Origin of the sequence: Roseibium sp. MMSF_3544 (assembly GCF_030732845.1) — a bacterium.
Taxonomy (GTDB): domain Bacteria; phylum Pseudomonadota; class Alphaproteobacteria; order Rhizobiales; family Stappiaceae; genus Roseibium.
In genome coordinates this window covers 1-57,671 of record NZ_JASHKA010000020.1, presented here as the reverse complement: position 1 = coordinate 57,671, position 57,671 = coordinate 1, and the positions used below count along the sequence as shown (strand labels likewise).

The 57,671-nt window shown below is 58.2% G+C and carries 52 protein-coding genes (1 of these 52 running past the window's edge); 17 read left to right on the top strand and 35 right to left on the bottom strand.

From position 1 onward, the window contains the following. From RBB47_RS23565 to RBB47_RS23540, 6 genes are all read right to left on the bottom strand, one after another. Nucleotides 1-614: the 5' portion of an aldehyde dehydrogenase family protein gene (locus RBB47_RS23565; protein WP_305988353.1), read on the bottom strand. It extends 841 nt beyond the left edge of the window; 614 of the gene's 1,455 nt are visible here — the first part of the coding sequence; the start codon lies at nt 612-614; the stop codon falls past the left edge of the window. Between the two features lie 10 nt (nt 615-624). Continuing rightward, the gene (locus RBB47_RS23560; RefSeq protein WP_305988352.1) at nt 625-2,214 is read right to left on the bottom strand and encodes an ABC transporter ATP-binding protein; all 1,590 of its coding nucleotides are present in this window, start codon (nt 2,212-2,214) and stop codon (nt 625-627) included. Beyond that, nucleotides 2,211-3,041, bottom strand: a complete 831-nt coding sequence (locus tag RBB47_RS23555) for an ABC transporter permease (RefSeq protein WP_305988351.1) — start codon at nt 3,039-3,041, stop codon at nt 2,211-2,213. Before RBB47_RS23555 ends, RBB47_RS23560 begins: the two co-directional genes overlap by 4 nt. Continuing rightward, nucleotides 3,038-3,985, bottom strand: coding sequence for an ABC transporter permease (locus tag RBB47_RS23550; protein ID WP_305988350.1), 948 nt, complete (start codon nt 3,983-3,985; stop codon nt 3,038-3,040). Before RBB47_RS23550 ends, RBB47_RS23555 begins: the two co-directional genes overlap by 4 nt. Before the next feature lie 95 nt (nt 3,986-4,080). After that, nucleotides 4,081-5,565 carry an ABC transporter substrate-binding protein gene (locus tag RBB47_RS23545; RefSeq protein WP_305988349.1) on the bottom strand — a complete coding sequence of 495 codons (1,485 nt, stop codon included), beginning with the start codon at nt 5,563-5,565 and terminating at the stop codon, nt 4,081-4,083. A gap of 29 nt (nt 5,566-5,594) precedes the next feature. Then, nucleotides 5,595-6,878, bottom strand: coding sequence for an acetylornithine deacetylase/succinyl-diaminopimelate desuccinylase family protein (locus tag RBB47_RS23540; protein ID WP_305988348.1), 1,284 nt, complete (start codon nt 6,876-6,878; stop codon nt 5,595-5,597). Nucleotides 6,879-6,963: 85 nt separating this feature from the next. Here RBB47_RS23540 and RBB47_RS23535 point away from each other — a divergent pair, with 85 nt between their 5' ends. The 4 genes from RBB47_RS23535 to RBB47_RS23520 all read left to right on the top strand — a co-directional run bounded on the left by RBB47_RS23535 (nt 6,964) and on the right by RBB47_RS23520 (nt 12,641). Then, nucleotides 6,964-7,521: a PAS and helix-turn-helix domain-containing protein gene (locus RBB47_RS23535; RefSeq protein WP_305988347.1), complete on the top strand. Its 558-nt coding sequence runs from the start codon at nt 6,964-6,966 to the stop codon at nt 7,519-7,521. A 341-nt stretch (nt 7,522-7,862) separates the two neighbouring features. Continuing rightward, nucleotides 7,863-9,797 carry a PrkA family serine protein kinase gene (locus RBB47_RS23530; RefSeq protein WP_305988346.1) on the top strand — a complete coding sequence of 645 codons (1,935 nt, stop codon included), beginning with the start codon at nt 7,863-7,865 and terminating at the stop codon, nt 9,795-9,797. Between the two features lie 20 nt (nt 9,798-9,817). After that, the gene (locus tag RBB47_RS23525) at nt 9,818-11,140 is read left to right on the top strand and encodes a YeaH/YhbH family protein (protein WP_305988345.1); all 1,323 of its coding nucleotides are present in this window, start codon (nt 9,818-9,820) and stop codon (nt 11,138-11,140) included. Further along, nucleotides 11,133-12,641, top strand: a complete 1,509-nt coding sequence (locus RBB47_RS23520) for a SpoVR family protein (protein WP_305988344.1) — start codon at nt 11,133-11,135, stop codon at nt 12,639-12,641. The genes RBB47_RS23525 and RBB47_RS23520 overlap by 8 nt, the downstream gene beginning before the upstream one ends. A gap of 25 nt (nt 12,642-12,666) precedes the next feature. Here RBB47_RS23520 and RBB47_RS23515 read toward each other — a convergent pair whose 3' ends face one another. The 6 genes from RBB47_RS23515 to RBB47_RS23490 form a co-directional block, all read right to left on the bottom strand. Further along, the gene (locus RBB47_RS23515; RefSeq protein ID WP_305988343.1) at nt 12,667-13,647 is read right to left on the bottom strand and encodes a D-2-hydroxyacid dehydrogenase family protein; all 981 of its coding nucleotides are present in this window, start codon (nt 13,645-13,647) and stop codon (nt 12,667-12,669) included. Beyond that, a complete protein-coding gene (locus RBB47_RS23510; RefSeq protein ID WP_305988342.1) occupies nt 13,644-13,877 on the bottom strand; it encodes a hypothetical protein in 234 nt (77 codons plus the stop codon). The genes RBB47_RS23515 and RBB47_RS23510 overlap by 4 nt, the downstream gene beginning before the upstream one ends. 14 nt (nt 13,878-13,891) lie before the next feature. Continuing rightward, the gene (locus RBB47_RS23505) at nt 13,892-14,983 is read right to left on the bottom strand and encodes a 4-oxalomesaconate tautomerase (protein ID WP_305988341.1); all 1,092 of its coding nucleotides are present in this window, start codon (nt 14,981-14,983) and stop codon (nt 13,892-13,894) included. Continuing rightward, nucleotides 14,980-16,041: an isocitrate/isopropylmalate dehydrogenase family protein gene (locus RBB47_RS23500; protein WP_305988340.1), complete on the bottom strand. Its 1,062-nt coding sequence runs from the start codon at nt 16,039-16,041 to the stop codon at nt 14,980-14,982. Before RBB47_RS23500 ends, RBB47_RS23505 begins: the two co-directional genes overlap by 4 nt. A 10-nt stretch (nt 16,042-16,051) precedes the next feature. Next, a complete protein-coding gene (locus RBB47_RS23495; protein WP_305988339.1) occupies nt 16,052-18,079 on the bottom strand; it encodes a tripartite tricarboxylate transporter permease in 2,028 nt (675 codons plus the stop codon). 68 nt (nt 18,080-18,147) lie between these two features. Further along, nucleotides 18,148-19,254, bottom strand: a complete 1,107-nt coding sequence (locus RBB47_RS23490; protein ID WP_305988338.1) for a tricarboxylate transporter — start codon at nt 19,252-19,254, stop codon at nt 18,148-18,150. Nucleotides 19,255-19,381: 127 nt separating this feature from the next. Here RBB47_RS23490 and RBB47_RS23485 point away from each other — a divergent pair, with 127 nt between their 5' ends. Both RBB47_RS23485 and RBB47_RS23480 read left to right on the top strand, forming a co-directional pair. Beyond that, nucleotides 19,382-20,053 (top strand): response regulator transcription factor, encoded by a 672-nt coding sequence (locus RBB47_RS23485; RefSeq protein WP_305988337.1) that lies wholly within the window; start codon nt 19,382-19,384, stop codon nt 20,051-20,053. Beyond that, complete coding sequence (locus tag RBB47_RS23480; protein WP_305988336.1) at nt 20,050-21,411, top strand: sensor histidine kinase; 1,362 nt, start codon at nt 20,050-20,052, stop codon at nt 21,409-21,411. The genes RBB47_RS23485 and RBB47_RS23480 overlap by 4 nt, the downstream gene beginning before the upstream one ends. Here the strand turns inward: RBB47_RS23480 and RBB47_RS23475 are convergent. Both RBB47_RS23475 and RBB47_RS23470 read right to left on the bottom strand, forming a co-directional pair. After that, on the bottom strand, nt 21,408-22,169 hold the full coding sequence (locus tag RBB47_RS23475; RefSeq protein WP_305988335.1) for a sulfite exporter TauE/SafE family protein: 762 nt from the start codon (nt 22,167-22,169) through the stop codon (nt 21,408-21,410). The genes RBB47_RS23480 and RBB47_RS23475 overlap by 4 nt on opposite strands. A gap of 12 nt (nt 22,170-22,181) precedes the next feature. Further along, a complete protein-coding gene (locus RBB47_RS23470) occupies nt 22,182-23,111 on the bottom strand; it encodes a LysR family transcriptional regulator (protein ID WP_305988334.1) in 930 nt (309 codons plus the stop codon). A 178-nt stretch (nt 23,112-23,289) separates the two neighbouring features. On the opposite strand from RBB47_RS23470, the gene RBB47_RS23465 reads away from it, so the two are divergent. From RBB47_RS23465 to RBB47_RS23450, 4 genes are all read left to right on the top strand, one after another. After that, nucleotides 23,290-24,384, top strand: coding sequence for a tripartite tricarboxylate transporter substrate binding protein (locus RBB47_RS23465; protein ID WP_305988333.1), 1,095 nt, complete (start codon nt 23,290-23,292; stop codon nt 24,382-24,384). Between the two features lie 124 nt (nt 24,385-24,508). Further along, the gene (locus RBB47_RS23460; RefSeq protein ID WP_305988332.1) at nt 24,509-26,476 is read left to right on the top strand and encodes a tripartite tricarboxylate transporter permease; all 1,968 of its coding nucleotides are present in this window, start codon (nt 24,509-24,511) and stop codon (nt 26,474-26,476) included. Between the two features lie 12 nt (nt 26,477-26,488). Further along, a complete protein-coding gene (locus RBB47_RS23455; protein WP_305988331.1) occupies nt 26,489-27,859 on the top strand; it encodes an MmgE/PrpD family protein in 1,371 nt (456 codons plus the stop codon). A gap of 40 nt (nt 27,860-27,899) precedes the next feature. Beyond that, complete coding sequence (locus RBB47_RS23450; RefSeq protein ID WP_305988330.1) at nt 27,900-29,309, top strand: MmgE/PrpD family protein; 1,410 nt, start codon at nt 27,900-27,902, stop codon at nt 29,307-29,309. Nucleotides 29,310-29,326: 17 nt separating this feature from the next. Here RBB47_RS23450 and RBB47_RS23445 read toward each other — a convergent pair whose 3' ends face one another. Both RBB47_RS23445 and RBB47_RS23440 read right to left on the bottom strand, forming a co-directional pair. Continuing rightward, a complete protein-coding gene (locus RBB47_RS23445; protein WP_305988329.1) occupies nt 29,327-30,325 on the bottom strand; it encodes an alcohol dehydrogenase catalytic domain-containing protein in 999 nt (332 codons plus the stop codon). A gap of 24 nt (nt 30,326-30,349) precedes the next feature. Further along, on the bottom strand, nt 30,350-30,796 hold the full coding sequence (locus tag RBB47_RS23440; protein WP_305988328.1) for an MAPEG family protein: 447 nt from the start codon (nt 30,794-30,796) through the stop codon (nt 30,350-30,352). Nucleotides 30,797-30,939: 143 nt separating this feature from the next. Between RBB47_RS23440 and RBB47_RS23435 the strand changes: the two genes are divergently transcribed. Next, nucleotides 30,940-31,839, top strand: coding sequence for a LysR family transcriptional regulator (locus RBB47_RS23435; protein ID WP_305988327.1), 900 nt, complete (start codon nt 30,940-30,942; stop codon nt 31,837-31,839). On the opposite strand, the gene RBB47_RS23430 is transcribed toward RBB47_RS23435, so the two are convergent. From RBB47_RS23430 to RBB47_RS23420, 3 genes are all read right to left on the bottom strand, one after another. Beyond that, entirely contained in the window at nt 31,836-32,387 is a 552-nt protein-coding gene (locus RBB47_RS23430; RefSeq protein WP_305988326.1) for a tetratricopeptide repeat protein, read from the bottom strand. The two genes, RBB47_RS23435 and RBB47_RS23430, sit on opposite strands and share 4 nt — an antisense overlap. A gap of 81 nt (nt 32,388-32,468) precedes the next feature. After that, nucleotides 32,469-33,422: a homocysteine S-methyltransferase family protein gene (locus RBB47_RS23425; protein ID WP_305988325.1), complete on the bottom strand. Its 954-nt coding sequence runs from the start codon at nt 33,420-33,422 to the stop codon at nt 32,469-32,471. Between the two features lie 97 nt (nt 33,423-33,519). Then, complete coding sequence (locus tag RBB47_RS23420; protein ID WP_305988324.1) at nt 33,520-34,059, bottom strand: LuxR C-terminal-related transcriptional regulator; 540 nt, start codon at nt 34,057-34,059, stop codon at nt 33,520-33,522. Between the two features lie 222 nt (nt 34,060-34,281). On the opposite strand from RBB47_RS23420, the gene RBB47_RS23415 reads away from it, so the two are divergent. Continuing rightward, complete coding sequence (locus RBB47_RS23415; RefSeq protein WP_305988323.1) at nt 34,282-35,817, top strand: multicopper oxidase domain-containing protein; 1,536 nt, start codon at nt 34,282-34,284, stop codon at nt 35,815-35,817. Nucleotides 35,818-35,960: 143 nt separating this feature from the next. Here RBB47_RS23415 and RBB47_RS23410 read toward each other — a convergent pair whose 3' ends face one another. Both RBB47_RS23410 and RBB47_RS23405 read right to left on the bottom strand, forming a co-directional pair. Continuing rightward, nucleotides 35,961-36,482: an SRPBCC family protein gene (locus tag RBB47_RS23410; RefSeq protein ID WP_305988322.1), complete on the bottom strand. Its 522-nt coding sequence runs from the start codon at nt 36,480-36,482 to the stop codon at nt 35,961-35,963. 54 nt (nt 36,483-36,536) lie between these two features. After that, nucleotides 36,537-36,734 (bottom strand): tautomerase family protein, encoded by a 198-nt coding sequence (locus RBB47_RS23405; RefSeq protein ID WP_305988320.1) that lies wholly within the window; start codon nt 36,732-36,734, stop codon nt 36,537-36,539. A 103-nt stretch (nt 36,735-36,837) separates the two neighbouring features. On the opposite strand from RBB47_RS23405, the gene RBB47_RS23400 reads away from it, so the two are divergent. Then, nucleotides 36,838-37,410, top strand: coding sequence for a TetR/AcrR family transcriptional regulator (locus RBB47_RS23400; protein WP_305988319.1), 573 nt, complete (start codon nt 36,838-36,840; stop codon nt 37,408-37,410). 51 nt (nt 37,411-37,461) lie between these two features. Here the strand turns inward: RBB47_RS23400 and tcuB are convergent, their stop codons facing one another. Together tcuB and tcuA are read right to left on the bottom strand one after the other, a co-directional pair. Beyond that, nucleotides 37,462-38,529, bottom strand: a complete 1,068-nt coding sequence (gene tcuB / locus RBB47_RS23395; RefSeq protein ID WP_305988318.1) for a tricarballylate utilization 4Fe-4S protein TcuB — start codon at nt 38,527-38,529, stop codon at nt 37,462-37,464. Then, complete coding sequence (gene tcuA / locus RBB47_RS23390) at nt 38,519-39,904, bottom strand: FAD-dependent tricarballylate dehydrogenase TcuA (protein WP_305988317.1); 1,386 nt, start codon at nt 39,902-39,904, stop codon at nt 38,519-38,521. Before tcuA ends, tcuB begins: the two co-directional genes overlap by 11 nt. Nucleotides 39,905-39,983: 79 nt before the next feature. Between tcuA and RBB47_RS23385 the strand changes: the two genes are divergently transcribed. Continuing rightward, a complete protein-coding gene (locus RBB47_RS23385; RefSeq protein ID WP_305988414.1) occupies nt 39,984-40,904 on the top strand; it encodes a LysR family transcriptional regulator in 921 nt (306 codons plus the stop codon). A gap of 125 nt (nt 40,905-41,029) precedes the next feature. Further along, nucleotides 41,030-41,458 (top strand): acyl-CoA thioesterase, encoded by a 429-nt coding sequence (locus RBB47_RS23380; RefSeq protein WP_371932841.1) that lies wholly within the window; start codon nt 41,030-41,032, stop codon nt 41,456-41,458. Between the two features lie 32 nt (nt 41,459-41,490). Here the strand turns inward: RBB47_RS23380 and RBB47_RS23375 are convergent, their stop codons facing one another. The 8 genes from RBB47_RS23375 to RBB47_RS23340 form a co-directional block, all read right to left on the bottom strand. Continuing rightward, complete coding sequence (locus tag RBB47_RS23375) at nt 41,491-42,321, bottom strand: hypothetical protein (RefSeq protein ID WP_305988316.1); 831 nt, start codon at nt 42,319-42,321, stop codon at nt 41,491-41,493. Between the two features lie 448 nt (nt 42,322-42,769). Then, the gene (locus RBB47_RS23370; protein ID WP_305988315.1) at nt 42,770-43,060 is read right to left on the bottom strand and encodes a DUF1330 domain-containing protein; all 291 of its coding nucleotides are present in this window, start codon (nt 43,058-43,060) and stop codon (nt 42,770-42,772) included. A 116-nt stretch (nt 43,061-43,176) separates the two neighbouring features. Next, nucleotides 43,177-44,067, bottom strand: a complete 891-nt coding sequence (locus tag RBB47_RS23365; RefSeq protein WP_305988314.1) for a haloalkane dehalogenase — start codon at nt 44,065-44,067, stop codon at nt 43,177-43,179. 251 nt (nt 44,068-44,318) lie between these two features. Next, nucleotides 44,319-45,284 carry a hypothetical protein gene (locus RBB47_RS23360; protein ID WP_305988313.1) on the bottom strand — a complete coding sequence of 322 codons (966 nt, stop codon included), beginning with the start codon at nt 45,282-45,284 and terminating at the stop codon, nt 44,319-44,321. Between the two features lie 308 nt (nt 45,285-45,592). Further along, entirely contained in the window at nt 45,593-46,117 is a 525-nt protein-coding gene (locus RBB47_RS23355) for a peroxiredoxin-like family protein (RefSeq protein ID WP_305988312.1), read from the bottom strand. A 72-nt stretch (nt 46,118-46,189) separates the two neighbouring features. Beyond that, a complete protein-coding gene (locus tag RBB47_RS23350; RefSeq protein ID WP_305988311.1) occupies nt 46,190-46,897 on the bottom strand; it encodes a TetR/AcrR family transcriptional regulator in 708 nt (235 codons plus the stop codon). A gap of 212 nt (nt 46,898-47,109) precedes the next feature. Continuing rightward, a complete protein-coding gene (locus tag RBB47_RS23345; protein WP_305988310.1) occupies nt 47,110-48,000 on the bottom strand; it encodes a hypothetical protein in 891 nt (296 codons plus the stop codon). A gap of 200 nt (nt 48,001-48,200) precedes the next feature. After that, nucleotides 48,201-49,274 (bottom strand): C4-dicarboxylate TRAP transporter substrate-binding protein, encoded by a 1,074-nt coding sequence (locus RBB47_RS23340; RefSeq protein ID WP_305988309.1) that lies wholly within the window; start codon nt 49,272-49,274, stop codon nt 48,201-48,203. A 179-nt stretch (nt 49,275-49,453) separates the two neighbouring features. On the opposite strand from RBB47_RS23340, the gene RBB47_RS23335 reads away from it, so the two are divergent. Together RBB47_RS23335 and RBB47_RS23330 are read left to right on the top strand one after the other, a co-directional pair. Continuing rightward, a complete protein-coding gene (locus tag RBB47_RS23335) occupies nt 49,454-49,963 on the top strand; it encodes a TRAP transporter small permease (protein ID WP_305988308.1) in 510 nt (169 codons plus the stop codon). Between the two features lie 13 nt (nt 49,964-49,976). Next, entirely contained in the window at nt 49,977-51,293 is a 1,317-nt protein-coding gene (locus tag RBB47_RS23330) for a TRAP transporter large permease (RefSeq protein WP_305988307.1), read from the top strand. 19 nt (nt 51,294-51,312) lie between these two features. Here RBB47_RS23330 and RBB47_RS23325 read toward each other — a convergent pair whose 3' ends face one another. The 4 genes from RBB47_RS23325 to RBB47_RS23310 all read right to left on the bottom strand — a co-directional run. Beyond that, nucleotides 51,313-52,218: a LysR family transcriptional regulator gene (locus tag RBB47_RS23325; protein ID WP_305988306.1), complete on the bottom strand. Its 906-nt coding sequence runs from the start codon at nt 52,216-52,218 to the stop codon at nt 51,313-51,315. A gap of 127 nt (nt 52,219-52,345) precedes the next feature. Continuing rightward, nucleotides 52,346-53,383 carry a hypothetical protein gene (locus RBB47_RS23320; protein WP_305988305.1) on the bottom strand — a complete coding sequence of 346 codons (1,038 nt, stop codon included), beginning with the start codon at nt 53,381-53,383 and terminating at the stop codon, nt 52,346-52,348. 410 nt (nt 53,384-53,793) lie between these two features. Then, nucleotides 53,794-54,141, bottom strand: coding sequence for a hypothetical protein (locus tag RBB47_RS23315; protein WP_305988304.1), 348 nt, complete (start codon nt 54,139-54,141; stop codon nt 53,794-53,796). A 215-nt stretch (nt 54,142-54,356) separates the two neighbouring features. Continuing rightward, nucleotides 54,357-57,671: DUF5801 repeats-in-toxin domain-containing protein (locus tag RBB47_RS23310; protein WP_305988303.1), on the bottom strand; the 3,315-nt coding region annotated here is incomplete at its 5' end.

Genomic DNA, 57,671 nt, shown 5'->3' with positions numbered 1-57,671 from the left:
CCATCGGGCAGACCGGCCTTTACGGCAAGATCGGCAAAAGCGAGAGCCGTCAGGCAGGCGTCCTCAGCGGGTTTCAGAACGCAGGCGTTTCCGGTTGCAAGGGCTGCGCCCACCGAGCGGCCGATGATCTGCATCGGATAGTTCCACGGCACAATATGGCCGGTGACGCCGTGCGGCTCCCGCAACGTGTAAACCGTATAGCCGTCGAGATAGGGAATTGTCTCGCCATGTAGTTTGTCGGCGGCGCCGCCATAAAATTCCAGGTAACGCGCAAGCGCAACCGCGTCCGCGCGCGCCTGCTTCAGTGGTTTGCCAACATCCAGCGCCTCGATACGCGCAAGGTGCTCCACTTTTTCCAGAACCAGTTCGCGCAGACGGAAAAGAAACCGCCCGCGTTCGGCTGCCGTTGTCCGGCCCCACGTGCCCTGCCAGGCATCGCGGGCGGCCAAGACCGCCGCATCGACATCATCAGCAGTACCCCGCGCGATTGAACCGATGCGCTCTCCAGTCGATGGATTTTGCAACGGCAGCTCCTGACCTCCGGCCGGAGCAACCCATTTGCCGCCGATCAGGCACTTGGCCGGATCGAACCACAGGTCCAGTTCGTCAGTCATGGCATCTCCTTCAGGCAACATCGGCCGGCAGAACCGGTGCGGCGTCGACAAGTTGCTTTGTATAAGCGTCTTTCGGATTGTCGAAGACGGCCTCCGTCGGACCCTCCTCAACGATTTTTCCGGATTTCATGACCAGCACGCGTTCGGTTATGGAGCGCACGACGCTGAGGTCATGGGAAATGAAAAGATAAGTGAGCCCGAACCTGCCGCCGAGATCGGCCAACAGATCCAGCACCTGGGCGCGCACCGACACGTCGAGCGCGGAGACGGCCTCGTCCAGAACAATCAGATCCGGCTTGATGATCAAGGCGCGCGCGATTGCGATCCGCTGGCGCTGTCCGCCGCTGAATTCGTGGATGTATTTGCCGGCGTCATCCGCAGTCAGCCCGACACTTTCCAACGCTTCCGCGATCGCTTCCCTGCGTTCTGATCCCTGCGGCGGGCTGTCCAGCAGGTGGTAGGGCTCGGTAATCAGCCTGTCGACGCGCCAGCGCGGATTGAAACTGCCATAGGGATCCTGGAAAACCACTTGCATGCGCCGGCGCACTTCGCGATTGGCATGATGATGCACGACGACCGGCTCGCCATCGAACAGGATGTCACCGCCCTGGGTTTCCTCAAGGCCGAGAATCGCGCGTGTCAGAGTGGACTTTCCGCAGCCGGATTCTCCAACAAGACCGAGGCTTTCGCCTTTTCGGATTTCGAAACTGACATCGTCGACGGCGCGGAACCTGGTTGTCTGTCCCCACCAGCCATGGCTGTGGCTGGCATATTCGCGCACAACATTTCGCACCTGAAGAAGTGGCGCAGACGTTGTCCTTGCCGACTTTACCGGGACGTGACCCGATGCCTCCAGAAGGGCCCGCGAATAAGGATGCTGCATGTTGCGGAAGAGGTGCGCAGCCGGGCCGCTTTCAACCACTTCGCCCCGACGCATGATCACGAGATCGTCCGCCAGATCGGCGACGACAGCCAGATCATGGCTGATCAGCATCAATCCCATGCCGTCTTCGGCCACCAGGCGCTTCAGGAGATCAAGAATCTGCGCCTGGGTTGTCACGTCCAGTGCCGTGGTCGGTTCATCCGCGATCAGAAGTTTCGGTCTCAGCGCGATTGCCATGGCAATGACCACGCGCTGCCGTTGGCCACCGGACAGTTCGTGCGGATATCGCGACAGGGGGAACCGGTCCTGCGGCAACTCGGCCCGCCGTAATGCTTCGGCGGCTCTCGCCAACGCCTCCGCCTTCGGCACATTTTCATGGATGAGTATGGTCTCGGCAACCTGGGCGCCGATTGTCTGAAGGGGATTCAGGGCGGTCATGGGTTCCTGAAACACCATGCCGACCTCTTTCCCGCGCAGGCTGCACAGTTCTTCCTCGCTGCACGCCAGAATGTCCTTGTCCGACAAGGATATGTCACCGCTGCACGCGGACCCGTTCGGCAACAGCTGGAGCACGCTGAAAGCCGTCATCGACTTGCCCGATCCGCTCTCGCCGATGACGCCCAGGATGCGGCCCGCACCGACCTTCAACGAGACATCCTTGAGGATCGTGGATCCATGGATCGAAAGTGACAGCCTGTTGATGTGCAGGAGGCTCACGAGCGTGACCTCCGCAGTTTCGGATCGAGCACATCGCGCAATCCGTCGCCCATCAGGTTCAGGCCAAGCACTGTCAGCAGGATCGCCAGTCCCGGAAAGAGTGCCAGGTGCGGCGCGAGCGAAATCATCGTCTGACTGTCGGCCAGCATGCGCCCCCAACTCGCCGTCGGAGGTTGCGCGCCAAGCCCGACGTAGCTGAGACCCGCCTCGGCCAGAATACCCAGTGAGAACTGGATCGTTCCCTGAACGATCAGCAGGTTGGTCACGTTCGGTAGAATGTGTTCTACGGAAATCCGCGCCGGCCCCTTGCCGGCGACCCTTGCCGCCATGATGTATTCGCGGCTCCAGAGCGTCAGCGCCGCACCCCGTGTGAGGCGGGCAAAGACGGGAATATTGAAAATGCCGATTGCGATGATCGCATTCAGCGCAGACGCGCCAAAGACAGCGGTGATCATCACGGCGATCAGAAGGCTCGGAAAAGCAAAGACCAGATCATTCATGCGCATGATGACCTCGTCCAGAAGGCTGCCCTTTCGCGCGGCCGCGGCAAGGCCAAGCGGCACGCCGGCCAGCATTCCTATCCCAACGGCGACCAGAGCGACAGCGATCGAGGTGCGTGCCCCGACCATGATCATGCTCAGGATGTCCCGGCCGAACTGGTCCGTTCCGAACGGATGCTGAAGGCTGGGCGATTTCATGCGCTCGGCAATGTTCAGGACCGTCGTGTCGTAGGGCACCCAGACCAGGCTGACGATCGCGGCGCCGGTAAAGATCAACGTCAGGACCAGGCCCGGCAGCATGGACCGGTTGTGCAGGAATATCTTCATCGCCGCCTCCGCAAGCGCGGATCGACAAGCGCGTAGGCAAGGTCGACGGCGAAGTTCACTACGATGACGGCGAAGACCAGAAGCATTACAACGCTTTCAACGACAATCAGATCGCGGGAACTGATTGCCTGAAAGACCAGGCGCCCGAGGCCGGGAAGGAAAAAGACATTCTCGATGATGATCGCACCGGCCAGCAAGAACGAGAACTGAAGCCCCATGATCGTGAGCACCGGGATGAGCGCATTGCGCAAGGCATGGCGCCACATTGCCTGGCCTCTGGTCAGACCTTTTGCACGGGCAGAGCGAATGAAATCCTCGCCGAGTGTGTCAAGAAGACTGGAGCGCATGACGCGCGTCAGAATGCTCGCCTGGGGCAGAGCCAGGGCAATGGCCGGCAGTGTCAGCGCCTTCATCCCGGCAAAAAAACCGTCTTCCCACCCCGGAAAGCCACCTGCGGAAAACCAGCGCAGATTGATGGCGAAAACCAGCACCATCAACATCGCAAACCAGAAGTTCGGGATGGCAACACCAAGCTGGGTCACGCCCATAACCCCGGCATCCGCATATGAACCGCGCCTGGAAGCAGCCCAGATCCCGGCAGGAAACGCGATCAGCGTACTGAGTGTCAGAGCGTAAAGCGCTAGCGGTAACGAGACCCACAAGCGCTCTCCGATCAGCTCCGATACCGGCGTTCTATAGGTATAGGACGTGCCGAAGTCTCCGACGAGAAGCCCTCCTGCCCAGGAAAGATACCGCTGCAGGATCGTGCCGTTCAGCCCCAATTGCTCCCGCAAGGCGTTCAGCGTGTCTTCCTGAGCGTTGACCCCCAGCATGTAGGCCGCCGGGTCGCCCGGCACGACTTCGAGCGCCAGGAAGATCACCACCGACGCAGCGACAAGGCTTAGCCCAAGAGACAGAAGGCGTTTCAGGAAGTATTGCAGCATCAGCCGGTCACGCGCCTATCGGCATACTGTCTCCGGAACATTGAAGTGGGGTGGGAAGGGCGCCCACCGGTGGCAGACGCCCATCTTGTTTGATCTCAGTCTTCCCAAACGACGGCGGTCAGATCTGTCGCCTGGGTTGGCTGGTTTTTCCAGAGCCCCTTGATCCTGGCATCGGCGACCGTGGGAAAGGCGAGCTGGAAGAGGTACGCATTCACGTAGTCCTTTGCGATCATCTCCTCGGCCTGCTTCAGAAGTTCCGATCTTTTTTCAGGGTCGTTTTCGCTGGTGATGGCCGCAAACAGTTCTTGAAACGCCGGATTGTCGTACTGGAAGTAATAATCCGGACGCGCGTAAATCCCGATGTCCATCGGCTCGGTGTGGCTGACAATGGTCAAGCCATAGTCCTTGCCGCGGAAAACCTGCTCTAGCCACTGTGCCCATTCCAGATTGGTGATCTCTGTCTCGATGCCGACAGCGCGGAGCTGCGACGCGATGATTTCGCCGCCGCGGCGGGCGTAGGACGGAGGCGGCAGTTTCAGGGTGGTTTCAAATCCGTCCGGGAACCCTGCTTCAGCCAACAGTGCCTTGGAGCGCTCGGGATCGTATTGGCTCAGGCCGGTGAGATCGACATAGTCCGGGTTATGAGGTGCGAAATGCGTTCCGATCGGCGTGCCGTATCCGAACATGGCGCCATCGATGATCGCCTGACGATCGATGGCATGGGCCACTGCTTCACGCACTTTGATGTTGTCGAACGGCTCCAGCTTGTTGTTCATCGCCAGAATCGTCTCGCCCTCGGTCGAGCCGACAAGCACCTGGAACCTTGGATCCGCCTCGAATTGCGGTAGGTTTTCCGGCGCAGGGAAACCGACAAAAGCGTTGACGTCCTCCGCCATGACCGCGGCAAAGGCCGCCGTCGGGTCTGAGATGAACTTGAAGGTGACGTTGTCGAGCTGGGCGGGCGTACCCCAGTAGTCAGGGTTCTTCTCAAGGTCGATCTTGTCCCCTTGCACCCAGTCGGAGAATTTGAAAGCACCGGTGCCAACCGGATTGGTCTTGATATCTGCGATTGTTTCCGGCGCGACGATCACCGCATCGCCCCAGGCCATGTTGAACAGGAAATTGCTGTTGGCCTCGCTGAGCGTGACCTTGACGGTGACAGGATCTATCACCTCCACACTTTCAATGCCGGCGAAAAGCGCTTTTTGGGCATTCGCGCTGTCGTCTCCACGCGCCCGGTCGAGGCTGAATTTGACATCTTCGGCGGTCATGTCCGTTCCATCATGGAACTTGACGCCATCGTGGAGATTGAAGGTGTAGGTTTTGCCGTCTTCGGAAATCGTCCAGCTTTTTGCCAGGCCCGGATTGACGGACCCGTCCGGGCCAAAGCGGGTCAGGCCTTCGAACACATTGGAATAGAGCACGGAGTCGATTGCTCCGGCGGCCGCGCTGGTCGGATCCAGATGCGGCGGTTCGAGCTGCATCGCGACGATAATGTCGGTTTTGGCCTCGGCGATGCCGATGCTTGCGGCTAGTGCAAGGGCGCTGATCAGCCCGTTTCCAAACAGTTTCAAACGCATTGTTCTCCCCATCTGTCGATGCCGCGGCGTTACGGCTTTGCCAACAGTTCGATCAGTGACCGGCCCATGACCTTCGCACAATCGAGCATATCTTCCACGCCAACATATTCATCCGGTTTGTGCGCCAGATCCAGAATTCCCGGACCATAAGCGATACAGTTTTTGAGTTTTCCGATTCGGTCGACATGTTTTTGATCGTAAGTCCCTGGGCTTACGACATATTCCGCTTTTTGGCCGAATGTTTCTTCAATTGCCCGCGCAACCGTTCTAACCACCGGCGCATCCCTTTCGGTCATCGTGGGCAGAACGCGGTGCAGCTCCCTGATCTCATACTGAAAGGAATTCCGACGGCTTTTGACAGTCTCAAAGATCTGTCTGATTTCTGCCTGAACGTCTTCTATGTCCTCTTCCAGCAGGAAGCGGCGGTCGATGATCATGCGGCAAGTGTCGGGTACGCAGGGGCTCGGAAGGCCAGTGAAACTGGCGTCGCCCTCAACCTGGCCGCCGTGAATGGAGTTGATGTTCAATGTCGATTGCCGCGCGCCTTCCGGAATGACTGGCATCTCGGTCTGTTTTTGTGCCAGCGCCGGAAAAAGGCTCTTTTCCATTTCTTCCAGCACCGCGCCCATATGTCGGATCGCGCAATCTCCAAGGAACGGCATGGAGCCGTGGGCGATCTCACCGAACGTTTCCACTTCGGCCCACCAGACGCCCCGGTGGCCAAGGCAAATGCGGTTTTTGTTGAACGGTTCCGGAATAATGACGTGCTGGACGCGCTCAGGATCGAAATAACCTTTCTCAGCCAGATAGGCGACGCCGCCATATCCGCCTGATTCCTCATCTGCCGTTGCGCTGATCTCGACCGCCCCGGAAAACTCCGGACAGACCGCCAGAAACGCTTCCGCAGCGACGATGCTGGCGGCCAGGCCGCCTTTCATGTCACAGCTGCCACGCCCGTAAATCTTGCCGTCGACAAGTTCACCGCCGAAAGGATCCCTGGTCCAGCCCTGCCCAACATCGACAACGTCGACATGACTGTTGAAATGCATGCATTCGCCCGAACGAGAGCCTTCACGCCGCGCGATGAGATTCCAGCGCGGATACTTGTCGCTGTCGCCCGGCGTTCCAAACGCCCGGACCAGTTCTGTTTCGAAACCGGCGCCTTGAAACCGCCTGTCAAGATAATCGCAGATTTCCCGGTAGTTTTCGCCCGGAGGATTGAGCGTCGGAATGCGCAACAGATCCTGTGTCAGCGCAATGAGATCGTCGCGCCTTTCATCGATTTCCCGAATCAGTCGATCGGTCAACGTCATGGTGTTCGGTCCGTATCTGGCAAATATACCTAGAACTATGCTACCATTCATCTACGGTGCCAATACCGTATGACCACGGTGACACATGCATGAATTTGATGCACTTGCCTATGACTTCGCCCCCATGGGCCTGGCGCTGACCGAACATCGCGTCATCCGGACCTGCAATCAGACGTTTGCGGACATGTTTGGATACGAAAAAACAGAGCTGATCGGGCGCAGCTTCCGCCTTCTGTACGGATCCGAGGAAGAATTTCATCACGTTCGGGATATTGGTCTGAAACCCTTGAGCGAGTCGCTTCCTTATACGGACGAACGCCTCATGCGGCGATCGGACGGCTCGCGGATCTGGTGCCGGTTCCGGGCAAGGACGCTGACACCGGAAAAACCGCTCGCGCGTACGGTTCTGAGTTTTGCCCTAATCGAAGATAGTCTGGGTGGACCACGACTTACGCCGCGGGAACGGGACGTTCTGCTGCTGCTGTCAAAGGGTCAGACCAGCAAAGAGATGGCGCGTGTCCTCGGGCTATCCCCTCGCACCGTCGAAGACGTCCGGGCCCGGCTTTTGAAGAAATTCAAAGTAAAAAACGTCACCGTGTTGCTGACCAGGCTGTCCGGTCACCGTGCCGACAAACCAAGTTGATATCGTGCGTGAAAAATTCAAGTGGCGGCAAGAGGCCCGCTGTTGCAATCTCTGGAAAACATTCTTTTTTTCAATGAGTTGCGCCGCCATTCTCTTTGGTGAGCAGATGTAAAGACGGGTAAACCCCTTCTTCGACGGGCAAGAATTCCAGCCGATTGTTTCCAAAAATTGCCCGTCACGATTCTGGCTCCAGCATGGCCATGTGGATCAAAATCGTCCGCAATTTTTTTTGAAATCGAAATTTTTGCGAAAGCCTAAAGTTTAAGTTGCCACACCGGGTGAAAGTCCCATCTAATCTAAGAGGGGCAGGTGGTTGGGATCGCCTAGCTGGAAGACGGAAGATGGAGATATACACACGGTTCGCCGAGGAATACAAAAATAGAAACCTGGAAGAAATTACAATCCAGGACTACTTGCTTGGATGCAGAGATGACCCCTTGATGCGCGCGACCTCCGCCGAGCGGATGATGGCAGCGATTGGAGAACCAGAGGTCATTGATACGAGCCAGGACCAGAGGCTCGGCCGGATTTTCATGAACCGGACGATCAAGCGTTACGCACCTTTCAAAAACCTCTTCGGAATGGAAACCACGATCGAACGTATCGTCGGGTTCTTCCGCCACGCCAGTCAGGGACTGGAGGAACGCAAGCAGATCCTCTACCTGCTTGGTCCTGTTGGCGGCGGCAAGTCCAGCATCGCCGAAATCCTGAAGAAACTGATGGAACAGGAGCCGATTTACGTGCTCAAGGCCGGCGACCAGATCAGCCCGGTCTACGAGTCCCCGCTCGGCCTGTTCAGCGCCAACCGTGTCGGCGATCTGCTGGAGGACAAATACCACATCCCCCGCCGCCTACTCACGGGTCTCATCTCGCCATGGGCAACCAAACGGCTTGACGAGTTCGAAGGCGACATCTCGAAATTCTCCATCGTCAAACTCTATCCCTCGCGGCTGCGCCAGATCGGCGTGACAAAGACCGAGCCGGGAGACGAAAACAACCAGGACGTATCGGCTCTTGTCGGCAAGCTCGACATTCGCAAGCTGGAGGAATTCAGCCAGGACGACCCGGACGCCTACAGCTATTCGGGGGCCTTGAACCGCACGACGCAGGGCCTGATGGAATTCGTCGAAATGTTCAAGGCACCGATCAAGGTGCTGCACCCGCTGCTGACAGCGACACAGGAAGGGTCCTATGTCGGTACGGAAAACATCGGCGCCTTGCCCTATCAGGGCCTCATCCTTGCGCATTCGAACGAATCCGAATGGAGCCAGTTCAAAAGCAACAAGAACAACGAGGCCTTTCTTGACCGCATCAGTGTGGTCAAGGTTCCTTACTGCCTGAGAGCGACCTCAGAAGCTGACATCTACGACAAACTGCTCAGCCAGAGTGCGCTGGCCGAGGCACCCTGCGCGCCGGAGACGTTGCCGCTGCTCGCGCGCTTCAGTGTGCTGACCCGGCTGCACGAACATGAGAATTCGACGCTTTACTCGAAGCTCCGCGTCTATGACGGCGAGATGCTGAAGGACTCCGATCCCAAAGCGAAGTCGTTACAGGAATACCGGGATTCCGCCGGTGTCGATGAAGGCATGAACGGTATTTCCACGCGGTTCGCATTCAAGGTGCTTTCCGAAACCTTCAATCACGACACGGAAGAGATTTCGGCTGATCCCGTTCACCTGATGTATGTGCTGGAACAGGCCGTCAGGCGTGAGCAGTTCGACCAGGAGACCGAGAGCAAGTATCTGGATTTCCTCAAGACCGAGCTCGCACCTCACTATGCCGAATTCATCGGCAACGAGATCCAGAAGGCCTATCTGGAATCTTACACTGACTACGGCCAGAACCTGTTCGACCGGTACATAGCCTACGCGGATGCCTGGATCGAAGAGCAGGACTACAAGGATCCGGACACGGGCCAGATTTTCGATCGCGAGGTTCTGGAAAAAGAGTTGGAGAAGATCGAGCAGCCCGCGGGCGTCGCCAATCCGAAGGACTTCCGCAACGAGGTCGTGAAATTCGTGTTGCGTGCCCGGGCGGAGAACCAGGGCCAGAACCCGGACTGGCGCCGGTACGAGAAACTTCGCCAGGTCATCGAGAAGCGCATGTTCGGCAAGGTGGAAGAGCTACTGCCCGTCATCAGTTTCGGCGCCAAGCGGGACAAGAAGACCGACGAAAAGCATCATGAATTTGTCGAGCGCATGACCGGACACGGGTATACGAAACGACAGGTAAGGCGGCTCGTCGAGTGGTACATGCGCGTCAACAAGGCCGGGTAACCTTGGAGGCCGAATGAAAGATGGCGCATTTCATCGACCGCCGACTGAACCCGAAAGACAAGAGCCTTAGCAACAGGCGCCGCTTTCTGAAACGGGTCCGGTCCCAGATCAAGAAAGCGGTCGAGGATGCTGTCCGTGAACGCGGCATCGCCGATGTCGACCGGGCCAAGAACGTGTCCGTTCCAACCGAAGGCGTCGCCGAGCCGTCGTTCCGCAAATCGTCCGAAGGCGGGCGGCGCGAGCGCGTGTTTACGGGAAACAAGACGTTCCAGACCGGCGACCGGATCGAAAAGCCGCCGCGGGGCGGCGGGTCCGGCGCCGGGCGGCAGGGCTCACCTGACGGCGAAGGCGAGGACGATTTCCTGTTTGCCCTCTCGCGGGAGGAATTTCTGGACTTCTTCTTCGACGATCTTGAACTGCCTGACCTGGTCAAGCAGAGCCTGAAGGAAATCACCAAGACCCATCCGCACCGGGCGGGCTACTCCACGTCCGGGGCACCGGCGAACATCAACATCGCCCGCACAATGCGCAATGCGCTTGGCCGGCGGATCGGTCTGAAGCGGCCCAAGGACAAGGAAGCCCAGGAACTCCTGAAACGCATACTCAAATTGGAGAAAGTGGCCGCGCCGACAAAGAAGCAACGCGAGGAACTCGCAGCGCTACGCGCACAATACGAAGACTTCGTCCGGCGCCGCAAAGTTGTCGCCTATATCGACCCTCTGGACGTTCGTTACAATTATTTCGAGCAGCGGCCGGAGCCTAATGCAAATGCAGTGATGTTCTGCCTGATGGATGTGTCCGCCTCCATGGGCGAACGGGAAAAGGACCTGGCAAAGCGTTTCTTCATGCTGCTGCATCTGTTCCTTGACCGCCGCTACGAGAAAACGGACATCGTCTTCATCCGGCACACACATGATGCGTCCGAGGTTGACGAGGAGACATTTTTCTATTCGCCGCAAACAGGCGGCACCGTGGTCAGCACCGCACTCGTGGTGATGAAGGAGGTCATTGAGGAACGCTATCCGCCATCTGAATGGAACATCTACGCCGCGCAAGCGTCCGATGGTGAGAATTTCAGCGGCGATTCCCAAAAATGCGTTGCGCTGCTGACAGAGGAGCTGATGCAAATCAGCCAGTATTTCGCTTATGTCGAAATCGTCGGAGAAGACGAAGCCCAGCTGATCAACAGCGAGGCGACCGGCATGGAACTTTGGGAATCCTATGGCCGGGTCGCCGAAATCTGGCCGAATTTCGCGCGCAAACGCGTCTCCACCGCCGCGGACATCTATCCCGTATTCCGGGAACTGTTCGCACGCGAACCGTCGGGGCAGGGCAATGGCTAAACGCGCAACAAAAGCCAAGCCCGAGCTGCTGTTCGACCAGACCGACTGGGACTTTGACACGCTGCGGCGCACGTTCGACGCGATCGAACAGGTGGCACGGGAGGATCTGGATCTGGATTTTTATCCGAACCAGATCGAGATCATTTCCTCCGAACAGATGCTCGACGCCTATTCCTCCATCGGCATGCCGCTGATGTATCATCACTGGTCGTTCGGCAAACACTTCCTCGGTCACGATCGGCTTTACCGCAAGGGCGCGCGCGGGCTCGCCTACGAGATCGTGATCAATTCCAACCCGTGCATCAGTTACTGCCTGGAAGAAAACACGATGCCGCTCCAGGCGCTGGTGATGGCGCACGCGGCCTTTGGGCACAATCACTTCTTCAAGTCCAACCATCTTTTCGAACAATGGACCGACGCCGAGGGCATTCTCGACTACCTTGAGTATGCGCGGCGCTTTCTTGCCTCATGCGAAGAAAAGCACGGTCTGGGTGAGGTCGAAGCGACGCTCGATGCGGCTCACGCGCTGATGCCGCATGGCGTCTTCAGGCACCGCCGTCCACGGCAACTTTCGCTGCGCGAAGCCGAGGAGCAGCGGCAGGCCCGCCTCGCGGCCGCTGAGCAGAATGTCTACTATCTCTGGAACACGATCCCGGCGAAGCCGGACGGTTCGCAGGTGCAGGACGCAGATCTGCTCGAACGCAAACGGGAGATGCAGCTTCCGGAAGAAAACCTGCTTTATTTCCTGGAACACTACAGTCCGATCCTGAAATCCTGGCAACGCGAGATTCTCAGGATCGTGCGAAACATCAGCCAGTATTTTTATCCGCAGAAACAGACCAAGGTCATGAACGAGGGATGTGCCTGCTTCGTTCACTATTACATCCTGAACAAGCTGCACTCCGAGGGCCGTCTTTCCGACGGGGCCATGCTGGAGATCCTGCACAGCCATACCAACGTCCTGACCCAACCCGGCTTCGACGATCCCCGCTTTTCCGGCATCAATCCATATGCTCTCGGATTTGCGATGATGCAGGACATAAAGCGGGTTTGCGTCGACCCGACCGACGAGGACCGTGAGTGGTTTCCCGATATTGCGGGCAATGGTGACTGGCGCAATGTTCTCAAACATGCCTGGAAGAATTATCGGGACGAGAGCTTCATCCAGCAATTCCTGTCGCCTGCAGTCATGCGCCGTTTCCGGATGTTCGCCATTTCCGACAAGTCGGACTCCCGCTACTGCACCGTTACCGGCATTCACAATACCCACGGCTACAGACACTTGCGGGACGTTTTAGCGCACGATCACGACCTCTCCGCGCTGGAGCCGGACATTCAGATCGCCGATGCGGACTTGCTTGGAGATCGCTGCCTGCATTTGCGGGCCGTGCGGCGCAATTCCGTGCCCCTCGACACGGCCAGCAAAGAGGCGACCCTCAAATACGTCGAACGGCTCTGGGGCTACAAGGTTGAGATGGTGGAAGTGGACGCTGCTCACTGACACAGTCAGCTGAGCGTCCGACCGATTAACTACCGGTCGGGTTCCAGACCTCTGCATTGATCATGTGGATCGGCTCGCCCAGCGCATAGGCATTTACCTGATCGAAGATATCCGAAAACTGCAGGTCGAATTCATCTTCGGTGACGTAGCCGATATGAGGTGTCGGCAGGACATTCGGGTGAACCAGCAGCGGATTTGCAACGTCCGTCAATGGCTCGGTGTCGAAGACATCAACAGCGGCAAAGATCCTGCCCCGTTCGACCTCCGCTTCGAGAACGCCCGGCGCGATCAGGCCAGAGCGCGATGTATTGACCAGCAGCGCGCGCGGTTGCATCGCCGCCAGGTCTTCGGCGGTGATGATGCCCCTGGTGTCCGGTTTCAGGCGCACGTGCAGACTAACGATGTCAGAGGTTCCGAAAAACGCTTCTCGGCATTCCGCGACGTGGACGCCGTCCGCCTTTGCGCGCTCCCGGCCTGCGTCCGACGACCACCACTGGATCTGCATTCCGATCGCCTCGGCGTAACCTGCAACGGCCTTGGCGATGCGGCCGTAGCCATACAGTCCGAGCGTCCTGCCGCGCAAGCTGCGGCCGACGCCCATCTGCCAATTGCCACTGCGGATGGATGCGACCTGTTCAGGGATCTGCCGGTAGCTCGCCAGAATGAGTGCGAGCGTCAGCTCAGCCGCTGCGTAGGACGGCGTGCCCGCATGCATGTTTGAGCACAGGAGAACACCGTTTCTTGTGCAGGCGTCGACATCGATATGCGGGTAGACGCTGCGTTGGGAGATCAGTTTCAGGTTGGGAAGCCGATCCAGCAAGTCCGCGGTGATCTTTGTTCTTTCGCGGAAAAGAACCACGGCTTCCGCCTCTTCGAGCCGCCTTGCCAATTCGCCCGCGTCCTCGACGTGATCTCTCCAGACCGTTACGTCATGGTCTTTCAGCTTGGCGTAGCAAGGAAGGCTGCGCAGCGTGTCGAACCAGTCATCAAGAATATGAACCTTCATCTGCTCTCCACACCGCTGCCTTCAACAAGGGTCCGGGGCGTCGGCACAAAGACGTCGTTTTGCAGCATAGTCAGCGCCTTGGTGATCTGGGCCCTTTTGGACAGAAGGTGATTGTATTGGGCGTCGCAGCCCGACACCGGGGTCGGATAGGCCCTGATTTCGTCCGCAATCAGCTGTCGCGCCGTTTCCAGCGCCAGAACGGCAGCGTCAATATTGTCCTCGTAGTGCATCCTCACCTCCGACTTCAATTCCGGTGCCAGATCTCGCCGGGCACAAAGACCTCACCGGCAGCCAGTTTCCGCGCGGTGCGCAAAAGACCGGCTGATTTCACATGGAAACCACCATTTGGGAGTTCGTAGTCTATCACGACTTCCATCTTGCCCATCGGATGTTCCAACTGCAGCCTTGCAGGAGAGGCATGCGGTTTTGCAAGGAAACCTTCGCCCACGGTTCCAGGTGCAAGAAGACAGGAGGCGAGGCATTGCGATCCGGTCACGGCGAGCGTTGGGTGGCAGTTCCAGGGCATGAAGTAGCGAATGCAGGCGGAACCGCCGTCGCGTGCGCTTGCGAGCAGCCCGAATTTGGGCGTGACAGACTTGGTGACATCACCAAGACCCATGCGTTCGCCCGCGATCAACCTGACCGCTTCCATTTTTTCAAAAAGCGCCTTGTTGGCGTCGAGATCCGCAGCGCTTTCGTAGCCGGTCACCCCGAAATCGGCTGCGCGGCCGATCACCATGGGCATGGCGACGTCCATGCAGGAGACCTCGAAACCGTCGATGTCCTCTTTCGATTTTCCGGTCGGGAAAATCCCGCTCGTAATACTGCCTTCCACTTCCATGAACTGCAGTTGAATGGGTGCTGCGGTACCCGGCACGCCGTCAATCGCGGCCTCGCCGTCATACCGGACCTTGCCGCCTGGCGTTTCAACGATCTCGGACACGAGTGTCCCGGTGTTGACGGCCCTGACCCTGACTTCGGTGACGTTTCCGACAGGTTCGACCAGCCCCATTTCGATCGCTGCCGGGCCAACGCCGACGAGGATGTTGCCACAGGACGGTTTGTAATCGACGAGCTTCTCTTCCACGCTGACCTGCGCGAAGAAATAGTCCACGTCCGCCCAGTCGTCGTCGGATTTTGACAGCATGGCAACCTTGGTTGCCACGGCAGTGCCACCGCCTATCCCGTCAATGTTGTAAGGATGGCCCGCACCGATGATCGACACGAGGACTTTGGACAAGGCCTCAAGATCCTCTGGAAGGTCACTGCGCCTCATGTAGGGTCCGCGCGAAGATCCACCGCGCATGAAAAGGAAAGGTATGGAGGTCTGTATCATGCGTCTGCCTTTTGGATGAAATCGACCAGAACAGAGGCGAAAGCCCTGGTTCCAAGCGGCCCGCCCAGATCGGCTGTTCGCGTCAAAGGATTGGCAATTGCCGTTTTCAATGCCTGTTCAATGAGGGTTTCGGCACGGCCCAGTCCCAGGTGGCCGAGGAGCATGGCGGCCGAACCGACCAGCGAGGTCGGGTTCGCCCGGTCCTGACCGGCAATGTCAGGTGCGGATCCATGCTGGGCCTGGGCAGCCACGTTTTCCGACCCGAGGTTGAGCGACGCGGCAAGCCCCAGCCCGCCTGCAAGTTCCGTGGACAGATCAGAGAGGATGTCGCCGAACATGTTGGTCGTGACGATCACATCGAACCGATCCGGATCGCGAACAAGAAGCGCCGCGGCGGCATCGACAAGAACTTCATCGTACTGGATGTCAGGGTGCTCTGCCGCGATGCGGCGGACGACTTCCAGAAACAGGCCGTCACTGGTGCGCATCACATTGGCCTTGTGAACCGCGGTCACTTTCTTCCGGCCGTTGCCTCCTGCGAAGTCAAAGGCGGCACGTGCGATACGCTCACTGCCGCGTTCGGTAATCAGCCGCATGGACATAGCCACGCCCGGAACCGGCATGAACTCTCCCGTTCCGGCATAAAGGTTCCTGTCGGCGTAGAACCCTTCCAGGTTCTCGCGGAAAATCACCAGATCGACCGGTGCACCGGTTGGTGTCGGTAGCCCGTCAAAGCTCTTTGCGGGCCGGATATTGGCGTAAAGATCAAGCTCCTTGCGCAGTACGCCGGAAGGGTTGAGCCCCCCCTCTTCTTTCGGCGGATACGCGTTGTGGGACACCGGACCGAGGATGACGCCGTCCACGGCATGGGCGGCTTCGATCACACTCTCCGGTATCGTCGAGTACCCGGCGTTCAGGGCCGCAAACCCGATGTCCTTGTCCGTCAGTATGACGCTGTCGCCGCTTTTTGCGCAGGCAGCCTCAACCACTTCTTTCGTGGCTGCCATGATCTCGGGGCCGATGCCGTCCCCGGCAAGACAGAGCAGCGAGAGCGTCATCGGCCGTGCCTCATGTCAGCGGCCAGGGCAGTTCGACATAAGATTGCAGCAGACCGGGCGGGAAGTCCCTGTTGAGCAACCACGCCATGGCGCACATGAAGGCGATGCCGCAGGCCCCGTACAAGAGCGCGTAGGGCAGATTGCGCCGCGCGCGATAGTGAATGAAGGCGACCAGGAAGGCTGCGAGCGCCAGGATAAAGCCGATCAGCGACGTCAGGATCAGCAGGCCTGCAAACCAGGCAAGCGTTGCCCAGAGCCCATGCTGATTGCCCTCCGAATTGCCTGCTTCGCTGTCGCAGAAGAGCGGGCTGGTCTCAGAGCTGGTGCGCATCCGGAACAGAAGGAACAGGCAGCCGATGATCGACACCAGTCCGACAAATTGCGGGAACACCCGGTCGGCATAGGCATAGTCCGGAATGAGCGACGCATTGACAAAGGCGAAGGTCAGGTAGCCCAGGATCGCGATCAGGAAAATCAGCGGTGCGCGTTTGGTGCCGGTCGGAACCTCCCCTTCGGCGCGGATGTTCTTGGACTGGCGGAGACCGACGACGACCGAAACAATCGTGATGATGATCAGCACGATGACGATCGGCGAGAAGATGTACTCCATGCCTTCCGCAAAGCCTTTGCGGAACCGCGAGCTTGCAATCTGGACGGCTTGGTTGGTGTAGGTTTCTGCCGGATTGGACAGAACAAAGCCGATCAGGAAAGCGGGCCGCGACCAGTCGAACCGGCGCATCAGAATGCCGAGCAGACCGATTGCGAACAGGGCCACCAGATCCATCAGGTTCTGGCCGGACTGGAAGGCGGCGAACGAGATGATCATGAACAGGAACGGAGCGAGCAGAGCGAATGGAATCGTCGTCAGGCGCGCGATGCCGCTCGAGCCAAGAATGCAGATTATCGTGCCGACGACATTGGCAAGCGCCAATAGCCAGACGATGGCATAGGTGACGTCGAGATTGTTCTTCAGCATCGACGGACCGACTTCGATCTGGCCCGAGCCAAGCAAGGCGACCGCACCGATGAAGACGGCCATGGAGCCGGACCCCGGAATGCCGAAGAGCAGCGTCGGCACAAGACCGCCGCCTTCCTTGGCGTTGTTGGAGCTTTCCGGCCCGATCACGCCGCGGATATCGCCGCTGCCGAACTTGGATTTGTCTTTTGAGGTCTGCACCGAATGGCCATAGGCGATCCAGTCGACGACAGAGCCGCCGAGGCCCGGGATAACACCGACGGTGACGCCGATCAGTGAACAGCGGATGCTGAGCCAGATGTTGGAAAACCAGTCGCGCACACCATGCAGCCATCCGCCCCCGAGCATGGAGCGCTCGGAGATTGCCCGGTCCTGGCGCAGCAGCGCAACAATTTCAGGAATCGCGAAAATCCCGAGGCCGACGATGACCAGCTTCAGCCCGTCGGTGAGATAGGGCATGTCATAGGTTGCCATGCGCAGCGCGCCGGCGCTGTCGCCCTCGCCAATGGTGCCGACCATCAGGCCGAGACCGGCGGCAACGATACCCTTGATCGCGACCTGTCCGGCCAGAATGCCGACCATGGAGAGGCCGAACAACGTGATCATCAGCAGTTCCGGCGTGCGGAACTCCAGAACAATCGGACGGGCCACGAGAATGAACAGCGTGAGGAAAGCGGCACCGACCAGACCGCCGAACAGCGATGAGGAGAATGCGGCGGACAGGGCGCGGGCGGCTTCGCCTTTCTTTGCCAGCGGAAAGCCGTCGAGGACGGTCGCCTGCGAGGCTGACGATCCGGGGATGCCCATGAGAACCGAAGCGAACGTATCGGAGGTCGGCACGACAGCGACCATGCCGATCATCAGCGCGAGCCCGAGCACCGGATCCATGCCGAACATGAACGGCAGGAGCAGCGAGAGCCCGGCGATGCCGCCAAGTCCCGGAAAAACGCCAATGCAAAGGCCCATGACGACGCCAAGGATCAGGTAACCGATGACGGCAGGCTGAAAGATCATCGCCGACGCATCGGCGAGCGCAGGTAAAGCGGTGCCAAGAATGTCCACTGGATCGCCCCGGATTTAAATTTTGAGAAAGGTGTGCCCGCCCGGTTGTCCGGGCGGGCGGGATACCGTTACTTCAGCGAAACGCCGTAACGCTCCTTGAGCCAGCTGACCACGAACTCCTTCGCAGCTGCAGGCACTTCGGTGGCGCTTTTCAGCGCAGCGTCGGCTTCCGCCCCGGTCATCTGCGGATATTTTCCGAGACGGCCTGCGGAGATTTCCGCAAAGTCCGGGCGTGCCTTCACAGCTTCAAAGGCAGCGGAGTAGGTGTCGATGGCATCCTGGGTTGCGCCGTTCGGCAGGAACACCATCTTCTGTGCCGGGAAACCGGCGATGAAGAAGGCTTTCCAGGCTTCCCACTGCTCGCCTGACGTCTGGCAGCCTTCAGTCGCCTCGCAGACTTCCTTGAATGTCGGCATGTCCGGGAATGTCGGATCGCGAACGATGTTGCCGTCCGCATCAAGTGCACCCCAGCTCATCATCGGAACGGCGGTCCCTGCTTCCACCAAGGGCGTAACGCCTTTCAGGTAGGATGAGGATGTCTGATAGTCGATATTGGCTTCGCCACGCTCGAACATCAGGCGACCGTCGCCACGACCCTTGATGCCGAAGACCGGCTCAACGTTCAGGCCGAGCATTTCCCAGGCAAGGAGCGGCACCAGGTCAAGACGGGTTGCGCCCTGGGAGCCGTAGATGAAGTCGGTCTCTTTCAACGCGCTGGCGTCGTTGCCGTTCATCTTTTCGGCAAGATCCGGCGGCAGATAGGCGACCCCGCCCGTGCCCGAAGCCAGAACGACGTTCCAGTCCTTGTATTCGTAGCGAACGCGCGGATCACCGAGCAGATAGGGGAACTGCGTCGATCCGGAAGAGCCGAAGATCAGCGTGCCTTCACTCTTGTCATATTGCTGCTGCTGGAACCAGTTGGCGCCCTTGGTGGAGCCGGCACCCGGCATGAACTTGACCACCACGGTCGGCTGACCCGGCAACGCCTCGCTCAGCAAGGGCGCATAGAAGTTCGCCCATTTGGCGGAACCACCTGTTTCGGAGAAGGGAATGACCCATTCGACCGTCTTGCCGGAAAGGTCGAGTTCGGCGGCAAGGGCCTGACCCGATACCATCGCACCGGCAACAAACGTCACACTCAGCGCCAGCTGGCGCGCAAGCTTTTTCACAACCATAATTTCCTCCCGTTGGCGTGGGCAACCCTCCCGGCCGCCTCACTCTAAGCACGCTCAAAAGCGGCTTGATGCTAAGAGTGTTCCCTGCGAAGCTTGCACCAAGCTTTCATCGACAAAAGAATAAGAAATGCGGATAGCTCTGGTTGAAGATAATGTGAGTCTGGCAAAAGGCATTGCCTATCAGTTGCGCGATGCCGGGCACTCTGTTGACATCCTCCATAATGGCGACGACGCCGACGTGTTCCTGAAGCAGGAAAGCGGTGACCTTGTCATTCTCGACATCAACCTGCCGGGAAAAAGCGGGCTTGATCTTCTGGCGGATCTGAGAGAACGCGAAGATCCCCGGCCTGTCATCCTTCTGACGGCCCGTTCTGAAACCGAGGACCGGGTAAATGGACTGGACGCGGGCGCGGACGACTACCTGGTCAAACCCTTCGAGATGGAAGAACTTGCGGCGCGCATCCGGGCACTCGGGAGGCGCAAGGGCGTTGCGCCTCGGCAACTGATCGACATTGGCCCGCTCAAGCTGGACGCCGGAGCGCTGCAACTGCTGGACGGGTCAGATGCTCTGGAGTTTCCGCGGCGCGAACTCGCGCTGCTGGCAGCTTTGGCGCAGGCCAACGGGCGGACCGTTTCCAAGGCCGGCCTGCTGGACCAGCTCTACGGCGCAGGCAGCGAGACCGATGAAAAGGTAATCGAAGTCTATGTATCCCGGCTGAGAAAGCGGCTTTCGCCCTACGGCGTGAACATCCAGGTTCACCGCGGCATCGGGTATTCCCTCGGCAAGGCGGCCCCATGAAGAGAACCTACTCTCTTCGCCTGCGCCTCACACTGATCATCCTGGTTCCGCTGCTGTTCGTCGCGGGGGCAACCGGTCTGTGGCAGCTGAACAATGCACGTGTTACCGCTGGCGAGGTCTTCGACCGCAGCCTGCAGTCGGCGGCTCTCGCCGTGACCAACGACGTCGCCCTGTCCGGCGGCGATGCGCTCGCGATCGAAACGCGGAACATTCTGTCCGACACCTCGGGAGGACCGGTCTTCTATCATGTCTACGCACCGGACGGTGTGGGCGTCACCGGCTATGCAACGCCGCCGGTCGGAATACCGAGTTCTGAGGACGGTGACCTCAGTCCGATCTATTTCAACGCGGAGTATCTGGGGCGCGACGTGCGCGGTTTCAGGATGCGGTCGCGCATGCAGGTCGACGATTTCAACGGCATCTTCACGACCACGGTCTGGCAGGACGTCACCATCCGCGAAGCTTTCGTTGAGGACCTGATGCTGCGCTCGCTGGTCACGATTTCCTCGATCATCACATCGCTGGCCCTGATCGTCTGGTTCGGCATTCGCATCGGCCTCCATCCGTTGAACGACCTTCAGCAAGCGATCGACCAGCGTTCCGGCGAGGTCCTCAAGCCCATCCAGCGGCCCGTGCCGGTTGAAGTCGAGGGCATCGTGCGAACGCTCAACAGGTTGCTTGGCCAGGTCTCGGAGGCGATGGCAACACAAGGTGAGTTCATTTCAAATGCCGCCCACCAGCTGCGCAATCCGATTGCCGGGGTGCTGGCGCTGTCTGAATCTGTTCGCTCAGCTCCAAACGATACCGCAATGCGCGAGCGCGCCGATGATCTTGTCAGCGCTGCGAAGGAAACCAGTCAGCTCGCGCAGAAACTTCTGACCTATGAGCGCACCAAATCGATCAGCCCTGCCTCCGCAAAAGAAACATTTTCGATCAACGATGTGCTGACCGGGGTCACGAAGGAATACCGCAACACCGACCTCCACGGCGTCGAGATACTGTTAGAACCCTCTTCTGAAGAAATTGAAGTCACCGGCGACCGGACAATGATCCGCGAGGCGGTTTCCAACCTGATCGATAACGCGCTGAAGCATGGCGGCCCGGGCCTTTCCGAGATCCAAACCCACCTGGAGCCGTCGCCCGGGGAAATCACGGTTGTCGTCAAGGACAATGGAATAGGCCTCAGCGACGCGCAGATCCACACCGCGCTTCAACGTTTCGGTCAAGTGTCAGAAAGCAGCGAAGGCAGCGGCCTAGGACTTCCCATTGTTGAACGCGTTGCCGAGAGGCATGGCGGCGGGTTGAAACTGACAGGCGCAGAGCCGGGTCTGGAGGCACGCTTCAGTATCGCCCGCTAGGTGCCTTGCGCAGGCAGGAATGCCATCACGACAAAACAGGCACCGGCGAAGGCGATAATGATTTCAATGAGCTGGCTGTGGCGCTTCTGTCCCATCCGGGTGACCAGCAGGCTCGCAAGCCAGGAGGCCGGCAACGATACCAGTCCCATCAACAAACCGGCCAGCATCATCTGATAGTTCAGGAGCCCGATCGACCAGAAGGTCACGACCCGCATCAGCGCATTGGTGATCCCGATTGCCGCATCCGTCCCCATCAGGACGACGCCGTGCAGTCCGAACGTGTTGAGCGCAGCGATCACGAACATGCCCGATCCGACGGCGGTACCGCTCACGGCTCCGAAAACAAATCCAATGACGGCGATGGTCGGCCAGGTCGGACTGAAATCGACCCGTTTCAGGTAGCGGCGGATCGGGATGGCGGACAGAAGCACCGCTCCGAAGACAGCGAGCAAAACCGCCTCCGGAACAAGCTTCAGGAAGGCCGCGCCGATTGCCAGGCCCGGGATCGAGGCCAGAATGAACTGAACCACGAACCGCCAGTTGATGGTTCTGCGGTAAAAGTAAAGCCTGCCGATGTTTGCGCACAGCGCATATACGGCAATCAACGGCACGACTGCTTTTGGCCCAATCAGGGGGGTCAAAACGATTGCCAGGATGAACGAACCACCAAAGCCGCCAACCCCACTTACAAAAGCAGACAGGAAGGCCGCTCCGACAATGATCGCAATATTCCAGAGGTCAAGCCAGGCAGGCAGCATCAAGGCGTCCCCTCAGATCCCGCTCTGCAATTCGCGCAACACGCTCATGGCCGATCGTTTCAGAACCTGGCGGCACGTGTGGCGAAGCGCTTCGCCAGCGGGGGACAGGGACCGCCCCCGATAGGTGATGATACCAAGGCTCCGGCTGACATCCGGATCGCCTATCGGCCGGGCAACCAGGTTCAGATCCGTCCGTTTCAGGCGCACGAGCGTGGGCACCGCCGACACACCCAGGTTCTGCCCGACAAAGGCCAGCAATGCGTTGAAGTGACCAACCTCCAAATCCCCTGACAGGTAGCGGATATTGTCGCCCAGAGAACGTTCCAGAAGGTTGGTGGTTCCGCTGCCGGCGCGCATTCGGATGAAATTATGCGTTGCAAGGTCTTTCCAGGTCAGATCGCTCCGCGCGGCGAGGGGATGGTCGCGGTGACAGATCAGGACGAATTTGTCCTCAAACAGGGGTTCAAACGCCAGTTCAGGGTGTCCTTCGCCAAATTGTGCGAGTGCCATTTCAGATTTTCGTTGCAGAACACGGTCAAGAGCCGCCGGGCTCGAACTTTCCGTCAACCGGACACGGACGCGGGGATTTTCCGATTTAAATTCAGCGATAATTTCAGGAAGCAATGTGTCGGCAAGTGTCATGTTGGTGGAAATTGCGACGGTTCCGGTCCGGATCTGAACAAGATCCCGGATATCGGTCAGCGACTGGTTGAATTCATCAACAATTCGAACTGCCTCGGGCAGGAACTCCTCCCCCACCAGGGAAACCGAAACACGCCGCGTGGTCCTGTCGAGGAGCCGGGTGCCCAGGTCTTCTTCCAGTTTCTTGATCCGCCTGGAAAGTGCAGATTGCGTGATGTTCAGTTCCTCGGCAGCCCGTGCGAAACTGCCGAATTCCGCAACGCTGATAAAGGCTTGAAGATCATCGAGCTTGACGCGCATGGCTTATGGTTTCTTTCGAAATTGATCCGGAAAATGATTATGCAAAAAATCTCATTAATCAATGATTTCTTTGAGTTTGTATCAGCTATCGATTGATGTCAGCCTGAGCCATGGAGGAATTCCGCCAAGGCAGCACAAAACCACGGATGCCGGGCGGTCGCTTAGGAGGAAAAGCAAGATGATGAAACTTACCAAACGCGCGGTCTTGGGGCTGATGGCAGCAACAATGCTGTCTCCGGCTATCGCTTCCGCAGACGACTTCAGCCTTGAAGGCAAGACCGTCACCTGGGTTGTCGGCTTCAAGGAAGGTGGCGGCACCGACCGCCTGACCCGGCTCCTGCAGTCCAAACTCAGCGAGCACCTGCCAGGCAATCCCGACGTCCTTGTTCTGAACAAGCCGGGCGGCGGCTCTGTTACCGCTGCCAATGACTTCCAGGCCAATGCACCTGCCGACGGCACCACGCTGATTATGGCCTCGACATCGACATTTCTGCCGGTTCTGCTTGGCGCGTCCGTCGCAAAATACAATCCGAACGACTGGGAAGCCGTCGCCGGTTTTGCACGCGGCGCGACCATGTTCGGCATCGCGGATCAGATTGGTGCCAAAGGTGACGGAGCGGACGCGAAAACCGACTACGAAGGCATGCAGAAGGCCAGCATCCGGTTCGGCCTGGAAACGCCGATCTCCGCTGAAATGCTGGATCTTGTTGCCATGAACCTTCTGGGCATCGATGCCCGTGTGATTTTCGGGCTGAGTTCAAAGGACGCCGAAGCCGCCTTCCAGCGCGGTGAGATGAACATGAACACCGACAACACACGGTCCTACCTGAAGGACTTCGGTGACGATGCGAAGGTGGTGCCGGTCTGGACCTACGGTGTGATCGACGAAAGCGGGAAACTCCTGCGCGATCCGGACCTGCCGGATGTGCCGACTTTCCCGGAATTCTTCGAAGCGGCCACGGGCACCGCTCCGGGTGGTCTCGGATATGAATTGCAGCAGAACCTGATGAACGCCAAAGTGATGATCTCCAAGGCGGTCATGCTTCCCAAAGGCACGCCGGAGAACATCCAGCAGGTCTATATCGATGCACTGAAGGCCGTCGTCGCAGATCCGGAAGTGGCTGAAAAACTGCCGCGCGAAATCGGCTCGATGCCGGTCAACTACGGCGAAGCCACGCAGCGTGCGATTGAGCTCGGCACGGCCATGGATCCAGCGGTCCGCGACTGGGCCAACGAATTCCTGCAGACTAACTACGACGCCAAGCTCAACTAAGCAGCAAGCCCACTTGCCGGCGCTCCCTCGGCGCCGGTCTTTTTTCAAGTGTGTTGGCGACTAAACTCGTTCCAGAAAAAAACATGCTTTCGTCTGCGACAGCGGACAAACTTGTGGTGCCCAAATGTTAGATGCCGCCGTATCAGCCCTTGCGCAATTGACATCGCCCGAAACGTTTCTCGCGCTGGTCGCCGGTGTCGTGATCGGCCTGGTTGTCGGTGTATTGCCGGGCCTTGGCGGGACCGCAGGCCTGGCACTGCTGTTGCCGTTTGTCTTCGGCATGGAGCCGAACACCGCACTTGCCATGATGATCGGCCTGACGGCCGTGACGACGACTTCCGATACCTTTCCGTCCGTCCTCATGGGAATACCCGGGACGTCGGGCTCCCAGGCAACGGTCTTGGACGGGTTTCCGATGTCAAAGCGCGGCGAAGGCACCCGCGCCCTGTCGGCGGCATTCATCTCGTCCATGTTCGGCGGCATTTTCGGCGCTTTCATCCTGTCTTTCGCCGTGTTCTTCGCCAAACCGATTATTCTGAAAATCGGCTTCGGGGAGCAGTTCATGCTGGTCGTGCTGGCCCTGTCCATGGTCGGCATCCTGACAGGTTCGAACATCTGGAAAGGCCTTGCCGCCTGCTGCATGGGCCTCATGCTGGGCGCTCTCGGAGCGGCTCCCCTTTCTGGCGTACAGCGCGCAACGCTCAGTACCGACTATCTGTTGGATCCGCTGCCCCTGGTAATTGTCGGCCTTGCCATGTTCGCGACGCCTGAGATCATCGACCTTCTGCGCCGCCAGTCGACGATTTCGGAAACGGGTAAACTCGGCTCGGGCTGGTTCCTGGGCTTCCGGGACTGGCTCAGCAACTGGTGGCTGTCGCTGCGCTGCGCCGTTATCGGCTGCATTATCGGTGCTCTGCCCGGTCTCGGCGGCAGCGTGGTCGACTGGATCGCCTATGGCCATGCGCTGCAGACGACAAAAAATCGCGAAAACTACGGCAAGGGCGATGTGCGGGGTGTGATCGCTCCTGAATCGGCGAACAACGCCAAGGAAGGCGGCGCGCTCGTTCCGACAATTCTGCTCGGTATCCCGGGGTCCGGCTCGATGGCCATTCTGCTCGGCGGGCTGGTTCTGATCGGTGTTGAACCGGGTACGGAACTGATCACAGACCAGATGGACCTGGTCTACCTGATCATCTGGTCGATCGCTGCCGCAAACATCGTCGGCGCCGGTATCTGCTTCATGCTGTCGCCGCAGATCGCGAAGCTGACCACGATCCGCTACGCCCTTCTCGCGCCCTTCATGTTCGGCATCATTTTCTTTGCCGCTTTCCAGGCCACACGGAGCTGGGGCGATCTCGTCGCCCTGTTCATCCTGAGCGCGCTCGGCGTCTACATGAAGCGCTTCGGCTGGTCGCGTCCCGCGCTGCTAATCGGCTTCGTTCTGTCGGTTCGCGTGGAAACGTCCGTCTATCAGACCGTCGCGCTATACGGCATCTCGTTCCTGGAGCGCCCCATTGTCATCGCACTTTTAGTGCTGACGCTGCTTTCCGTCACTGCAGCCGTCTTCTTCAAGCAGGCGCCGGCAGGGCCGCTCACCAAAGACGGGCCGTTCACCAACGAGCGCACCGGTCCGCAATGGATCTTTCTCGCGCTGCTTGCCGGCGCCGCGTTCTTCATCCTGCAGGACGGCCTCGGATTCAACCAGCTGACCGGGCTCTTCCCGATGGTCGCCTCAATCAGCACGCTGGTTTTCATCGTACCGCTGGCGATTTCCATGCTGCTCAAGAAAAACCCGTCGCCGCTGTTCTTCGATGCCGAACGCGGCACGGACGACAACCGGCCATCTGCGGAATTCTTTCTGCTGTTGCTGGCGGGAATGCTCGCGATCGCAGCGCTCGTCGGCTTCGTTCTCGGGATCGCCATCTTCATCTTCCTGTTCCTGCTCATACGGGCACAGGTCGTGTGGTGGAAGTCCGCGCTCGGTGCCGCCGGCTTCATCCTGTTCCTCGGCATCCTGTCCGACCAACTGACGCTGCGCTATCCGACTGGGCTTCTGCAGACCTGGATCAGCCTGCCCTGGCCGCTGCAATAGGAGAAAACCCGGATGCTTGCCATAGACAACGGTCCGATCGAAAAGAAGATCGCCTCCTACATTGCCGGTGCCGCCGAAGCCGATGTTCCGGCAGATGTGCTGACCCGCGCCCGCTGCCATCTGCTGGACACGCTCGCTGCCGTTCTGTCCGGCCGGTTTCTTCCGGCAGGCGAATTCGGCTACCGCTTCGCGGAAGCGGCCGGGTCCCCAGGAGAGGCAACGCTCCTCGGATCAAACCGCACTGCCAGCCTCGAATACGCTGCCTTTGCCAACGCCATGGCAGCACACGCCGATGAAACCGACGACAGCCATATCGCGGGGCGTTTCCACCCCGGCTGCGCCATCGTTCCGGCAGCACTTGCAGTCGCAGAACGCGAGGGCAGCAGCGCTGGAGCCATCCTGAAAGCCATTGCGCTCGGATACGATATCGGCGCGCGGGCAACGCTTGCCCTGGGCTTTACAAGTCCAAAGACCACCGTGTTTTCAACCCACTCCTTCGGCGCCCTCTTTGGCGCGTCCGCCGCTGCAGGCACGCTGATAGGGCTTGATCCGCGGCAGGCGGAAGCGTTGCTGTCTTTCACGGTGCAACAGGCCTCGGGTCTTTCCTATTGGAATCGCGATCCTGATCACGTCGAAAAATCCTTCGATTTCGGTGCAAAGGCAGCGCGAAACGGCGTCTTTGCCGCGCTCCTTGCCAAGGCTGGCATGACGGCACCGGACCGGCCGCTGACAGGGACAAACAGTTATCTTGCAGCCTATGCTGAAAACCCGGACGCCGATGCCCTTGCCGATGAACTCGGCGACCGCTTTGAAATCCTTAGCGCCAGCATCAAGAAATGGTCGGTGGGCTCTCCCGTCCAGTCGGTTCTGGATGCAATTGAAGTTCTGTTCGCCGGGGCGCCCGTCGATCCGGCGACGATTGACGCAATCGAAGTGCGCCTGCCGTCCAACCGCATCCATGTGGTCGACGATCGGCACATGCCTGCAATCTGCTGCCAGCATCTCGTGGCGCTTGCGCTGCTTGACGGCCGGGTGTCGTTCCGGAGCTCTCACGATGAGGCGCGCATGGGCGACGAGGCCGTGCTCGCATTGCGGCGAAAAATCTCTCTGGTCGCAGACGACGATCTGACCCACGCGCGCCCGGAACGCCAATCCATTGTCACGGTTCGACTGACCGGCGGGGAGACCAGGCGTCATCACACAAAGGTCGTTCGCGGCACACCGGACGATCCCATGTCCCCAAGCGATGTGGCCGCCAAAGCGGCCGACATCCTGGCGCCATTGCAGGCCGATCAGGGGCAGAGACTGATTTCGACCTGCCTTGAGCAGGACTTCAAGATCAGCGATCTCGCCAGCGCCTGCCAGGTCAGGGATCCGGGTTGATGAGTCCCCAATTAGTATCCGCGCTCTTCGGGAGGCAGACATGAACGTTCAGACCGCAACCGGTGTTACCCGGCAGATCGCGGGCTTTGTCACCGCAACGGACTTCGAGAACCTTCCGGCAGAGGCTGTCGAGATCGCAAAGCGCTGCGTCGTCGACGGCACGGCGGTCATGATCGCAGGGTCCAGCGAACCCTGCGCTGAAATCGCCCGGGCCTATGTGGTCCAGGTACAGGGTGCACCGGAAGCGCGCACAGTTGGAAAAGGCTCGCTCAAGGCACCGCCGCAGCTTGCGGCCCTTGCAAATGGCGTCGCGGGGCACGCACTGGACTGGGACGACACGGCACTTTCACTTAAAAAGGACCGTTCGGTCCTGATCCATCCGACCATGCCGCCGCTCTGCGCCTGCTACGCGCTTTCTGACGACCTCAAGCCGACGGGGCAGGAGTTCCTGACAGCTTTCATTCTCGGTTTCGAAGTTGAAGTGAAAATCGCCGAAGCCATAAACCCGGAACATTTTGCGGGCGGGCGGGGGTTTCACACGAGCGGGACGATCGGCATCTTCGGCTCCACTGTTGCAGCGGCAAAACTGATGCGCCTTTCAGAGGCGCAAACGCTCAATGCGCTTGCAATCGCCGCAACGATGTCAGCCGGGCTCGGTGTCAATCACGGAACCATGTCCAAACCGCTCAATATGGGGCGCGCTGCAGAAAGCGGTATCACCGCCGCGCGCCTTGCCAGTCTCGGCTTTGATGGACCGACCTACTCGCTGGAAGGCGGCAGAGGCTTTTTCGAGGCATTTGGCGGCGGTTTTCTGGCCGAACGCCTTTCCGGCCGCTTCGGTGCGCCTTTCGCCATTTTGACACCTGGAACGTCGATCAAACCCTATCCGTCCGGCGTTGTCGGGCACCCGGGAATGGACGCGATGAAAAAGCTGGTCATCGACAATGATATCGATGCCGCCATGGTCGAGAGCATTCAGGTCAAGACGGGACCCAACGTGATCGCGCCTGGTCCGCTGCGCATCCTCCACGCGACCAACGCACTCGAAGCGAAATTCTGCGTAGCTTTCCAGATGGCCGCGATGGTCTTGCGCCGCAAGGCGGGGCTGGACGAGTTTTCCGATACCTTCGTTCAATCGGAAGAGTGTCAGGCACTGCAGCGCAAGGTCAGAGCAGAAATCGACCCGGACATCGCGGCACTTGGCAAGGACAAGGTTGTTTTTGAGGTGGAGTTGACCACCACAGAGGGAAAGCACTTCCAACAAAGGTCCGAAGAGCATTACCGGGGCGGCCCGAAAAACCCACTGACGTGGGATGAACTCGGTGAGAAGTTCGAAGACTGTGCCAAGGCCCTGATCGGTGAGGCTGACCGCGACCGGTTTCTCCAGTCGGTGCGGCAGCTTGGAGACTTATCTGATGCATCGGTTTTGCTGGATCCGCTGACATCCTGACACTTGGGCCCGGTTCCTCAGCCAGACAAGTCCTGAAAAAGAACGACCTTGCCGACCGGGTTGCCGTGTTCAGCGAAATGATGGGCAGCACCGACTTCGCTGAAGGGAAAGCGGTTTGGGTCCAATATAGGCGTCAACGAGCCTGTGCCGGCCAGTTTCGCCAGCTCACTCAAAATCTCGCCAATGCGTGCCGGGTTGGTCCCAAACAGAATTTCATGACCCGCGAATGTGCTTTTGAAGGAAAGCCACTTCATCTGAAATCCGGGCTCGGTTGGAAACTCGCCGAGAATGTCGATGATCATGCCCTCAAACGCGGCAGCGGCAACAGCCTCGTTGACCGAAGGACGACCTGGCGTATTGAAGACAACATCGAAACCACGCCCTCCCGGCGCAAGCTTCTCGTAGTCTTCCCTTTCGGCCATCCGGTAGTTGATGACAGCATCGGCGCCGAGCTTTGTTGCCAGATCGCATTTTTCATCTGTCCCGCAGGCGGCAGCCACAAACGCCCCTTTCCATTTGGCAAGCTGAAGCGCAATGTGTCCGACGCCGCCGGTTCCCCCCATGATCAGGATGGATTTGTCAGGCGAAGCGCCGCCTGCTTCAACAATGTCGTACCAACTGGTGACACCGACGAGAGGCAATGCAGCGGCTTCTTCGAAGCTCAGACTTCGTGGGATCTTTGCGATCATGCGGGCATCTGCCGCCATGTATTCAGCCAGCGCCCCCGGCTTGCCGACCATTCCAGTGGCAAACGACATCACCCGGTCTCCCACCTCGAACCCGGACACACCCGAGCCGACCTCGTCTATCGTGCCGGCAGCGTCGGCATGCAGGATCGCCGGGTACGAGGGAACCAGGAAAGGAATGCGCCCGGCCCGGATCTTGTAATCGACAGGGTTGACGCTGCTGGCTTCGACCTTGATGACGACTTCACCGGCACCGGCTGTCGGTTTGGGTACGGTCGCTGCTTCAAAGACATCCGCGCCACCGAAGCGGTTGATGACCATCGCTCGCATGAGTTCCTCCGGATAATTTCAGAGTCAGCTTGCCGAGACGACGGCGTAAACAAGGGACAGGCCGAGAACGACCGACGTCGCTGCTGACAGCGTTGCCCCGCTGGCGCGCATCAGCAGGAAAAGCTTGCCGCCGCCCTCGGCTCCAATCAGGTGAGATCCGGCCAAACTGGAAAAACCCAGAACATGCAGGGAACGCGCAATCGCAAAGACAATTGCCGTCCAGAATACGAGGCCGGTCTGCCCAAAGAGCAGCTCGTAAAGAGCGAGAGCCAAAACGAAAATCGCCGCATTCTCTGCCAGATTGCCATGCCGCCGGACGAGGCGTTCCAGTTTGACATCCCCATCGACACCGACCCCTTTCTTGAGACCGGTACGATACAATCCGACATTCAGCATCAGCGCGTTCTGGAGGACGAGCATCGCACCCCCGAGGAGAGCGGCGTAAATTGGTGCGTTTATCGTTGCTTCCATGAAATCTGCCTTTCACCCGCGTTGTCCAAGACACCCGACCAGCACTTGCTTGTTTGACTTTCGAGAACATAGTGGTGAAAATTCGCTAATTCGATTGGAAAAAACGCAACTAGATGGCGCAAAAATGCACCACTGGAGACATCGTGAACTGGGATGACATCAAGGTTCTTGGGCTGCTTGCCAAACATGGAACCGTGCGCGCTACGGCCAAGGTTCTGAAGATCCACCACACCACCGTCAGCCGCCGTGTCGAAGAGCTGGAGAACGCCGTCGGTGCGCGGTTGTTCGACCGCCTGCCGGAAGGCTACGCGTTGACGGAGGCCGGTGAACACCTCGTAAAGTCCGCAGAGGTCATGGACAGCGAGGTCGTTCGCGCCCAGCGCCTTATTTCCGGCGGAGACCGCGAGATGGCTGGCCGTGTGAAGGTCACGATGGCCGAGCCAGTCGCCGTCCATGCATTTGCGCCAAGGATGCCGGAGTTTTTCGAGCGCTATCCCAAGCTCGAGGTGGAAATCAAGGCGACCACGAGCATGGTTGATCTGTCACGGCGCAAAGCCGATGTGGCCATCAGGATGAACAACAACCCGCCCGAGAACCTATTCGGAAAGCGACTGTTCCCGTATTGCAACGCGATCTACGCCAGCCCGGATTACCTTGCCAGGCATGATCTTTATGGCGCACCGGAAAAGGCCCGCTGGATCGGTTGGGACGGGTCGTTCGAAACATTTCCGTGGTGGACCGCCGAAACCAGGTTCTCGCGCGTCCCGGTTCACGGAAACTTTCCAGCGCTCGACATGCAAGCTGCCATGGTGCGCGCCGGTGCCGGAATTGCGATGCTGCCCTGTTTCATCGGCGACCGCGATCCGGGCCTCGTCAGGGTGACCGACGACCCGCCCGTTCCGTTCAGGGATATCTGGATCCTCACCCATTCCGATCTGCGGCGCACCACGCGCATCCGCGCATTCATGAAGTTTGCCGAAGACGTCATCAACGAGAACAGGGCCCTGCTCACCGGGGATGCCGGCGTTCCAGCTACATCCTAGAAGAGCGGCGCATATTTCCAGTTGTCTGCATCCGGCGTGACTTCATCCAGATCGTAGCCCGCACCCTGCAGACGCTTTGCAATCGCCAGCCCATCCTCGGCGGCCTGATCGATGTAACGGCGGCCAAGCAACTCGTCCTTGGCGACACCGTGACCGCGCATGAGGTCGAGGCCGTAGTTGAACTGTCCGACCGGATCGCCGGCTTCCGCCGCACGGCGGTCCCATTCGGCCGATGCATCGGGATTGTAGTCGCCGCCCGTGCCGTTATTCTCGAGCTGGCTCATCCAGGTCATGGCCTTGGTGTAGCCGGCCTCGGCGCAGCGCCGCGTCAGTTTCCTGGCAAGCTCGTGGTTGTCGTTCTTTGTCGCGTTGATCCCGAGGGAACAGGTGACGGAGTCTATGACGCCCATTTCGATCTTGCGCTTGAGCATTTCGACGCCGGTGTCCTGAGGATTGAGGATACCGAGTTCGTCCTCGACGGTTTCCGGCGACTGCGCGTGCGCAGCACCCGCCAACACTATGACCGAAAGCAACGCCAGTTTCCGCATGGTTTCCTCCCTTGCTTCAGGAAAGTAGCATTGCAACCGGAACGCGTCACCCGTGCTAAGGTCCCATACCAATTCAAGCCATTAGCTGAAGCGCCGGGAAAGCTCCCTTATGTGCTCTGGCCCGACCTCGCAGCACCCCCCGACAATGGTCGCTCCGTGTTTCACCCATCCGCCGACATGATCAGCATAGGCGTCCGGGGTGAGGTCGACGCGCGAGGTCAGTTTCGTTACCGCGCTGCCGGCGGACAGGAATTCCTTGCTGATCCCGGTGAACCCGTTGGCATAGCCACCAGTCGGCAGATCCGTCTCCGGGATGGCGTTCAACCCGGCGGCCACCGCTTCCGGTATGGAGCAGTTCAGGAGGATGGCCTGCGGGGACAGCGCCGCAACTTCGCGCACGGCATCTGAAAGGCTTTCTCCCGAGCGCAGTTTGGTGCCGTCGGCATCGTCGACCGTCAGGCCGATCCAAACCGGTTTTCCGTGACCAAGAGCGCCCTTGACGGCGGCCCTTGCCTGTTCGATCGAAGCGATCGTCTCGATCAGGTAGGAATCCACGAAGTCAGACTGGATACGGCAAATTTCCGCGTAAAGCTCGGTGGATTCATCTTCCGGCGGTGCGCCGTCATGGCTGTAGGACCAACCGAGCGGACCGACGGATCCGACCACCGAACCGGACCCGTGTGCATCGCGCGAGCGGCAGGCGATTTCACAGGCCTGTTGCTGCAGCTTTTCGAACTGGTCTTCAATCCCGTTCGGGCGCAGGCGGTCACGATGGATCGCATAGGTGTTTGCCGTTGCCACATGTGCGCCGGCGGCGAAATAGGAATCGTGGATCTCGCCGACCAGGTCCGGCCGTTCCATCATGATCCGTGTCGACCAGAGCCCTGTGGGTTCCAGCCCGCTCAGGCGCACAAGCTCCTGGCCCATGCCGCCGTCGAGAATTGTTATCTTTTGCGTTTCCACCACTGCACCCGGATATCTGTTTGTTCTGTTTACGATCCCGGCACTGCGAAACGGCAGGTTCGCGCGCCGCATCGCCGGTCTCGTGTCCAAGCGTTCGGGGGTTATATCTCGCTTCCGGAGCCTGACAAGGCCGGGACGCGACGTTTTCAGGTCGCGATGCGTCGATTGTTCACGCGCCCTGGGCTGGTAAAGGATCGAGCATGTCCTCGAAGAACCAGGCGGTCAGTTCGTTCCGGCTGGAAACACCGGCTTTCCGATAGACGGTGGAGGCCTGTTGGCGGACCGTTTTCTCGCGCGTTTCCCTGAGCCCTGCGATTTCCCGGAATGAAAGCCCTTTCAGCATTCCGATCACGACATCCTGCTCACTGGCTGTCAGGTTCCAGGCGTCGAACTGCTTTTGCATGACGGCACGGTATTGTCCGGCAAGCTCAACAGAACGGGAGTCGAGCCGTGCCAGTTGGCCACGCGCCTTCTCAAGCTGTCCACTCAGTTCCCTGAGCGTTTTTTGATGGACGCGGCGATCGTACAGAAAGGCGGCCAGGACCAATGCGCTGATCACAAGTCTGGCAAGATCATCCCCCATGGACGCGAGCGTTTCACCGCCGCGAAATTCGTTGAATACTTCAACGACGCTTGTGGCAAACACAATGAGAACGAACACGGCAAAAAAGGTGCGCCAATTCCACAACGGTCCGTTCGTCTCGAGCATGAAATCGTTCCCTGTCTTGCGTGTCTTTGGCACCCTAGCCCCCGGGTTGAGCCACCTGAATTGACCTTATGTCCCATAGCCGGGACGGTCGATCCGGCATTTGTCCGATGGACGCATAAGCACGCGTTTCCCATTCACTTTTACATCGAGTTTTTGCGCGTTGTCTCGCCGCTACCGGCAGGGAGCGCCCCTTCACTGTATCTGTTGATTTGGAGATCAGAAATGTCGCTCACGTTGTCCCGGCGCCGATTCCTCGCAGGCGGCCTTTCACTCACGGGTGTCTGCCTTGCAGGACCGTCATGGTCGAACACCGCGCGGCCGGCCCTGCCAATACCACCCCTTGCCGACGGCACCAACGGCGAGCCGGTGGATCTGACCATTCGCACCGGCCTGTGGTCTTTCAAACCGGGTGTCATGACACCGACGCTCGGCATCAATCAGGACTATCTGGGTCCGACCATTCGCACACGGCGGAACACGGAGCTCAACCTCAACTACCACAACACATTGACGGAAGGTGTCTCCGTCCACGGCCACGGTCTTCATGTACCGGGCAACGTGGATGGAGGTCCGCAGCTGGAAATGCCTCCAGGCGAGCGCTGGCAGCCAACCCTGTCGATCGTTCAGCCGGCAGCGACGTGCTGGTACCATTCCCATACGCACGGAAAAACCGGAACCCAGACCTATCGGGGCCTCGCCGGCATGATGATCATCGATGATGATGATGACGCTGTCTCGAAAGAACTCCCGAACCGCTACGGTCTCGACGATCTTCCGGTGATCATTCAGGACAGAACCTTCGATGCGGCGGGAAGGCTGGTTTATTCGCTCAAAGATGCCGGCGAAGATGGATGGTTTGGCGACACGGTCGTCATCAACGGCGCCATGTCTCCTGTTGCCGACGTGCCTGCCGGCAAGGTTCGTCTCCGACTCCTCAACGGCGCCAATGCACGCTTCTACATTCTCGCGTTCGCCGACAACCGGACCTTCTACAAGATCGCCAGTGATGGCGGTTTGCTTGAAGCGCCCGTGCCAATGAAGCTCATGGAAATGTCTCCCGGCGAGCGGTGCGAAATCATCGTCGATTTGTCCGAAGACACGTCAGCGGAGTTGTTGACCTTTTTTGAAGACGACATTGACGCTGAAGAAGAAGGCATCCTTTCAGGTTTGACGGGTCTGCTGGATGGGCCAGCTCAACCTGCTGCTCCCGCCTCGCTGCTCCTGAAAGTCGACCGAAGCCTGGTTGCACATACCGCTCCTGTTCCGGAGCAGTTGGCGACGATCATCAGACCGAGTGAAAGCGAGATCAAACAAGTGCGGGAGTTCGTGCTCGAAATGGATCACGGTGAGGGCGACGGCAGCCATACCGGTCACGGAGGAGATCACGCCGCCCACGCAGGTCATGGGAACATGAACATGACGATCAACGGCGCGGTGATGGACATGAGTGTCATCAACGAGCGTGTCGAGCGCGGCGTCTGGGAACGCTGGCGTATTCGTTCAGATCAAGGGGCGCACCCGTTCCATGTCCATGGATGTTCGTTCCTGATTGAACAAATGGAAGGCGCAAACGCGACAGCGGACCAACGGGGCTGGAAAGACACCGTGGTGCTGGATGACGATGACTGGTCTGAAATCGTCGTCCGGTTCGATTATCTCGCCAGCGAAGACTATCCCTACATGTATCACTGCCACATCCTGGAACATGAAGATCAGGGCATGATGGGACAGTTCACGGTGACCGATAAGACCGGATAGCAGATAGGTTGGTGCCGCCTGACTGGCAACAAAAGTCTGTACGAAATCCAGTCACCAGTTGCACAGGCTATGGGACATTGCTGTCGATGGCTGGTACCGCCAACGACAGCAATTGTGCGCTTTCACATCACTTGATTGTCAAATCAGGCGAAAGCGGCGCGGGCCGCAACGGCTTTTCTTGATGCGTCGGACTTGACTTTCCGGGGATGCGCTTTGCCGGTTTCGGCAAAATGCTTCAGCTCTTCCGTCGCCTCACGGAGAACCTTGCCGAACTGCATCTTCATCATCGGCCCCATGAGAAAATTGAAGGGGAATGAGATGTCGGCGCTCAGCTCCATCTCAACCCTGCTTTTGTCCGCCATTGGGTAGACAGTCCAGGAGTTCACCAGGCGCTTCACGAAGCCGGGCATCTTGTCGCCAGTGGCGGAATAGGCAAGGTGCCGACGGTGTTCGTCATAGGATTCGATCGTTTCGGTAAACGGCCCTAACGACGTCTGACAGACACGACCCGCGACAGGTGCACCGTCGATAGCCGGCGTACCGGCGCGCGCGCTCGAAAAATAGACGCTCGATGCCCAGTCTCCTGCCCGAGTGTAGTTTGCGCCCAGTATCTCCCAGACATGCTCGGGTGACGCATTGATAACCAGGGTTCGTTTGATTTTCATGATCTGTCTCCGGATGTGATGAAAACGGGTCGATACGCGGTTAGCGGTCTCCGCTCAGGCAACGACGTTCCCGCCCATCGCGTAGCCGCCTTCCGCTGTCTCTTCGATATGGACGTTGATGAATTGCTTGATGTCCCCCTTACCGCTTTCACCAGCGACAGAGTTCAAACCGTCTGTGAGCTTGGTGACAATTTTGGCTTTTTCGTCCTTCGACCAGGCAGCCTTTGGAACGGTTACACGAATGGTTGGCATGGCTTTCTCCATCTTGTTGAGCGGCACATTGAATTATGCATCGCGTGATGTATATTACATGAGGAAACGTATTTTGCAACAAATGATGTAAAATAGGCTGCGCATGCCCAGACCCCGCAAGTTCGACGAGACAGAAGCGCTCCAAAAAATGGTGATGGTCTTCTGGCGCAACGGCTTCGACGCCACGACAACGCGGATGCTGGAGGAAGCCACAGGCATAGGCGTGCGCGGGATTGCCAACGCTTTCGGAGACAAAGAGGAAATTTTCCTGAAGGTTCTTGCCGTTTACACCGAAATGGCCCGGGGCGTCATCAATCAGGTCTTCGACCCGCCCCGTCTTGAAGCTGCGCAAATGATGTTCCAGGGACTAGCGCAGGCGACGGACGATCCGGAAGATGTGACCAATTGCGGCTGTCTGATGGTCAACACGGTCTTTGAACTTGGCCGCGCGAGCCCCAAAGTCCGGGAAGCGGTGGAGGATTATCGTGCCATGTGGCGCGAAGCCTTCCATGCGGCTTCCGTCGCCGACGGTGTGAGCGATCCGGATTCGCGCGCTGAATTTCTGCTCGGCCTGCTCTGGGGCGCTTTGAGCCAGGTTCGCTTGATGGGATCGACCACGGCTGCAGCCCCCATGGCCAAGGTCGCCGTCGAGACAATTGAGAGCTGGAAAAGCTGAAGAACTTGCGAAAACTTCCATGGCAGCGTTTCTGCCAACTTGTTTCGCCATTTACCCCGCCGCCTTGCGCTGCTCGTCCCTGACCAGTGCTGCAAGGCGGTAGAAGCCGTGGGCCATCTTGGTGTAGGGCGTCAGCAGGAAGAAGCTGAGCACAGAGCCAAGGTGGATCGCCAGAAGGGCCGGCATCGCTGCGGTGCTGCCGAGCGCATAAAGCGCCAAACCGGAAAGTGCCACCAGGAACAGCAGCAGGATGAAGCCCATTTCCCCGCCCCAGGCAGAGGGAGCGCCGAGGCTCCTGTCGGCTTTGAGCTTCAAGCGGGCCAGTTCGACCGTGCCGAGAACCATCAGGATGCCGCCCGGAACGCCGAGCAGTTTTGGCAGCGACCAGAACGAGTAGGGTGCCGGCATGTCGAAGACATAATGCAGGATCGTTCCGGCGGATGTGGACGCAAAGCAGAGCAGGAAGCCGTACATGACCGCCTGGTGCGCAAGGCGCCGGGACTGGCTGAACCGGTCCTCGTCCTCGAAATTGCAGCCGTCGCCATGGCCTCCGGCAAGGTTCTTCATCTTAGCCGCCGACCCGAAAGCGCCGACAATCTGTTCGAGCGTCACGCTGGTGCCGCCGGTCTCCTTCCAATAGCGCCGGAGGCTGACGGCAATGCTGGCCAGCGGGAACAGGAAGGCGGGCAGGAAAATCGCCACCATGGCCGAGTGGGAAAGAACGGCGTAAAACCCTTCGCCGCCGGCAGATCCGAGTGCCCGGAACGCCAGAAACAGAACCGCAAAGCCAAGGATCGTTGCGATCGCAATCATCACGCCGCTCTTTTGAAAACTGCGCGCCAGCGGCGCTGGCCAGGCGAAGCTCTCCCAACTGTCCTGACGAACTTCCGCAAGGGCTTTCGGCAGGTTCAGATCGAACTCATGCGGCGCCGTGTACTGGCAGGCATAGTAGCACCCCCGGCAGTTGTGGCAGAGATTGGCCAGCTGGGTCAGGTTGGCGTCGGAAAAGAAGCGTTCCTGGTGCAGGGCCGGAAAGACTGAGCAATAGCCTTCGCAATAGCGGCAGGCATTGCAGATTTCGGCCTGACGGCGCGCTTCCTGCAGAAGATCAGTTTGCATAATTGGCGGCCTCCCGGCCCGCGATCCGTCCGAAAACGGTTCCGATGGTCATGCCGAAACCAGCGAGATAGCCTTGTCCGAGGATCGATCCGGCCATGGTCTCGCCGGCCGCCCAGAGGTTCCTGATCGGTCCCGTATCCGTGCTGCATTGAGCGTTTTCGTCGACCTTGAAACCGAGATAGGTGAATGTGACACCTGTGCGCAGGCTGTAACCGTAAAACGGCGGTGTATCGATGGGTCGTGCCCAGTTGGTTTTCGGCAGGTTGATGCCGGTCGTCTTGACCCCGTCCAGTTCGGTCGGGTGAAAGTTGGACGTGTCTCCGCAAGCCGCGTTGAAGGTTTCGACTGTTTCCCTTAGCCGATCGGCGGGAAGCTCCATTTTTTCGGCAAGTTCTTCCAGCGTGTCCGCCTTGATCGGCGGAAAAACCGACGGCATGAACAGATCCAGGGACTTGGCATCAATGATGACGTAGCCCACCTGGTCGGGCTGGTTGGCAACAAGACGGCCCCAAATCGCGTAACGCTTCGGCCAGACGTCCTCACCCTCGTCGTAAAAACGTTCCGCATCCTTGTTGACCACGATGGAAAACGGGACGCAATCAAGGCGGGTGACGATACCGCCGTCAAATTTCGGCGCACGGCCGTCAATCGCCACAGCATGGCACTGGGTCGGATCACCAACCGAGTTGACGCCCTGATCAAGCAGGTCTGCCAGCACGACGCCACGGTTATAGGGCGTGCCGCGGATCAGGAAGTTTTTGGCCGGAGGTCCCCAGGCGCGGGTGAGCCAGTCGGTGTCGGCCTGAAAGCCGCCGGATGCAACAATCACTGCCTTGGGAGTCAGCTGCCCGGATTTACCTTCATGCGTATAATCGACCCGCGTGATCCGGTCACCGTCAAGTTCCAGATGGGTGACATTGGCCTCATAAAGAACCTTCACCCCGAGTTTGTCGGCCGTCCGGTAATAGGCGTTGACCAGCGATTTGCCGCCGCCCATGAAAAACGCGTTGGTTCGCGCCAGCGACAAGGTGCCGGACAAAGACGGCTGGAAACGGACGCCGTGCTCTTCCATCCAGGGCAGGCATTCTTCCGAGGTGCGAATGGCGAGGCGCGCGAGCTTCTCGTCGGTCTTGCCACCCGTGACCTTCAGAAGATCCTCGAAATACTCGTCCTCGCTGTAGTCTTCTATGAGTGGGCCCAGCGGACCGGAGTGCATGCACCTGAAATTCCGGGTATGGCGTGAATTGCCACCACGATAGGCTTTCGGCGCGGTCTCCAGAATGATGACCTTCGCGCCCTTTTCCGCTGCGGTCATCGCCGCGCAGAGGGCGGCGTTGCCTCCACCGATAACGGCAATATCGTATTGGCTGGTCATGGTTTGCTTCCTCTCAGGAACGTCATACCAACCGCACTATTATTTTGACTATTGTTGGTTTTTTATCGATTATTGCGTGATGCGCATCAATTTCGATTTCAACGATCTGGACGCCTTTCTTGCAGTCATGGAAACGAGTTCGTTTCATCATGCTGCGGAGCGGCTGAACCTGTCGCAGTCAGCAATCACGCGCAGAATCCAGAAACTGGAGGAGACGCTCGGGTCCGCGCTGTTCGAACGCACGACGCGGGCAGTCAAGCCGACACTGGCGGCGAAGCGGCTTCAGGCACGGGCCGAAGCCATGTTGGAAAGCGCGCGTGAAACAACACTTTCCATGCGGGACGAAAGTGTTGCCTTTGCCCACCAGCGCGGTCTTGTGGTGACCATCGCGACGATCCCGACCGTGATAAGCTCGCTGCTCATCCCGGCAATCAGGAGCCTAAAGGATCAACAGGATGGCATCAGGGTCCGTTTACTGGATCATGCTGCCAACGAAGTCGCCGAAGCGGTTTCCGGCGGCGAAGCGGACTTCGGTATCTGCTCGATCGGTTCCCTGGAACCAAACACGGTTTTTGAACCGCTTTTCGATGATCAGATTGTGCTGGCCCTGCCGAACAAACATGGTCTTGCGCAAAAGCAGCAGGTCTCCTGGTCCGATCTGAGACAGGAGCCGCTCATCCTGCCGGCGCGCGGAACGGGGAACCGGTTGCTGATTGACGATGCCCTGGCCCGGAGCAGGCTGTCGGCACAATGGACCTACGAGGTCGGGCGGTCGACAACGGCAATGGAACTCGTCAATGACGGTCTTGGTGTCGCGCTGTTGCCGCGATCCGCGGTCGGTTCTGTTTCAGGCCGACATCTCAAATTCCAAAACCTCTCCAACCCGGTGGTTGCGCGTCCCGTGGGGCTTCTGACCCGCGTGGGCGTCTCCGACAACTCTGCGACCGGATTGTTGAAGTCGGCGCTCAGACGATGCTCGCAAAGCCTCGGGCACGATTGATCTCCTTTGACCGGTCGGCAGGACGTGACCGAAACGCATGACACCGACGCAAAAAATCACATAAGCTCGAGCCTGCCCTTCGAACGGTTGGGTGGCGAGCTCGATGCGCAATACGGGAGGCAAACTTGGAAATACCCTTCAGAACCAAACGCATGCTGAATTTTGGCGACTGCGACATCTCCGGAACGGCCTATTTCCCGTCCTATCTGAACATCCTGAATGGCGTAAACGAGGAATTCTGGCTGAAACTCGGTTTTCCGTGGCACAAGATCATCTGGGAAGAGCGCTGGGGAACGCCGACCGTTCACATTTCCAGTGACTTCTCCAGCCCGTCCTTCTTCGGCGAGGAACTGGAGTTTGAGGTCACGGTCCAACGGGTTGGCCGCTCCTCCGTAACCGTTCATCACGAGATCAGCTGCAAGGGGCAAAAGCGGTGGTCGAGCACGCAGGTGCTTGCGGCCAGTGACCTGGACAAACATACGTCCATCCCCTGGCCGGACGATGTCAGGAAAGCGCTGGTCGCCTGCCTGACGGAGCCTCAAGCGGACGCCTGAGGCCATAGCGAGTCAAGTGTCGCGACACGGTCTCAGAACTGGTACCTGCTTTCCAGCAGCAAGCCGTAGCGCTGGTAGTTCTGTTCGTACACAAGCTTGTCGCCGCTGGAAATGTACCGTCGATCAAAATTCGATTGCAGCCACCAGTACCGCCCACCAACACCAACTTGCCAGTTTTGTGTCAAATCGACATTTAGCATCGCGTCCGCCTCAAAACCATAAGTCCAGGCACTTCTCCAGCTCTCGTCCCGGGTAGCGCTCCAGGGCGTGTCGACCCTGTTGTAGCTCCATGGAACCGCCGCAGCATCGAACGACACACCAATGCGCTCAGTTATGTCTGCATCGACTGTCATTCCTAAACGAATCGCGTGCCAATGCCTTGTCTGTTCGAGGATTGAGGAACTTTCCTCCGCCTTCACACCGTCATTCAGAAACTGGTAGCCGACGAATCCCTTTAAGCGTACGCGGTCATTTGCAAATTGAGCTAACCGCCAGCCCCCATCAACAACAACGTAGGCAAGTGTGGTTTCCTCAAGCGGGCCACTGGGATAGCTGCGAAAGTTACCTTCTCCATCGACATTCTTGCCCAGACCCAAATAAGCTCGCGCGAAAGCAGTGGACTGTGTGTCCTCCAACTCACCAACCAGCTCCGCGGTGTGCGAGGAAACTCCGTCCACACTGTTCCAGTGGAAGTCACCAGTGTCGAGATCCGAGTGGGACTGGCTGTACCAGTAACGAAGTCCGATGCTGCCCCGCAATGCGGAACTTTGGTACTGCACTGTTTCGGGTGCGCCATAGTCCGCTGCGTGGGTTGGAAGCGAAAAGAACAACACCGAAAAAAAGAGCAAAAAACGACTGGCCATAACCCCTGCACCCGATAGAATTTGCACGCACGATTCGCGCTAAAGATGCATTGATCAATTGCAACTTATGGTTAATGAAGCATGAAGGGTCAGAGCAGAAATACGCGTCCGGAATTCAATTTAGTGTTGCGGCTAAGTTATTTTCACGCAGCTTATTCTTTTGTGTGTCAATGTGTTACCAAGCTTGGTGGGCCTGCGGCGTGTCGACTTTTTGCTCCAAGCGTGCGGTCAATCCATAAAGCTCTCCACAGTCTTCAAGGCCCCGTTAAGGTCAATGCATCTGCGCGGGGAGGCATGGAAAATCGCTCCGTGAAAAGGAAAGCGCCGGCACCCCGTAAGGGGTCGGCGCTTTTTTTGTGATCGGTGTCAGGCGGAAGTAAAACCCGTTCCGGCGTCAGGTACAATATAATGCACAGTTGCACATCTCTCTCGAACCAAAACAACGTTCCTAGACGCCTTCGACAACCACCGTTTCAACTTCACCTGCACCGCTGCGCCGGAACTTTGCCGCCGCATCGTATTCCGGCGACTTGAAGCAGGAAGTTCCAGCTTCCAGAGAAGGGAATTCGATGATTACAAAGCGCTCGAAATAACTCGGGCCTTCCATCAGCTCATAGTTGCCGCCGCGAGCGAGGATCTTGCCCTCGTATTTGGCAATAATGGGGGGAAGAAGATCAGTATACTTCTTGTACTCCACCGGGTCGTTGATCTTTGATCGCGCCATCCAGTATGCAGGCATCAGAACATCTCCATTGTTTATGCAGTCGGTGATCAAGCGGCGGCCGGACGCTGACAAGGTTTGGCCGCCACCCGAAAGGGGTGTTTCGGTTCGCAGATTTGTGGTTCTGGTTGCGCCTAAGACCGCACTTCCGAGATAAATTCAGCAAGCGCCTTGCCAAGCTCGTGGGGGGCGTCCTCTGCCACGTAATGCTTGGAGTGAAGCGTGACCTCGCGCTGGTTCGGCCATTGGCGGCAGAACTCGCGGGCGGCACCGGCGGTCCCGTGCCCCTGATCCGCATTCACGAACAGTTTGGGCATATCGGTGCTGTTCGCCAGCCAATCACTGTATTGCTTGATCGGTGCATGGTTTTCATCGGGGTCACCGTCAAAAACGATCTCGCGCGGCCAAAGGAGAGTCGGCACCCGAGATGTCTCGTTATCGGCATAAGGTGCGCGATAGACGGCCTTTTCTTCTTCGGAAAAGTCCCGGAGCGTACCGAATTCGAACAGCATCTTTTCAACGAAGAAATTGTCTCGAAGAACCATCTGCTCGCCTTCGGGTCCGCGCAGCTTCCGGAACATCGGCTCCCGGCCTTCCGGCAGATCGCTCCAGTAACGCGGCCGCACCATGGCCTCCATGTAGACAATTCCTGCGAACATTTCCGGATAGCGGCAGGCGCGATAAAAGCCGAGAGCAGCGCCCCAATCATGCACGACCAGGATGATGTTCTTCAGCGCGAGCTGCTCGAACCAGGCGTCCATGTATTTCACATGATCCATGAACTTGTAGCCGTAACGCAGAGACTTTCCGGATTGCCCCATGCCGATCAGGTCCGGCGCCAGGCATCGATTGTTTTCTTGTGCGTAGGGAATGACGTTGCGCCACATGTAGGACGATGTCGGGTTGCCGTGCAGAAAAACCACCGGGTCTCCCTCACCGACATCGACATAGGCCATTTCGCTGTCGAGCGTTTTCATTCGCTTCATTTCAAAAGGAAAGTCAGCCGATATCTGGTTCTCGCTCATTCTAGTCTCCAAGATTTTTGGCAGGTAAGGGGGATCTGGCTTCAGGTGTCCACGCGACCGGACATCTGAATTCCAGGCATCTTTGCAGTTGAGATGTTCCGTAAAGGTCGGTCGGGAGAGGATTTCTCCCCCGCGCAAAGGAGGCGGGTCCTGCCTCCTCAGTCTCTCGTGTTTTGTCCGGTTTTTCCCCGACGCTCGGGTATGACCAGGCTGCACCGCATTTCGATTGGCGCAACCTGGCCACTCCAGGTTTATTGAGGCAGCGCGGTTGCGAAGCCGACACCGCCGAACACAAGCAAGTTCGGGATGAAAGCACAGTCGGCGCAGTATTCCGGGTTCTTGAACCGTGTTGACGACAGCCGCACGTTGGTTCCGAGAACAAAATGCGCGTCAGTCGAATCCTGTGCGAACTGAAGAACATTGGAACCCGGCGTCCGGTCAGCATGGGTGAATGTGTCGCCCATCTGCTTCTTGAAGTTCGTCAGGATCGAGTCCTCACCGGTATCCGGCAGGCCCGCCAGCACCAGATTCACGTTGGGATCGGCCATGGCCTCGCGGATCTGGTCTGCGTTTTCCAGCGGTCCGACGCCGTCGGGCAAGGGTACATTGGTGCGCACGACCGACATGTTCAGTGGGAAGTATGCCGGGGTGATGTCCGAGATTCCCTTGCGGCGGGCGTTGATCGCGTAGGCGCCGCCGATGACGTCGTAGCATCCGGCGCTGTTGCGGCCTACCGCCGTACAATCCGGATCGTTTGTCGTCGAGAGCCAGCGGTACATGTTGTTGTTGCCGGTCTCCTCGGTAAACTCCACCCAGTCAAGCGCAATGTCGGTTCCATAGTGATTGCTCAGCTTTTCCTGAACGATCTCCCAGTAGTCGATCGAGAGGCCAACAGGTTGCGTCTTGTCGGGTCCGGGAACAGACCACGGCGCGCCGACAGCGATCCAGCCAAGCCGCAGGGTCTTGTCGTCGATGACCTTGTCGAGGAGGGTTCCCTCACTGACTTCAGGATACGGATAGTCCTTGGAGTTGACTAAGGTCTTATCATTGAGGTCTGGCAGTTCGAGTCCGTATTTCGCCAATACGTCAACGTAACGCGGGTCTTCAATCGCTTCTCCCATGGCAGCAACGATTGCGGCCTTGAGTTCTTGCTGCGCAACAGCGGGTGTTGTTAAAGCAAAAGCGGTAGCAGCAGCAGTCAGAATCTTGCCGAGCATTTGTATCCTCCCAAACTCACGGTGAAATCCCTAGATCTGGACCAGGTGTTTTCTTTCTCGCGCGCTTGAAAATTATGCACTGCATGCGCCAATTCGCCCCATTACAAGACATGTTGGCGTCTATCAACAAACCGTGCCGCCTTTAGCCAATTCAGGAATATCGAGGCCCACGAGAGGACACCCGCGCCGACGTGCGTCGTGAAACGCAGACATATGCCGGGCATCGGCCGAACTTCAAAAGATTGGAGAAGGGGGCCGGACAAACGCGCAGGGCGGGCCCGCCCTTCAAGTGCCTCAGGAGGGAAAAGTCAGGCGGAGAACGTACCTCGTGCCGGATAACTGTTCTCCAGCGCATAGCCGACCTTGGACAGGAGCATTTTCAGGTCCGGGCGCGACCAGGGCATGTTCGAGATGTCGGCGAGGTAGAGCTTGCCATCGGGACGGACCCAGAAGAGGCCCGGTTCGGTAAAGACGTCGGCTTCAACGTCCTTGAACGCTTGGGAAATCCAAAGACCCCATTCCCTGGCCTGCTCCACCGTTAGCGAGTGTGCAACACGCAGCTTGCCTAGGTTCCAGTCCTCTGCCGATTTGGCGGCAACGGCTTCGTCGTTCATCGATACAGCGACAACGCTGAAGCCCGCAGCTTCGTACTCGTCGAGAATTTGGGCAAGGCCGCCCACGTAGCCCTTGCAGATGGGACAATGGTATCCGCGGTAGAAGAGGACCATTGTGAAATTTTCAGGATTTTCTGATGCCAAATCAAACGTGCCGCCACCCAGGAGCGGCACGACCAATTCGGGAACCTGAGTGTCGGGTGTGAGTTTCGAGCTCATACCTAGTCCTTCAAAGCGTTGACCTTGACCAAAGACTAGCGCGGACGGCAGCGCGACCCGTAATCACATTCCTTAATGGTCTATATCAACATTGTTGCCAACCGCACGCGCATAGACATCGGCCGCGACGGCGAAATACATGTCCAGTGCATCGGAGATCACACGGTCCATATCCAACGGGACCGGTAGATTGAGAACGTGCCGGCGCCAGCCGTAATGCAGCAAGCCGCCATGCATCTGCCAGGCCGCTTCCATTTCCTCGGTTGCCACATAGGCGTCATCCGGCAGACCGAGTTCCACCCTGTGCTCGCGGACCAGCTGCTTCAGGATGAGTTCTTCCACCAGATGGTTGTACCATTGGTTGATTTTAGCGTCCCGAAGGCCTGCAAAATAGGCGATGCGCAGCCATTGTGGCGTAAAGTTCGCCTCGGTATAGGCTCGGTAGAACGCAAGAAACCGCTCCCGCACCGACAGTGATCGGTCCTGCAGACCGTTGTCCCATTCCGGGTCCCAGCTCTCCAGGTAAACAGACCGGTAGACCGCCTCGATCAGGCTGTCCTTGTCGGGGAAGTATCGGTAAAGCAGCGGCTGGGTTACGCCGACCCTCTTTGCGATATCCCGCGTTCCGCCGCCAAATCCGACATCGGCGAAATGCTCGACCGCCGCCTCCACAATCTCGCGCATGCGTTCGTCGGAAGACTTGCGCCGACGGGTCTGCGGAGCCTCCAACACAGTGTCAGCGCCCTTTTCCGGCAGGGCTTGATCTAGTGTCTTGGGCACGTCGCATACCTGTCAGGTTCGAATTGCTGGTTGTATATCAAATCACATAACTGAAAACAGCTGCAATTTCATCGGGCAAAAGGTTCAAGGAACCCTGCTGCCCAACAGATTTCCTTACAGTCTACGGCATCAAGATCCATTCGGACCTTCCTCGGCGCCAATCATCTTGGCGCCTTCCTCCCGCGCGGGTCCGCGAAGACAGTTCCTGGCATCTAAACCAGATCGAATTCCCGTCCAGAAGCCGTCACACTTGCCATCAACGGCAAAACTTCCTTCACAAGGCGTTCGCGTTGCCGGCACGCTTCGGCATGGTCCAGACCCAGATCGACGCAGTGCAAGGTGCCGAACGGCCCTACCAGCCTGCGCAATCGGACCAAACGTTCTGCGACCTCCTCACTGGATCCGGCGATCAGAAAGTCTCCTGCGTTTTGTTCCCTCATCGTCCTCGACACCGCCCAGTTCAAGTAGCGAAGCGCGGGACCGTTCAGATAGTCATCCACCAGAGCGCGGTCATCGCTGACAAAGACAAATCGGGCGATATGCCATTGGCACGGACGAACGCGTTTAAGCGCATGCGTGGCGCCTGCAACAATCGCCGGCCAATGCCTGGACACGTCCCGGCGTGATTGCCAGGCGGGCGAATAGACATGGAACCCATGTGCTGCGGCCCTCGCAACATCCGGAACCCGGCCCGGCTTCGGCAACACAAGCACCTCGGGAAGCGACGCCGCCATCTCCCTGCGCCCTGAAGCGCAAGGCTGTGTGGTTTCGGACAAGGCGAATTCCATCGCATTGTCGCCTGTCCCGAACCCTGCCAGCCTGTCCGTATCAAGACCGAGAACCAGACGCCCCTCCAGGCCATCCCGTGCAGATCTCACCGTCCTGCGCAAACTGTGAAGCGACTCAGAACCCGGGGCCGGTAAATCAACTCCAATTCGAAGCCGGTGCATTGGCGGCAAGGCCTCCAGAACGTCAAGGCCTCTTCCGGAAAGGTGATACTGGCGAAGACCCAATTCGTCACTGTGACTGACTTCTCTTCGCAGTTCGCTTGCTGACAAGCGCGGTACCAAAGTGTTCGACGACCGCATCCATGCAAGGCGCATTTTGCTCTCCCACTGTGACACGGAGCCCATCACAACGGCTCCGTATCAATTCGTAGGAGCAATCTGGCCTGCAGGAAAAGCAATATTAGCTAATCGAGTCTATTACATTTCCTGCTAGTGTGATGAATCTGAAGTCCGTTCGAAGTGAGTTGAACAATGAGACGAACTTCAGATTCGGGTGACCAAGCCTGGCGTTATCCCTACTGGAGCTGATATTCCACAGGCCAATCGTGGCCGACTTCCTTGGCCGCTTCGATGTAGGCCTGCATCACGTCCAGCGCCGGCAGTCCGCGGCCCTCGGCTTCCGCCGCCTGCTTTTTCGGGAACTCTGCCAGGCTCTGGGCCCACGCCACGCGTACGTCTTCCGGCAACTCCTTTATGATCGCGCCGTTTTCGGACAGAGCCGCCAGACCGGATGTCTGGACCGCATCCATCGCCGCACCGTTGCGCTCTTCCCATTCTGCGCCGACTTCCAGGATGATTTTCTGAACATCCTCCGGCAGGCTGGCGAACTTCTTCTCGTTCATCGTCATCATGATCACGGGCATCGCCCCGAACCCGATCAACGTGTAGTAGGGTGCCGGTTCGTAGAACTTGAACCCGTTATAGGCCGACGGGACCATTAGCCAGCCGTTATAGACGCCTGTTTTCAGAGCAAGGTACCCCTCCGGCAACGTGGACTGGACCGGGATCGCTTCAATGTAATCGAGCCACGGAAGGTTGGGACCTGCGCCACCGACCTTGACTCCCTTGAGGTCTTCGATCGTTTCCCACTCTTCCTTGGTGCCGAGGTGGTAATTGTCCCACACGCCAAGGCCGAGGAAGCGCTGGCCGTATTCGTCAAGCATCACGTCCTTGAGCCAGGGATTGGACTCATAGACCTTTCGGGCAGCGGCAATCGCATCTGAGGATTTTTCCGGTCCGAACGCCAGGTAGTAAGGGAAATTGTGCAGGAACATCTTGGACGGCTCAAAGCAGATGCAGAATGCGCCAACATCCAGGATACCCTGCTGAACTGATTCCAGTGTCTCGGCGACGCCTGCGATCGCGCCGCCATAAGCTTCGATGAAGGTGACCTCGTGATCGGTTTCTTCCGCAACCCGCCGCGTCACTTCGGCCGCAAAGAACTCCGACATCGTGTTGACGTACGGCGTCGGGCCTTTCGGATGACCGGAGCCAATACGCAATGAAAACGAATCGGCAAGTGCCGGTGTTGCGGCCATTGCCGCGCCGATAACGGCCGAAAATGCCAAGCGACGTAACTGCTTTTTCATGAAGTCCTCCCTGGGGCCAAGCCCCCGTGTCTTTCCAGCTACTTCCGCGTCTCCCAAGCGGAACAACCAGACCAATGCTTCCACTGTTTCACTTTTTTATCAAGTGATAAATAAACAATTGCGTGACGTCGCAAGAACCATTACGACTTAAAAAAAACAGACGAAAAGTGGAGGAGCGCATGAGATTTCAGCATGTTGTGAGAGTTGCCCGCGCAATTCACATCCTGTCGTCGCTCTGGGTTTTCGTCCTGGCGCTCGTGATTTTGACGGACGTTTTCGGGCGCATTCTTTTCCTCTCGCCTTTGCCGGGGACGAAAGAAATTCTCCAGAATTCGGTCATCATGATCACGTTTCTGCAGTTGCCGCTGGCTATTTTTTCCGGGTCGATGCTGCGCACGACACTGGTGATCGATGCCATGCCTCCAGTCGTCAAAAGGTTGCTGCGCAGCCTGTGTTTCATACTCGGCGCAGGCCTCTTTGCGGCCATCAGCTACGCAACCGTTCCGGAGGCGCTCGATGCGCTGCGGCTTGGAGAATACGAGGGTGAAGGCTCCTTGCGGATCTACACCTGGCCGATCCGGTTCCTGATCGTCGTGACCGCTGCGTTTGCGGCATTCGCCTATGTTTCACTGATCATCGCGGACTGGACCGGTGCGCTTGGTCCCTCAGATTCTCTGACCGACCGGTAGGAAGCGCGCCGTCATGACCACCACCATTTTCGTTTTCCTCGGCATCATGATGACCCTGGTCTTCCTGGGTGTGCACGTGGCCGTCGCACTTGGTGTCGCAAGCTTCTTCGGCATCATCTGGATGCTGGGGAGCGTCGACATCGCCTTCTCGCTTTTGTCGGGAACCGCCTATGAGGCGCTTCGCAAGGACATCTTCATTGTCATTCCCCTGTTTGTTCTGATGGGCGAGTTTATTTCCCGCTCCGGGGCGGCGAAGGATATCTTCAACATCTGCAATCGGGTCTTTTTACGTTTGCCGGGATGCCTCGCCGTCGCGACAGTTTCTGGTAACTCCATCTTCGCGGCCATAACCGGTGTCTCGATCGCGTCGGCTGCAACATTTTCGCGCCTTGCCTATCCGGAAATGGTGGCTCTTGGTTACAAGCGCCCCTATGCGCTCGGAGTTGTCGCCGGCAGCGCCTGTCTCGGCATGCTCATCCCGCCCTCGATCCTGATGATCATCTGGGCGCTTCTGACGGAAATCTCTATCGGCGCCCTGTTCATCGCCGGTCTTGTTCCGGGACTTCTTCTCACGGCGTTCTTCTTTGCCTATTGCGTGATTGTTGCGAAGCTCGATCCAGAAACCGCTCCAGCCAGCGCACCAGACGCATTCAACCACGTGCCCGTGGCGCAAAAGCGCTCCGAGCTGATCAGCGCCCTGGCAATCACAGGACTGATCGCTCTTGTGATCGGCGGGATCTGGGGCGGCTTTCTGACACCCACGGAGGCTGCCGGTTTTGGCGCCATCGGAGCGCTTCTCGTCGGGCTGCTCAAGGGAATGAGACGGCAGGAGCTGCTCGATGCCGTTTACCGTGCGGGGCGCACAACGGCACCGTTGCTCATCCTGTTGATCCTGGCGTCCATGTATTCGCGTTTCCTGGCAATGGGAGGCGCGGTCAATGTCATCAACTCCACCATGCTTTCGATCAGCGACAACCCGATCATCATCATGCTGATGATTTTCACGGTTTGGCTGATCCTCGGGATGTTCATCGATTCCACCTCGATCATTCTACTGACGGTGCCGATCTTCGCGCCCATCGCAGCGACCATGCAGATCAACGAACTTGCCTTCGCGATCTTCGGCATCCTGGTGATCGAGGCGGGATTGCTCACACCCCCCTTCGGATTGCTAATCTTTACGGTCAAGGCAGCCGTACCGGATCGAACGGTGTCCCTCGGCATGATCTTCAAAGGGTCCATCCCCTATTGGATCATGATCCTGGCCGTCGCAGTTCTGGTGATTGTTTTCCCCGGCCTTGCCAGCTGGCTGCCGCAGACTGTCTTCTAGGGCGAGGGCCTGTTGAGGGTCAGGTCTCGAATTCCAGGGCCGTATTCAGCTCTTCCTGCAGGACATCGGAAAACGCCTGCGCGGCGCGGCCCATGGGCTGCGCCTTGTTTGAAATCCGCATGTATTCAACGCTCATCGACGGATCGATCAAGGGGATAAAGCGCCGCTTGCAGCCGTCCCGGTCCGGCCGGCTCAGCACGGACGGCAAAATGGACAACCAGTCCGAATTGGCGACCAGGTCGAGCGTCCCCATCATCGCGTCGAGCTCCATGAGCTCGGCGACCTCGATGCCGTTGACCGCGAGATAGTGTTCTATCCTGCCCCTTCTGACGTTGACTGCTGTCGGGACAATCAGTTTCAACGGCGACATATCAGCCAGACGCACTTGCTTGAGGTCCGCGATCTTACTGTTTCCCGCGCACACCAGGCACTCCCGGTCGACCGCCATCAATGTGGATTCAAGACCCAGATCGGAATCCACTGCCGGAACGATCGCGAAATCGAGAGCCCCTTCCGACACGAGATTTGAAAGCGTTGCCGAATAGGCTTCTTCGATCGTGACGCGCACGCTTGGAAACTCGCTGGTAAAGCGCATCATCGTGAAGCTGAGAATTGTCCCGGTGAAGCTGGGCATCAGGCCGATGCGAATATGATCGGAGATCGCGCCGGACAGCTCACGCAGACTTTCCTCAGCCTTCGCCGTCGCGCTCAGAACCTCGACTGCCCGTTTGTAGAAGATGTGACCGGCCTCGGTCGGCTCAACTCCCGCCCAGCTCCGTTCAAACAGACTGACGCCATACCGGCTTTCCAGTTTGCGCACATGCATCGAAAGCCCGGACTGCGTGGCATTCACCCGGTTTGCGGCCGCCGAAAACGATTTTTCCTCATAAACGGCAACGAAATAGCGCAACTGCTGAAACTTCACGGCTTAACCCTTCCGGCCAGGTTCAAGGAGGCAAATTTGCGCAGACTGAATTCTTGCGCAGATTCAAATCCTTCCAGCCACATTGGTCAAGTCTGTTCGCAGTTTTCAACTGCCCGCCCTGTGGGCCTCAAAATCCGGCCGGAGCACGCTTGATAACGGTCAGTTTGCCGCCATCAATCTTCGTGATCTCGTAAAGACGCTCCACCGTCCCGTCCTTGGTGAAACGGAATGCACCTGCTGCGCCTTTGAACCCCTTGCTGTCGCCGAGGCGTTTGCGGGTGATGGCCCTGGAACCGTGCTGGCGCACCAGACCGGCCGCAACAGCCACAATGTCAAAGCCGTAAAGGCTCATTTCCGTCGGATTTTCTCCAAACTTCTTCTGATAGCGCTCCGTGACGAAACCCCAGCTGGAACTGTCCGGCCGGGCTACAATAGCATCGCGCATCTTCGGATTTCCGACCAGGCTTTGTCCCCAGCCCGTATGTCCGATAATCACCGGCTTGGACTTCAGACGTTTGAGTGCCGCGGCAATTTCAACGACCTTGGAATTGCTCTCAACGAAGCCGACAGCAGTTATGTCGCCAACCGACTCAATCGACTTGGCAAGGGCTGTTCCCTTCGCATTCTTCGCGTATTTGATGATTTCAACGGTTCCGCCGACCTTTTTCGCCAAAGCTTCCAGATCTGCGTCCGACTGAGTTTCAGGTGCAAGAACCACGACCGGGGCGCCGGAAGGTGAGGCAAACCGAAGTCCCGCGACAAGACTGTCCATGTCGCTGGCGACCATCGACAATCCGTCCTTTGTCAGCGGCTTGTCTCCCAGAGACACATTGACGGCGCGGCCGGGAGGGGACGAGTGCACCTTGTTGTCCGGCGCATAAAGCGCAACGAGGGACGTGTTTTTGAGGTCGCTGTAGTCGGGGCTGCCGGCATTGACGATCGCCAGCTTCAACTTGTCGGCCGACAGGTGTTCATGAGCCAGAACCGCCCCATTGCGAATCTGCTTTGCCGTCGCGGCGTTCGATCCTTCGAACGGCAACACCAATGCCAGTGTGGCATCGCCGGAGCCGATGACCTCGGCATTCAGCGGCGGCCCGACATCTTCGACCTGATCCAGGGTTGTTTCGCCGGCATATTGACAGGCGCTGAGCGCAATCAACGCCAAAAAGAAACAAGATCTTCTGAGGATTGTGATCATGATTTGCGTGCGTCCGCATGGCTCCCCGGCATGATCCCGCCGAAGTGTTATCAGGGCCGTCTTGCCGTGACGGCGTGTTGTTATTGCCCACACTTTCCGACTGTTATTTCAAATCATCATCCAGGGTACAGATTGCTGAAACCATCCCGTTCAACTGTTGCAATCATCACCAAGATTGGCGACCCTATTTAAGTTTTGCCCACCATAATCTTGCTCAAAAATGGTCTTTTTCCGAACCGACTGCTTCGACTAGCGGATTTGTTTTGCGCAGCTGGTCAATCAAAGTAATCGAGCCGCCTCACGGAGACCCTTCAACGACATGCTACGGTTTAAGAACATCGGACAGAGCTCGCGTCCACCGGAGGAAGCTCCGCCGGTCAATACATGTAGCTGACCATTCTCTGGTGGAAGCACTCGCACTTGTTGATGTTTTCCGCATCGCGGGTGTTGGTGCGCAAATAGCCATAGGCCTTACCGCACGCAACCTTGGCTTCGGAGGCCCAGGTGAAAGCCGGGCTGGTGCTGTCGATCCAGCGATCGTCATCAGCCACGTTTACGGCTTCCGTCATCAGCCGCACAACCTCGTCACTCAACTGGGAATTGCTTTCGATCGTCATGAGCTGTGAAGGCTGAACGAGCTGGCAATATCCCCCGCCAAGATCCGCGGCATGACCGGCCTGAAACGTCAGCGGGACAAGCGCAATGGCGAACAAGAGTTTCTTCATCAGTTTCCCTCACGGATAAGGTATTCAAAGATTTATGCTTAAGTCAGCAAAATGGTCAACTTAACAAAGTGTTCGAAGCACCTGCGGAGTGCAGAAAGTTGGAAAGTGTGACATTGGCACAACCCTTTTGGCGTCTTAAGGGCTGTTTGCGGACACAACCGGCACCGGTGAAAACGCCACCAGCGCCGGCCGAAGTTTAAATGCCCGCTCAGGTTCTAGACATTCGTCCCCTTGTCGCCATCGGCGTCGTTGTAGAGGATGCGAACGGTTTCGTCCGTCACGTTGAAGTTCTGAAGCGTCACGACCGTTTGGTAGCCGTTGCCTCCTCCATCGGTATCCACCTGAACATCGGCGTTGCTGCCATTTTGGACCACCTGGACGTAACCTGCGGCTTCCGGATCTTCGCCGGACGACAGTCCGTTGATCAGTGCGGTCAGGTCGATCTCGTCAACGCCCGCCTCGAAATCGCCGATGATATCGACAGCCGTCGCATCGTCGATCACGAACGTGTCGATATCGCCGTCACCACCACCGTTCAGTGAACCGCCCCAGAGCAGATCCACGCCGAGACCACCGGCAAGAACATCCTCACCGTCGCCGCCGATAAGGGTGTCTGCGCTGTCGCCGCCGACAATATAGTCGTTCCCACCGGCACCATCCAACGTCGACCCATTGTCGTTTCCGATAAGGATTTCGTCCTCGTCGGTGCCGGTCACAGTAGTGCTGTCCACCCCTGTGACGCTGACATTGGCCGTGTCAGTGAAACCGTTGCCGTCAGTAATTTCGTAATCGAAGGAGCCGCTGGAGAAGGCTGCTTCATCTGCAGAGACTTCAACACTTATGTAGTCAACGCCAAATGCATCGTCGTCGTCCCAATTGACAAATGCGACAGTCAACTGGTTTGACGCATTTAGGTAATCGTTGAAATTGCTGGTGATGCTTCCACTCCAAAAGCCGCTATTGGAGAAGCCATCGAGTTGCACCCATTGCGACGTGGTGTAATTCCAGATGCCCAAGTCACTTCTGTTGTCGGTCGAATTCGCGTCAATGGTAACTTCGATTTCAGATATGGAAGCGGCAGCTTCGCCGATTGAGAATTGAGCCCAGAAAACGGCATGATCGTCGTTTCCAGGGTCCGGCACATCCCAGTCACCGTTTCCATCTTCGGCGATATCTTCATAATCGTCATTGGTCGCCTCGCTGGCGGATGGAGCTCCCGGACCACCAATACCGACTGCCTCAGTCAACTCAAACAGGCCATTGTATTGAGAGCCATCAGGATCAAACTCGAACTCATAGGCGAAATGATCGTTTGTGCCGCGCGTAACGCCAGCAAAATCATAGAGCCTTGTGATTTCCTGCGGAGCTGGATCAAACTGAACGCCTGCCGAAACAGTGCCACCGGTCGGGTCGCTCACTGAAGTCACATTAAGCCCATTTCCGCTGCCATCGGTATCGTTGTTCAACAAAGCGTCGTTGGGAATATCGATCGGTGAGAAATCCGTGATGTTTGTGAGAACGAAATCGCCCGCCGCCTTGGGCGCTGGAACGACATCCACAGAAAGCGTTGCTGAACTCGTGTCCCCGTCATTGTCGACAAGGGTATACTCAAACGCTTCGACGCCGGTACTTGTTGAACCGGTAGCGCTATACGTCCAGGCACCTGTTACGAAGTTGAACTCAAGCGTCCCGCTCGCAGGCGTGGTGACGGTCAGTTCCGAACCTTGTTCTGTCGGGTCGCCTCCGTTGTTGGTGATTTCGTCCGCCGTGGCATCATAGGTATAGAGCACGGTTCCGACCTGGATAGACAGGATCCTGCCGCCGTCCTCCCCAAAGGAATCGTCGTCCCCGCCGCCGACAACACCGTCATCGCCGAGGAGCACGTTGCCTGAAACCATTTCGGCACTTACAAGATCGAGCAACGTTTGGATCAATTGGTCAAATGTATTGACCGTTATGACGGTGTTGTCTCCATCAACTTCGTCGACATCCTGAAGATTCGACGGATCCAGGTTGTTACCGATACCGATCGTCTGAACGGTGACATCATTATCCGTGACCAGATTGTTCCAGTTCGTCTGCGTCGACAACTGAAGCGAATGTCCAGGCCGCGTGTTCTGATTTGGATTGCCGTCACTCAGGAAGAAAACCTGGTTGTTGTAGTCGGCATTCGCTGGCGTTTGCGTTGCATTGAAAATGCTGATCGCCTCATTGATAGCGTCTGTATAGTCAGTCGCGAAAGTGTCCACAGGACGATTGCTTTCCCAGGCATCCAACTGGTTTACAAAGCTGGTAAAATCGGTAAACGGTCCTGCCGACGCGGCGTTTGCGCCGAATGCGACCAGCTGGATCTGCACATCGCCTGCCCCATTGAAGAACGCCTGTCCGGCAGCTTCAACGGCGTCCAGCATTGTCGCCAGTTCGTTGCTATCAACACTGCCACTGAAATCAAGCACGAAGAGGACGTTGAAGTCCGTCTGCCCCAGAGCAAGCTGCGCGCTGTCATCAATTGCATCCGGCCCATCATCCTCAAACGAGATACTGAGCGCTTCGTTCGACGTCAGCGCAGCGGTGTCGCCGTCGCCATCCGTTACCGTAACCGTGACATAGACGAAGTCGCCAAGCCCGACCGGTTCGTCATGAGAACCGATATCGCTATGCGAAAGTGCCGCATACTGGGCAATGACCACGTCGGAGCCGTCGATTCCGATCGCAAAGGCCACCGGCCCATTTGCAGCATCGCCGGCATTGTCGCCTGCACGGCCAACAACAATCCCCTGGTCCGTAAACAGGAAGATCGACTGGCCTGTCGAGCTGAGCGACAAGTTGGTTTCCGTTTCGTTGTGGGTATTGCCACCGCTGTCAGTCAGACTGACAAGTTCACTGCTTAGCCCATCGGCACCGGCACTGAATGAATACGTCAACGCCGCCGCCAGCGTGGCATACCCGATTATCTGGCCGTAGTCCCTGCCCAAGAAGAGAGCAGGTGCAAGGCTTTCGTCATTGGGAATCGCGTCTCCATCCTCATCTCTCTGCGATCCGTCGGTGCCAACGGATTCGTCGAGAGTGGCGGTGTCTGAGGTGATTGAGACTTCCGTTACGACAGGACCATCATCCTGGAACTCGATGCTCAGCGCATTGGCGCTCGTCGCACTCGACGTGTCGTTGTCGCCATCCGTCACCGTCTGGACAACAAAGACAAGACCCTCAAGATCGACACTGTCGTCGTGATCAGACCCGGGATGCGTGCCGCCCGCGGCAAGATCACCCCCAACCGGATGCGTCAGGGACACTCCGCTCTCAAGCGTTACCGTGACCTCACCAAACTCAGAACTCGTGTCGTCATTGTTGATCGACACCGTGAATGCCAGCGTACCGCCTGCTCCGCCCTCGCGGCCCTCGAACGTCTGGTCGTCAACCTTCACAAGCTCGATCTCTGTCGTCGAACCCGTCAGGTAAAGACCCGTCGCAACAACAGGAACTGACAGCGCGTAGCTCACAGACCCGGCTCCGTCAGCGCCATAGGCAGG

Excerpts from the sequence above, each read along its gene's own strand:
- RBB47_RS23535 (WP_305988347.1), top strand. The coding sequence starts at position 6,964 with ATGCATGAATTTGATGCACTTGCCTATGACTTCGCCCCCATGGGCCTG.
- RBB47_RS23425 (WP_305988325.1), bottom strand. The coding sequence starts at position 33,422 with ATGCGGCGCGCGAACCTGCCGTTTCGCAGTGCCGGGATCGTAAACAGA.
- RBB47_RS23480 (WP_305988336.1), top strand. The coding sequence starts at position 20,050 with ATGAAGAGAACCTACTCTCTTCGCCTGCGCCTCACACTGATCATCCTG.
- RBB47_RS23505 (WP_305988341.1), bottom strand. The coding sequence starts at position 14,983 with ATGATACAGACCTCCATACCTTTCCTTTTCATGCGCGGTGGATCTTCG.
- RBB47_RS23550 (WP_305988350.1), bottom strand. The coding sequence starts at position 3,985 with ATGCTGCAATACTTCCTGAAACGCCTTCTGTCTCTTGGGCTAAGCCTT.
- RBB47_RS23415 (WP_305988323.1), top strand. The coding sequence starts at position 34,282 with ATGTCGCTCACGTTGTCCCGGCGCCGATTCCTCGCAGGCGGCCTTTCA.
- RBB47_RS23490 (WP_305988338.1), bottom strand. The coding sequence starts at position 19,254 with ATGGTTGTGAAAAAGCTTGCGCGCCAGCTGGCGCTGAGTGTGACGTTT.
- RBB47_RS23375 (WP_305988316.1), bottom strand. The coding sequence starts at position 42,321 with ATGGCCAGTCGTTTTTTGCTCTTTTTTTCGGTGTTGTTCTTTTCGCTT.
- RBB47_RS23410 (WP_305988322.1), bottom strand. The coding sequence starts at position 36,482 with ATGAAAATCAAACGAACCCTGGTTATCAATGCGTCACCCGAGCATGTC.
- RBB47_RS23445 (WP_305988329.1), bottom strand. The coding sequence starts at position 30,325 with ATGCGAGCGATGGTCATCAACCGCTTCGGTGGCGCGGATGTCTTTGAA.
- RBB47_RS23335 (WP_305988308.1), top strand. The coding sequence starts at position 49,454 with ATGAGATTTCAGCATGTTGTGAGAGTTGCCCGCGCAATTCACATCCTG.
- RBB47_RS23430 (WP_305988326.1), bottom strand. The coding sequence starts at position 32,387 with ATGCGGAAACTGGCGTTGCTTTCGGTCATAGTGTTGGCGGGTGCTGCG.
- RBB47_RS23450 (WP_305988330.1), top strand. The coding sequence starts at position 27,900 with ATGAACGTTCAGACCGCAACCGGTGTTACCCGGCAGATCGCGGGCTTT.
- tcuB (WP_305988318.1), bottom strand. The coding sequence starts at position 38,529 with ATGCAAACTGATCTTCTGCAGGAAGCGCGCCGTCAGGCCGAAATCTGC.
- RBB47_RS23330 (WP_305988307.1), top strand. The coding sequence starts at position 49,977 with ATGACCACCACCATTTTCGTTTTCCTCGGCATCATGATGACCCTGGTC.
- RBB47_RS23520 (WP_305988344.1), top strand. The coding sequence starts at position 11,133 with ATGGCTAAACGCGCAACAAAAGCCAAGCCCGAGCTGCTGTTCGACCAG.
- RBB47_RS23420 (WP_305988324.1), bottom strand. The coding sequence starts at position 34,059 with ATGCTCGAGACGAACGGACCGTTGTGGAATTGGCGCACCTTTTTTGCC.
- RBB47_RS23440 (WP_305988328.1), bottom strand. The coding sequence starts at position 30,796 with ATGGAAGCAACGATAAACGCACCAATTTACGCCGCTCTCCTCGGGGGT.
- RBB47_RS23365 (WP_305988314.1), bottom strand. The coding sequence starts at position 44,067 with ATGAGCGAGAACCAGATATCGGCTGACTTTCCTTTTGAAATGAAGCGA.
- RBB47_RS23525 (WP_305988345.1), top strand. The coding sequence starts at position 9,818 with ATGGCGCATTTCATCGACCGCCGACTGAACCCGAAAGACAAGAGCCTT.
- RBB47_RS23400 (WP_305988319.1), top strand. The coding sequence starts at position 36,838 with ATGCCCAGACCCCGCAAGTTCGACGAGACAGAAGCGCTCCAAAAAATG.
- RBB47_RS23355 (WP_305988312.1), bottom strand. The coding sequence starts at position 46,117 with ATGAGCTCGAAACTCACACCCGACACTCAGGTTCCCGAATTGGTCGTG.
- RBB47_RS23370 (WP_305988315.1), bottom strand. The coding sequence starts at position 43,060 with ATGCCTGCATACTGGATGGCGCGATCAAAGATCAACGACCCGGTGGAG.
- RBB47_RS23475 (WP_305988335.1), bottom strand. The coding sequence starts at position 22,169 with ATGCTGCCTGCCTGGCTTGACCTCTGGAATATTGCGATCATTGTCGGA.
- RBB47_RS23315 (WP_305988304.1), bottom strand. The coding sequence starts at position 54,141 with ATGAAGAAACTCTTGTTCGCCATTGCGCTTGTCCCGCTGACGTTTCAG.
- RBB47_RS23530 (WP_305988346.1), top strand. The coding sequence starts at position 7,863 with ATGGAGATATACACACGGTTCGCCGAGGAATACAAAAATAGAAACCTG.
- RBB47_RS23340 (WP_305988309.1), bottom strand. The coding sequence starts at position 49,274 with ATGAAAAAGCAGTTACGTCGCTTGGCATTTTCGGCCGTTATCGGCGCG.
- RBB47_RS23470 (WP_305988334.1), bottom strand. The coding sequence starts at position 23,111 with ATGCGCGTCAAGCTCGATGATCTTCAAGCCTTTATCAGCGTTGCGGAA.
- RBB47_RS23385 (WP_305988414.1), top strand. The coding sequence starts at position 39,984 with ATGCGCATCAATTTCGATTTCAACGATCTGGACGCCTTTCTTGCAGTC.
- RBB47_RS23465 (WP_305988333.1), top strand. The coding sequence starts at position 23,290 with ATGATGAAACTTACCAAACGCGCGGTCTTGGGGCTGATGGCAGCAACA.
- RBB47_RS23545 (WP_305988349.1), bottom strand. The coding sequence starts at position 5,565 with ATGCGTTTGAAACTGTTTGGAAACGGGCTGATCAGCGCCCTTGCACTA.
- RBB47_RS23540 (WP_305988348.1), bottom strand. The coding sequence starts at position 6,878 with ATGACGTTGACCGATCGACTGATTCGGGAAATCGATGAAAGGCGCGAC.
- RBB47_RS23460 (WP_305988332.1), top strand. The coding sequence starts at position 24,509 with ATGTTAGATGCCGCCGTATCAGCCCTTGCGCAATTGACATCGCCCGAA.
- RBB47_RS23345 (WP_305988310.1), bottom strand. The coding sequence starts at position 48,000 with ATGCGCCTTGCATGGATGCGGTCGTCGAACACTTTGGTACCGCGCTTG.
- tcuA (WP_305988317.1), bottom strand. The coding sequence starts at position 39,904 with ATGACCAGCCAATACGATATTGCCGTTATCGGTGGAGGCAACGCCGCC.
- RBB47_RS23555 (WP_305988351.1), bottom strand. The coding sequence starts at position 3,041 with ATGAAGATATTCCTGCACAACCGGTCCATGCTGCCGGGCCTGGTCCTG.
- RBB47_RS23405 (WP_305988320.1), bottom strand. The coding sequence starts at position 36,734 with ATGCCAACCATTCGTGTAACCGTTCCAAAGGCTGCCTGGTCGAAGGAC.
- RBB47_RS23485 (WP_305988337.1), top strand. The coding sequence starts at position 19,382 with ATGCGGATAGCTCTGGTTGAAGATAATGTGAGTCTGGCAAAAGGCATT.
- RBB47_RS23455 (WP_305988331.1), top strand. The coding sequence starts at position 26,489 with ATGCTTGCCATAGACAACGGTCCGATCGAAAAGAAGATCGCCTCCTAC.
- RBB47_RS23515 (WP_305988343.1), bottom strand. The coding sequence starts at position 13,647 with ATGAAGGTTCATATTCTTGATGACTGGTTCGACACGCTGCGCAGCCTT.
- RBB47_RS23510 (WP_305988342.1), bottom strand. The coding sequence starts at position 13,877 with ATGCACTACGAGGACAATATTGACGCTGCCGTTCTGGCGCTGGAAACG.
- RBB47_RS23360 (WP_305988313.1), bottom strand. The coding sequence starts at position 45,284 with ATGCTCGGCAAGATTCTGACTGCTGCTGCTACCGCTTTTGCTTTAACA.
- RBB47_RS23500 (WP_305988340.1), bottom strand. The coding sequence starts at position 16,041 with ATGACGCTCTCGCTGCTCTGTCTTGCCGGGGACGGCATCGGCCCCGAG.